47 protein-coding genes and 2 tRNA genes (1 of these 49 only partly in view) are annotated in these 54,688 nt (G+C 59.2%); 24 read left to right on the forward strand and 25 right to left on the reverse strand.

The genetic code is table 11. From position 1 onward, the window contains the following. Nucleotides 1-911, forward strand: the end of a protein-coding gene (locus GH784_RS03585; RefSeq protein WP_065703792.1) for a ligase-associated DNA damage response DEXH box helicase. It extends 1,579 nt beyond the left edge of the window; 911 of the gene's 2,490 nt are visible here — the last part of the coding sequence; its start codon lies beyond the left edge, outside the window; it ends in the stop codon at nucleotides 909-911. A 34-nt stretch (nucleotides 912-945) separates the two neighbouring features. After that, complete coding sequence (gene pdeM / locus GH784_RS03590; RefSeq protein ID WP_025592414.1) at nucleotides 946-1,674, forward strand: ligase-associated DNA damage response endonuclease PdeM; 729 nt, start codon at nucleotides 946-948, stop codon at nucleotides 1,672-1,674. An 18-nt stretch (nucleotides 1,675-1,692) separates the two neighbouring features. Here the strand turns inward: pdeM and GH784_RS03595 are convergent, their stop codons facing one another. The 4 genes from GH784_RS03595 to podJ all read right to left on the reverse strand — a co-directional run bounded on the left by GH784_RS03595 (nucleotide 1,693) and on the right by podJ (nucleotide 8,075). After that, the gene (locus GH784_RS03595; protein ID WP_003514961.1) at nucleotides 1,693-2,130 is read right to left on the reverse strand and encodes a universal stress protein; all 438 of its coding nucleotides are present in this window, start codon (nucleotides 2,128-2,130) and stop codon (nucleotides 1,693-1,695) included. Nucleotides 2,131-2,290: 160 nt separating this feature from the next. Beyond that, nucleotides 2,291-3,115, reverse strand: a complete 825-nt coding sequence (locus GH784_RS03600) for a TIGR02186 family protein (protein ID WP_013635439.1) — start codon at nucleotides 3,113-3,115, stop codon at nucleotides 2,291-2,293. Further along, entirely contained in the window at nucleotides 3,112-4,038 is a 927-nt protein-coding gene (locus tag GH784_RS03605) for a sulfite exporter TauE/SafE family protein (protein WP_003514964.1), read from the reverse strand. Before GH784_RS03605 ends, GH784_RS03600 begins: the two co-directional genes overlap by 4 nt. Nucleotides 4,039-4,301: 263 nt before the next feature. Then, nucleotides 4,302-8,075: a cell division protein PodJ gene (podJ, locus tag GH784_RS03610; RefSeq protein ID WP_153793201.1), complete on the reverse strand. Its 3,774-nt coding sequence runs from the start codon at nucleotides 8,073-8,075 to the stop codon at nucleotides 4,302-4,304. A 376-nt stretch (nucleotides 8,076-8,451) separates the two neighbouring features. On the opposite strand from podJ, the gene GH784_RS03620 reads away from it, so the two are divergent. The 5 genes from GH784_RS03620 to GH784_RS03640 all read left to right on the forward strand — a co-directional run bounded on the left by GH784_RS03620 (nucleotide 8,452) and on the right by GH784_RS03640 (nucleotide 14,845). Next, on the forward strand, nucleotides 8,452-10,248 hold the full coding sequence (locus GH784_RS03620; RefSeq protein ID WP_065658363.1) for an acyl-CoA dehydrogenase C-terminal domain-containing protein: 1,797 nt from the start codon (nucleotides 8,452-8,454) through the stop codon (nucleotides 10,246-10,248). A 32-nt stretch (nucleotides 10,249-10,280) separates the two neighbouring features. Continuing rightward, the gene (locus tag GH784_RS03625; RefSeq protein ID WP_065703794.1) at nucleotides 10,281-11,489 is read left to right on the forward strand and encodes an acetyl-CoA C-acetyltransferase; all 1,209 of its coding nucleotides are present in this window, start codon (nucleotides 10,281-10,283) and stop codon (nucleotides 11,487-11,489) included. Nucleotides 11,490-11,675: 186 nt separating this feature from the next. Continuing rightward, on the forward strand, nucleotides 11,676-13,892 hold the full coding sequence (locus GH784_RS03630) for a 3-hydroxyacyl-CoA dehydrogenase NAD-binding domain-containing protein (RefSeq protein WP_111790155.1): 2,217 nt from the start codon (nucleotides 11,676-11,678) through the stop codon (nucleotides 13,890-13,892). Nucleotides 13,893-14,061: 169 nt separating this feature from the next. Further along, nucleotides 14,062-14,484 (forward strand): hypothetical protein, encoded by a 423-nt coding sequence (locus tag GH784_RS03635; protein ID WP_065703798.1) that lies wholly within the window; start codon nucleotides 14,062-14,064, stop codon nucleotides 14,482-14,484. 285 nt (nucleotides 14,485-14,769) lie between these two features. Continuing rightward, nucleotides 14,770-14,845 (forward strand) — tRNA-Phe (locus GH784_RS03640). 246 nt (nucleotides 14,846-15,091) lie between these two features. Here GH784_RS03640 and mnhG read toward each other — a convergent pair. The 7 genes from mnhG to GH784_RS03675 form a co-directional block, all read right to left on the reverse strand. Beyond that, the gene (gene mnhG / locus GH784_RS03645) at nucleotides 15,092-15,436 is read right to left on the reverse strand and encodes a monovalent cation/H(+) antiporter subunit G (RefSeq protein ID WP_025592428.1); all 345 of its coding nucleotides are present in this window, start codon (nucleotides 15,434-15,436) and stop codon (nucleotides 15,092-15,094) included. After that, nucleotides 15,433-15,714: a K+/H+ antiporter subunit F gene (locus GH784_RS03650; protein ID WP_003514989.1), complete on the reverse strand. Its 282-nt coding sequence runs from the start codon at nucleotides 15,712-15,714 to the stop codon at nucleotides 15,433-15,435. The genes mnhG and GH784_RS03650 overlap by 4 nt, the downstream gene beginning before the upstream one ends. Then, nucleotides 15,711-16,199, reverse strand: a complete 489-nt coding sequence (locus GH784_RS03655) for a Na+/H+ antiporter subunit E (protein ID WP_003514990.1) — start codon at nucleotides 16,197-16,199, stop codon at nucleotides 15,711-15,713. Before GH784_RS03655 ends, GH784_RS03650 begins: the two co-directional genes overlap by 4 nt. After that, on the reverse strand, nucleotides 16,196-17,842 hold the full coding sequence (locus tag GH784_RS03660) for a monovalent cation/H+ antiporter subunit D (RefSeq protein WP_194842943.1): 1,647 nt from the start codon (nucleotides 17,840-17,842) through the stop codon (nucleotides 16,196-16,198). The genes GH784_RS03655 and GH784_RS03660 overlap by 4 nt, the downstream gene beginning before the upstream one ends. Further along, on the reverse strand, nucleotides 17,839-18,174 hold the full coding sequence (locus GH784_RS03665; RefSeq protein WP_003514993.1) for a Na+/H+ antiporter subunit C: 336 nt from the start codon (nucleotides 18,172-18,174) through the stop codon (nucleotides 17,839-17,841). Before GH784_RS03665 ends, GH784_RS03660 begins: the two co-directional genes overlap by 4 nt. Continuing rightward, on the reverse strand, nucleotides 18,174-21,092 hold the full coding sequence (locus GH784_RS03670; RefSeq protein ID WP_065658358.1) for a monovalent cation/H+ antiporter subunit A: 2,919 nt from the start codon (nucleotides 21,090-21,092) through the stop codon (nucleotides 18,174-18,176). Before GH784_RS03670 ends, GH784_RS03665 begins: the two co-directional genes overlap by 1 nt. Before the next feature lie 106 nt (nucleotides 21,093-21,198). Continuing rightward, nucleotides 21,199-21,576 (reverse strand): hypothetical protein, encoded by a 378-nt coding sequence (locus GH784_RS03675; protein WP_065703800.1) that lies wholly within the window; start codon nucleotides 21,574-21,576, stop codon nucleotides 21,199-21,201. A 504-nt stretch (nucleotides 21,577-22,080) separates the two neighbouring features. Between GH784_RS03675 and GH784_RS03680 the strand changes: the two genes are divergently transcribed. The 13 genes from GH784_RS03680 (at nucleotide 22,081) to GH784_RS03740 (ending at nucleotide 35,612) form a co-directional block, all read left to right on the forward strand. After that, nucleotides 22,081-23,688, forward strand: a complete 1,608-nt coding sequence (locus tag GH784_RS03680; RefSeq protein WP_083211597.1) for a globin-coupled sensor protein — start codon at nucleotides 22,081-22,083, stop codon at nucleotides 23,686-23,688. Next, on the forward strand, nucleotides 23,688-23,987 hold the full coding sequence (locus tag GH784_RS03685; protein WP_013635450.1) for an STAS domain-containing protein: 300 nt from the start codon (nucleotides 23,688-23,690) through the stop codon (nucleotides 23,985-23,987). Before GH784_RS03680 ends, GH784_RS03685 begins: the two co-directional genes overlap by 1 nt. Then, the gene (cheY1, locus tag GH784_RS03690) at nucleotides 23,984-24,349 is read left to right on the forward strand and encodes a chemotaxis response regulator CheY1 (protein WP_003493773.1); all 366 of its coding nucleotides are present in this window, start codon (nucleotides 23,984-23,986) and stop codon (nucleotides 24,347-24,349) included. The genes GH784_RS03685 and cheY1 overlap by 4 nt, the downstream gene beginning before the upstream one ends. Nucleotides 24,350-24,365: 16 nt before the next feature. Continuing rightward, a complete protein-coding gene (locus GH784_RS03695) occupies nucleotides 24,366-26,633 on the forward strand; it encodes a chemotaxis protein CheA (RefSeq protein ID WP_065703804.1) in 2,268 nt (755 codons plus the stop codon). A gap of 13 nt (nucleotides 26,634-26,646) precedes the next feature. Continuing rightward, complete coding sequence (cheR, locus tag GH784_RS03700; RefSeq protein ID WP_019564320.1) at nucleotides 26,647-27,555, forward strand: protein-glutamate O-methyltransferase CheR; 909 nt, start codon at nucleotides 26,647-26,649, stop codon at nucleotides 27,553-27,555. Next, on the forward strand, nucleotides 27,552-28,607 hold the full coding sequence (gene cheB, locus GH784_RS03705; RefSeq protein ID WP_013635453.1) for a protein-glutamate O-methylesterase CheB: 1,056 nt from the start codon (nucleotides 27,552-27,554) through the stop codon (nucleotides 28,605-28,607). The genes cheR and cheB overlap by 4 nt, the downstream gene beginning before the upstream one ends. After that, nucleotides 28,607-28,996, forward strand: a complete 390-nt coding sequence (gene cheY2 / locus GH784_RS03710; RefSeq protein ID WP_003515008.1) for a chemotaxis response regulator CheY2 — start codon at nucleotides 28,607-28,609, stop codon at nucleotides 28,994-28,996. Before cheB ends, cheY2 begins: the two co-directional genes overlap by 1 nt. Beyond that, the gene (cheD, locus tag GH784_RS03715) at nucleotides 28,993-29,538 is read left to right on the forward strand and encodes a chemoreceptor glutamine deamidase CheD (protein ID WP_003515010.1); all 546 of its coding nucleotides are present in this window, start codon (nucleotides 28,993-28,995) and stop codon (nucleotides 29,536-29,538) included. Before cheY2 ends, cheD begins: the two co-directional genes overlap by 4 nt. 14 nt (nucleotides 29,539-29,552) lie before the next feature. Continuing rightward, nucleotides 29,553-29,936 (forward strand): chemotaxis protein CheT, encoded by a 384-nt coding sequence (cheT, locus tag GH784_RS03720; protein WP_003515012.1) that lies wholly within the window; start codon nucleotides 29,553-29,555, stop codon nucleotides 29,934-29,936. Between the two features lie 131 nt (nucleotides 29,937-30,067). Next, nucleotides 30,068-31,750, forward strand: coding sequence for a flagellar basal-body MS-ring/collar protein FliF (gene fliF / locus GH784_RS03725; protein WP_003515013.1), 1,683 nt, complete (start codon nucleotides 30,068-30,070; stop codon nucleotides 31,748-31,750). A gap of 372 nt (nucleotides 31,751-32,122) precedes the next feature. Further along, the gene (gene visN, locus GH784_RS03730; RefSeq protein ID WP_003515014.1) at nucleotides 32,123-32,854 is read left to right on the forward strand and encodes a transcriptional regulator VisN; all 732 of its coding nucleotides are present in this window, start codon (nucleotides 32,123-32,125) and stop codon (nucleotides 32,852-32,854) included. A 58-nt stretch (nucleotides 32,855-32,912) separates the two neighbouring features. Then, on the forward strand, nucleotides 32,913-33,614 hold the full coding sequence (gene visR / locus GH784_RS03735) for a transcriptional regulator VisR (RefSeq protein WP_003515015.1): 702 nt from the start codon (nucleotides 32,913-32,915) through the stop codon (nucleotides 33,612-33,614). Between the two features lie 150 nt (nucleotides 33,615-33,764). Further along, nucleotides 33,765-35,612: a methyl-accepting chemotaxis protein gene (locus tag GH784_RS03740; RefSeq protein WP_065703805.1), complete on the forward strand. Its 1,848-nt coding sequence runs from the start codon at nucleotides 33,765-33,767 to the stop codon at nucleotides 35,610-35,612. A gap of 55 nt (nucleotides 35,613-35,667) precedes the next feature. Here the strand turns inward: GH784_RS03740 and GH784_RS03745 are convergent, their stop codons facing one another. Continuing rightward, entirely contained in the window at nucleotides 35,668-39,177 is a 3,510-nt protein-coding gene (locus GH784_RS03745; RefSeq protein WP_003515030.1) for a PAS domain-containing hybrid sensor histidine kinase/response regulator, read from the reverse strand. A gap of 216 nt (nucleotides 39,178-39,393) precedes the next feature. Between GH784_RS03745 and mscL the strand changes: the two genes are divergently transcribed. The 3 genes from mscL (at nucleotide 39,394) to galE (ending at nucleotide 42,499) form a co-directional block, all read left to right on the forward strand. Further along, entirely contained in the window at nucleotides 39,394-39,822 is a 429-nt protein-coding gene (gene mscL / locus GH784_RS03750; protein ID WP_003515034.1) for a large conductance mechanosensitive channel protein MscL, read from the forward strand. A 152-nt stretch (nucleotides 39,823-39,974) separates the two neighbouring features. Beyond that, nucleotides 39,975-41,141, forward strand: coding sequence for a pyridoxal phosphate-dependent aminotransferase (locus GH784_RS03755; protein ID WP_065703807.1), 1,167 nt, complete (start codon nucleotides 39,975-39,977; stop codon nucleotides 41,139-41,141). A gap of 326 nt (nucleotides 41,142-41,467) precedes the next feature. Next, a complete protein-coding gene (gene galE / locus GH784_RS03760) occupies nucleotides 41,468-42,499 on the forward strand; it encodes a UDP-glucose 4-epimerase GalE (protein ID WP_065703809.1) in 1,032 nt (343 codons plus the stop codon). A 27-nt stretch (nucleotides 42,500-42,526) separates the two neighbouring features. On the opposite strand, the gene GH784_RS03765 is transcribed toward galE, so the two are convergent. The 10 genes from GH784_RS03765 to GH784_RS03810 form a co-directional block, all read right to left on the reverse strand. Then, nucleotides 42,527-43,348 carry a DUF6030 family protein gene (locus GH784_RS03765; protein ID WP_025592450.1) on the reverse strand — a complete coding sequence of 274 codons (822 nt, stop codon included), beginning with the start codon at nucleotides 43,346-43,348 and terminating at the stop codon, nucleotides 42,527-42,529. Nucleotides 43,349-43,496: 148 nt separating this feature from the next. After that, nucleotides 43,497-43,724 carry a DNA gyrase inhibitor YacG gene (gene yacG, locus GH784_RS03770; protein WP_003515047.1) on the reverse strand — a complete coding sequence of 76 codons (228 nt, stop codon included), beginning with the start codon at nucleotides 43,722-43,724 and terminating at the stop codon, nucleotides 43,497-43,499. A gap of 3 nt (nucleotides 43,725-43,727) precedes the next feature. After that, entirely contained in the window at nucleotides 43,728-44,351 is a 624-nt protein-coding gene (locus tag GH784_RS03775; protein WP_003515050.1) for a Maf-like protein, read from the reverse strand. Nucleotides 44,352-44,385: 34 nt separating this feature from the next. Then, nucleotides 44,386-44,604, reverse strand: coding sequence for a translation initiation factor IF-1 (gene infA / locus GH784_RS03780; protein WP_003493814.1), 219 nt, complete (start codon nucleotides 44,602-44,604; stop codon nucleotides 44,386-44,388). Between the two features lie 210 nt (nucleotides 44,605-44,814). Beyond that, nucleotides 44,815-45,303, reverse strand: a complete 489-nt coding sequence (locus GH784_RS03785) for an arsenate-mycothiol transferase ArsC (RefSeq protein WP_013635463.1) — start codon at nucleotides 45,301-45,303, stop codon at nucleotides 44,815-44,817. Between the two features lie 2 nt (nucleotides 45,304-45,305). After that, nucleotides 45,306-45,779, reverse strand: coding sequence for a UPF0262 family protein (locus GH784_RS03790; protein WP_003515052.1), 474 nt, complete (start codon nucleotides 45,777-45,779; stop codon nucleotides 45,306-45,308). A gap of 3 nt (nucleotides 45,780-45,782) precedes the next feature. After that, nucleotides 45,783-47,081, reverse strand: a complete 1,299-nt coding sequence (gene hisD, locus GH784_RS03795; protein WP_003515053.1) for a histidinol dehydrogenase — start codon at nucleotides 47,079-47,081, stop codon at nucleotides 45,783-45,785. Nucleotides 47,082-47,212: 131 nt separating this feature from the next. Then, nucleotides 47,213-47,653 (reverse strand): DUF2948 family protein, encoded by a 441-nt coding sequence (locus GH784_RS03800; protein WP_065703811.1) that lies wholly within the window; start codon nucleotides 47,651-47,653, stop codon nucleotides 47,213-47,215. Between the two features lie 115 nt (nucleotides 47,654-47,768). Continuing rightward, nucleotides 47,769-49,061, reverse strand: a complete 1,293-nt coding sequence (gene murA / locus GH784_RS03805; RefSeq protein WP_013635466.1) for a UDP-N-acetylglucosamine 1-carboxyvinyltransferase — start codon at nucleotides 49,059-49,061, stop codon at nucleotides 47,769-47,771. A 102-nt stretch (nucleotides 49,062-49,163) separates the two neighbouring features. Next, nucleotides 49,164-49,430 (reverse strand): hypothetical protein, encoded by a 267-nt coding sequence (locus GH784_RS03810; protein WP_013635467.1) that lies wholly within the window; start codon nucleotides 49,428-49,430, stop codon nucleotides 49,164-49,166. 155 nt (nucleotides 49,431-49,585) lie between these two features. Here GH784_RS03810 and GH784_RS03815 point away from each other — a divergent pair. Further along, a tRNA-Thr gene (locus tag GH784_RS03815) sits at nucleotides 49,586-49,660 on the forward strand. Between the two features lie 196 nt (nucleotides 49,661-49,856). On the opposite strand, the gene GH784_RS03820 is transcribed toward GH784_RS03815, so the two are convergent. From GH784_RS03820 to GH784_RS03830, 3 genes are all read right to left on the reverse strand, one after another. Beyond that, nucleotides 49,857-51,194, reverse strand: a complete 1,338-nt coding sequence (locus GH784_RS03820) for a flagellin N-terminal helical domain-containing protein (protein ID WP_065703813.1) — start codon at nucleotides 51,192-51,194, stop codon at nucleotides 49,857-49,859. Between the two features lie 262 nt (nucleotides 51,195-51,456). Continuing rightward, complete coding sequence (locus GH784_RS03825; protein WP_065703815.1) at nucleotides 51,457-52,800, reverse strand: flagellin N-terminal helical domain-containing protein; 1,344 nt, start codon at nucleotides 52,798-52,800, stop codon at nucleotides 51,457-51,459. A 591-nt stretch (nucleotides 52,801-53,391) separates the two neighbouring features. Next, nucleotides 53,392-54,402, reverse strand: coding sequence for a flagellin N-terminal helical domain-containing protein (locus tag GH784_RS03830; protein ID WP_003515059.1), 1,011 nt, complete (start codon nucleotides 54,400-54,402; stop codon nucleotides 53,392-53,394). Nucleotides 54,403-54,688 lie beyond the last annotated feature (286 nt).

Raw genomic sequence — 54,688 nt, forward strand, 5'->3', positions numbered from 1 at the left:
ATACCTTCCTGTTTGCCGGCAAGGTTCTGCGCTTCGAAGGCATCCGGGAGAATGAATGCCTGGTGTCGCAGACCTTTTCGAAGGACCCGAAGATACCCTCCTATGCCGGCGGCAAGTTTCCGCTTTCCACCTACCTTGCGGACCAGGTGCGCTCCATGCTGTCAGATCCCGCCCGCTGGCAGTCGCTGCCGGATCAGGTGCGCGACTGGCTGGCAATCCAGAAGGAAAAATCGATCATTCCCAAGCGCGACGAGCTGCTGGTCGAGACATTTCCCTTCCGCAAACGCTTCTTCATGGTCATGTATCCTTTTGAAGGCCGTCTGGCCCACCAGACCCTCGGCATGCTTCTGACACGGCGGCTGGAACGGGCGGGCGCAAAGCCCATGGGCTTCGTTGCTACCGATTATTCGCTCGCCATCTGGGCCATGGAGGATATTGGCAGGCGGCTCAAATCCCGCCGCCTGTCGTTGGCGGAACTTCTCGACGAGGACATGCTGGGCGACGACTTGGAGGCGTGGCTGGACGAATCCTTCATGCTGAAGCGCACCTTCCGCAACTGTGCCGTCATTTCCGGCCTCATCGAACGCCGCCATCCCGGAAAGGAAAAGACGGGCCGTCAGGTCACGGTCTCCGCCGATCTTATTTATGACGTTCTTCGCAGCCATGAGCCGGATCATATTCTGCTGGAGGCAACCAGACGTGATGCGGCGGCGGGACTTTTGGACATTGGCCGTCTTGGCGATATGCTGAAGCGAATCAAGGGTCACACCACCCATCGTGCACTGGAGCACGTCTCGCCGCTTGCCGTTCCTGTCATGCTGGAAATAGGCCGCGAGACGGTGGCGGGCGAGGCGATGGATCAGGTGCTGGCAGAGGCCGCAGACGAGCTTATCGCCGAAGCCATGTCCTGAAGCATCAAACTGGAATGAAGGAACGACCACAAAAGTGCTGAGCCGACTGACATTGAGCGACAGGTTTTCCAATGGCTTCGAATGCCTTGGCAGCGAAACTGCCATCAACGGCGTCGCCGCCTGGTGTGACCCGTTGGGTGGGCTTTACCTGCCCGATCTGTCGCTGCTGGTTGTCTCGGACCTGCATCTGGAAAAAGGTGCGGCCTTTGCCCGGCGCGGGCGCATGCTGCCGCCTTACGACACGATCGCTACCCTCAAAATCCTGTCTTCCCTTGTCAGCCGTTACGATCCGAAGATCGTCGTCAGCCTGGGCGACAATTTCCACGATCGGGTCGGGTCCGAGCATCTGCCGCTTATGCTGCGCGAACTGATCCGCGAGATGGCCCGTGGCCGTGACTGGATATGGATCAACGGCAATCACGATCCGGATGGTACGGTCGATCTGCCGGGGTCTTCGGTAGATGAGATGTTTTATGGCAATCTCGTTTTCCGCCACGAGCCTAAGGTAGGAGATGCCGCGGGTGAAATCGCAGGCCATCTGCATCCCTCCGCCACTGTTCGCCGTCGCGAAAAAACGGTGCGGCGCCCCTGTTTCGCCACCGATGGTTCCCGCCTGTTGATGCCGGCCTTCGGGGTGATGAGCGGCGGACTGGATTTGCGGCACAAGGCCATGCGCGGTCTCTTTGACCACGCTGCACTCGTCGCGCATCTGATGGGGCGGGACCGCATCTATTCGGTACGGTTTTCAAATCTGCTCGGCTGAGCGCATCGCTCCGCCCGTCTATTGGCGATATACCAGCACCGGTATCTTCGAGTTTTTCAGCACCTTGGCCGTAACGCTGCCGACAAGCATCTCGACGAAGCTTCTGCGCCGGTGCGAAGCCATGGCGATGAGGTCGCAGCCGGTCCTGTTGGCGATTTCGACAATCGCCTCATCCGGCCGTCCCGCCCGCGCCAGCAGGGCTTCGCAATCCAGCCCCATCGATGCGGCGTGCGCCTGCGTATCTCTCAGAAAATGCTCCGCCTCCTCGCAACGGTGGAATTCCTCTTCGGCAATGGCGGCAATGTCCTCGACATCGCTGGCAATCACGTGAAAGGGTTCGGACACCGTCACGACGGTCACCTTTGCGCCTGCCTCTCTGGCGAGAGCGAACCCTTGGTCGATTGCGATCTGCGCCAGCGGCGAGCCATCGGTGGGAATGAGAATGTGCTTGAACATGACATTTCTCCTTTTCATCCCGGTCACAACCGCACTTGCCGCCATAAGCTGCATACGTGGTTGTAACGTCTTGAATTTTACCGCAAACCATTGAAGGAAGCGAACGCTATCTTTTACGCCGAAGGCGAAAGACGCGCTCTTTTACGGGAATGAAAAACACTCAGTCCTTGCGGAAAATAATACTGGCACTCCAGCCCGTGACGACGGCGAGGAGAACGCACAGCGCGCCATAGGCAAGCGGTGTCTGATGCGCGGCATCGGTGATTGCCTGTTCCATGCCGGTCTTGACGACGCGCAGTTTCAGCTCGCGCTGGGCGATGAAATTGCCGCTCTTGAAGAGATAGGCACGGGCCGTATGCACGCCGTTCGGGACGTTGGCGGGCAGGCGCAGGGTTGCCCAGAACAGGCCGGTGCGTTCAAGCCGCACGCCGGTCGTGTCGTTGCGATAGATGCCGCTTGAAAGCCGCAGGCGCCGATAGGCCTCCTGAAAATCGAAGACATTGTCGGGCACGCCGGAAAACACCGCACTTTTGAGCGACAGATGTTCGACACCCAGCCCCATTGCCCGCAAGGTGCCAGGCGAAGCGACGGCGCTGATATCGCGCGTGCTGGCCATGGAATAGGATTCCGGCAGCGGCGTGAAGGTGATGGCGCTGGTATTGATCCAGATACCGGCCACGCGCTCCTTCTTGCGCACGGTCATGTAGTCGCTGGGGCCTTCGAGGGTAACAACGATATCATATTGGCCGATAGCGAGCAGCAACTGGTCGGTGTTGTTAAGGGCGCCGAAAAGCGTGAAATCCGCCCCGCGAAAATCGGAGGTGATCGGAATCTCCGTCGTCGATGCGCCGATTTCGATATTTTCCTGCAAGGACCGCTGCTGTGTGCCGGGAGGCAGGGCAAGCGGCGGTGTCTGCGCCGAAGCGGTAAAGGCAAGGCAGGAACCGATAAGCAGAAAGGCGCAAAGCAGCAGGCGGTGGGTCAATAACCTAACCCTCCGACGGCGACCGAGAACAGGTCTTCGGGGCGAACAACCAGTGCCACGGCAAGGCGAAGGGCGACTGCAAGCACCAGAAGCGCCAAAAGCGCGCGCAGTTGTTCGCCGCGCAGTTTCTGCCCGACGCGCACGCCATATTGCGCGCCGATGACGCCCGCGACCATCAGGATGAAGGCCAGCACCACATCGACGGAATAGTTCGTCGCGGCCTGAACGATGGTCGTATAGGCGGTAACGAAAATGATCTGGAACAGCGAGGTCCCGACAACGACGTTGGTCGGAATACGCAGAAGATAAATCATGGCCGGCACCATGATGAAGCCGCCGCCGACACCCATGATCGAGGTCAGGATGCCGATACCGAAACCCAGCGTGACGACGGGAATGATGCTGAGATAGATCTTCGACTTCTTGAACCGCATTTTCAGCGGCAGGCGGTGAACCCAGTTGTGATGGCCGGGGCGGCGCAGCGTCACCGTCTCATTACGGGCAGCACGGCGCAGGGCGGAAATGCTCTCCTTCAGCATCAAGGTGCCGACAGTGCCAAGCAGGATGACATAAAGCAGCGAAACGATGAGATCGAGCTGGCCGATGCTGCGCAGGAAGGAGAATATCCACACGCCCACCGTAGCGCCCACAAGACCGCCGACCAGCAGGACGCTCCCAAGCTTCACATCCAGCGTTCCGCGCCGGAAGTGCGTGATCGAGCCGGAGACGGAAGAGGCCACCACCTGGTTTGCGCCCGTCGCCACAGCCACTACGGGCGGAATATTGTAAAAAATCAACAAGGGGGTGATGAGAAAACCGCCCCCCACGCCGAACATGCCGGAAAGAAAACCGACGGCCGCGCCCATGCCGAGAATGATGAAAATGTTCACCGACAGTTCTGCAATCGGCAGATAGACAGTCACGGCTCGGACCTCGGGCAAATGGTTCCGGGCGGCAGGGCTTGTCCGGGTGTGGGGCCGCGCCGCGATTTACATTTTCTGTCTGAAAAGACCGGGCATGCCCAGCCTTCATCCGTCATGCCCGCGAGGGTCCGACGTGTCAACATTCAACGGTAAATACGTTGATAATTTGGAAAGATAGCGATCAGGCGTGGGAGCAGCGCCACATTCCGGCGCCAAACTGTAGGGAAGCGGCCGGGAAGGCCGCCTCATCCGTTGCGAAACGGTTATTTGTTGCGGGCGAGCAGCGCTGTGACCAGCTCGTTGGTGATGCGCCCGTCGGGTGTCTGGCCAACGGATTTCTGGAAATCCTTGATGGCGGTAACCGTGTTCTTGCCAAGCTTGCCGTCGGGCTGGCCGGCATCGAAACCGTTCTTGTTCAGGATTGCCTGAATGTTGCGGATAGCCTTTTCCATGTCCACGGAGGCAGTCTTCACGCCGTCCTTGCCAGCCCATTCCTCGGGCGGGTTGACACTGTTGGCGTCTTCCGAAAGCGGCTTGACCTTCCACGCGTCGGCTTTCGCACGTGCGCTCTGAAGCTGCTGCGGGTTCATCGCTCCCGCAACCTCGTCACGCTTCTGGGCAGCGTCCGTGTCGCCATCCTTGGCTGCAATGGAGAACCACTTGTAGGATTCCTCGATATCCTGCTTCACGCCGCTTCCGCGCGCGTAGAGAATGGCAAGGTTGAACTGGCTGTCGCGGACGCCGAGTTCGGAAGCCTTGATGAACCATTGCGCGGCGGTGGTGAAATCCGGCTGGCCGGCCGCATCGGAGGCGAGCAGGACGGCGAGATTGTGCATGGCGCCTGCATTGCCCTGTTCGGCTGCCAGCGTGTAATAGCGCTTCGCTTCGGAAAGGTTGCGCTCGACGCCATTCGCCTTCTCGTAAAGGTTGGCGAGACGATATTGTGCGGGAGCAAGGCCGCGATCCGCAGCCAGCTTGTACCATTTGGCGGCTTCCGCGCGATCGGCGGCAAGGCCGCGACCTTCGGTGTAGCGTGCTGCGATCTCGTAAAGCGCCTGCGTGTCCCCTTTCGCTGCGGCTTCCGCCAGCGATGCTGGCTCGATACCGGCGGGAACCGCAATCGCGCCCTGGGCGGCAGCAGCCGTGGTAGCGGCCTGCACCGGTGCCTGCGGCTCACTCTGTGCGACAGTGCCTGACGTCGCCGCATCCACAGCGGGCGCATCGGCAACAGGCGGTTCGTTGGCAAGCGGCGCGCCGCCAATGGTACGCGGATCGATGGTGTTTTCCGACGGTGCTGCGTTTTCGATGCTGTCGGCGGATGCCGCCTCCTGCGGATCGATAGCCAGTTCGGACGGAATGGTCACGGCCTTGTCGCCGGTCTCGGGAAGTGCGGAGACCGGGGCATCGCCCATCTTCTCTTCGATGACCGGTGCCGGGGCTTCCGCGCCGCCCATCATCGTCTTGACGAGCGGCATGGCCATCATCGCAAGAAGAATGGCGCCGATGCCGAGCAGCAGCGGGCGACGATAACGTGAAAGCGCCGAAGCGTCGGGCTTGCGATTTTTCTTGCCGGTTTCAAGCTTCTCCGGGGAGGTTTCCATGGCGGCAGCCTGCGCTGCGCGACGGGCGGCGGCGATGAAATCCGTGCGGCCTTCTGCGTCCGCCGCCTTGCCGGCGGAAGCGACCTGGCTGGCGCGCACCCGTTCCAGTATTTTCTTGATATCAGGCGCGCCCGAGCCGGGCTCCAGAAGTTCGTTCTCCTGGCCCGCGGGCAGCACGTCGATTGGATCGAGCGAGGGGGCGGGTTCCACCTGCGTGCGGGTGGTGGTTGCCGATACGGGTTCTTCTGCCGATTTGGCGGTCTTCGCCGTGCCGGTTTTGAAACGCTTGGTCAGGCCGGCAAGCAGGCTCTTTTTCTCTGCTTTTGCGGGTTTTGCAGCGGCGGGCGGCACGATTGCCATCGCATCCGCGCCGTTTTCGCCGGCATCGCGCGTGTCTTCGAGAATAAGCTGTTCTTCGGTGATGTAGCCCTCTTGCGGGAAGATGGCGGCCGGCATGGCCACGTCTTCGCGGGCGGGCGTAATCATATGCTGCGCGACGTTGCGTGGCGCTGCCTCTTCGCGATAGGCGGGAGCGGGAGCGCGATTATCAAGGCTGTCCAGTCGACCGGCAATCTGCACCAGCGTTTCGTGCAGCGCCTCGAAGGTGCGGTGCGTGCGTTCTTCCGTGTTGCGGCTCAGCGCCTCGAGGCTGCGAAGATCGGTGGCAAGATCGGTCAGCATCGTCATATCGGCGAGGTTTGCGCCGGAGGAGACATTGTTGCGCGTAAAGGCGTCCAGAACGGCCTCGGCCGCCTGTCGAGCCGCTTCGATGATATATTCATCGTTGGACGCCATGTAGTCCTCGATCGCCGACATGCGGGCATCGAGTTCCGGCGACATGCCCGCCGGCTGGTGATGACCCGGCTGGCTTATTAACGAGGAGAGATGGGCGATCTGATTTTCGAGGCTGAGCAAAGCGCCGCTGTCGGCGGGTGCGGCATGGGCGGTCTCGTCCAGACGGGCCGCGATATCGCCAAGCCGTTCTTCCAGGCGCGAAAAAGTGCCTTCGTTGAAACCAGCAACGGGCTGCGGCTGGCTGTAGCGATAGTCAAGGTCTTCGATGCGCCGAGAAAGCGTGTCGAGCCGTTCCGCCAGGCCGTCATTGACGGTGCCGTGATCCAGCGCGTCGATCTTGCGGGAAATGTCGCTGAGGAACGATGTCAGTTCCGCCTGCTGTGAGGGGCGCTGCGAACGCTCCAGAAGCAGGGAAAGCTGGTCCAGCCGCTCGTGCAGCTGTGCCGCGTCGCGCGCCGTGCTCAATTCGTCGATCTTGGCGGCCAGCGTTTCAAGACGGGCGGTGAGATCCACAGCAGGATCGGGCTTTGCGGCGGCAATACGATTGATATCACCGAGCTGTTCGGCAAGGCCGTTCAGGCGGGTTTCCAGCCGCTGTGCCAGTGCGTTGTCGGTGGCCTGTGCATTGTTGGAGCGGGCGCCAGTAGCGGCAATGGCGCGGCTGATTTCATCCAGTCGCTGGTCCAGACCGGAAAACTGTTCGGTAAAGGCAGCCTCGTTCGGCTGCATATGCTTGCCGAGCTGCTCCACCGCGCTTGCGATGGTGATCAGCTTTTCCTCAAGCACGCGCACGGCGGGATTGTTGCTCATGCCGCCGAGCTGGGTCTTGATGTCGTCGAGACGATAGGCGAGCGAGACGATTTCATCCTGCAGCGAGGCCGTGTCGAAGCCGCGCAACGTGTCTTCCACGGTGTTCCAGCGGCTTTCGATCCGATGTACGCTGTCTTCACGCGCAAGCTGATCGATGGTGAGGCGCAGGTCATCGAATTCATTGCGCAGCCCGTAGGCATCGGGAGAGGCCAGATTGCCGAGCTGGTCGATGCTGCCGGCAAGCCTTGCAATATCGTCGCGCAGGTCGCCGATGAACTGCTGGTCTTCCGCGATCGCGCGAATGTTTCGGATTTCGGCTCGCAGCCCTTGCGCTTCGCGCGCCACGCCCTCCGAGATATCGTGCTTCAGCTCATGCCGCAGGTTGACGAGCGCTTGCGCGATCTCCTGCAAGGCTGCGTCGTTTCGCTGCTGCTCCTGATAGGGCGGGATGGAGCGCGCGCGCGGTGCGGGGTCGGCCGCCGCGTTCTGCACGTCGTTCGGCCGGTATTCAGGCGCAAGCGGTCTGGTAATGGTTCGTTCCGGGCGCGCAACGGGCTCCTGCGGGCGCTGGAAGCTTGCCTCAAGCAGGCGCTGGCGCTGGCGGATTTCGTTGACCGGGTCGAGTTGCGGCGGGGTGACGGTGGCGCGTGGCTCGCGCGGCGCGGCATGGGCCTCGTTTTTCGGCTCAGCTGTCGTGGCGCGGTGGTCGCGCGGAAATTTCTGGCTCATCAGCCCTTCGATGCGGGCTTCAAGGCCTTCAATGGTGCGATTGAGAGCATCAAGAGACGACCTGTCGCTCGGGCTTTGGTTTTTCGATCGCAATCCGTTCATCTTCTCGCTCGCTTCGCTTCCGTCCGGCGTGCCCGGTGTTTGTTGCAACGGCTACCCGCCTGATAATGCCGTCGCACAACATGCAGCAATTCTAGAGCCGGTATTTGCCCCCATGGAGGAAAATGCTTCGATTGACGAAGCAGTTACCTCGTGTCGGAGAATTCACGAAACGTGGTAAAGAAGTGGTTAACTATGGTTGGAATTTTTTAACTTTTGCGGCGCGTAACGCTTTCGCGTGGGGCTGGCCAAGCATTGCGCGGAAAAAGGGCCATGACATTCGACCGGAATTTATTTGACGTTTACGCGCACGTCAAATATTGTCATCCCATATCGGCCGGATCGGCTCCGGCTTTCACGATGCGGAGGAACATCGGTAATGCCTGTTTACAAGGCCCCAGTTAAAGACACGCTTTTTATTCTGAACGACGTTCTTGGCCTCGAGCGGTATAACAACCTGCCCGGCTTCGAGGATGCAACCCCTGACATGATCGAGGCTATTACCGGCGAGGCGGCGAAACTTGCCGAGGAGCGGCTTTTCCCGCTGAACCTGTCTGGCGATCAACAGGGCTGCAAGCGTGCAGATGATGGTTCGGTTTCCGTTCCTGATGGTTTCAAGGAGGCTTACGACGCCTATTGTGAAGGCGGCTGGATCGGCCTCGCCGTACCGCCGGAATTCGGCGGACAGGGCCTGCCCTATACGCTGCATGCGGCGATTGGCGAGTATATGTCGTCCGCCAACCTGTCGCTGATGATGTATCCCGGCCTGACGCAGGGCGCCATCGCTGCCGTCCTCGTCCATGGCACGCAGGAGCAGAAAGAAACCTATCTGCCGAAGATGGTCGAGGGAACATGGTCCGGCACCATGAACCTGACGGAACCCCATTGCGGCACCGATCTCGGCCTGCTGCGCACAAAAGCAGTTCCGCAGGGCGACGGCAGCTACAAGATTTCCGGCCAGAAGATCTTCATTTCGGCCGGCGAACATTCCATGACTGACAATATCGTCCATCTGGTGATTGCCCGCATCGAGGGCGCGCCGGAAGGCACCAAGGGTATTTCGCTGTTCATCGTGCCGAAATTCCTCGTGAAGGAGGACGGTTCGCTCGGCGAGCGCAACGGCGTCACCTGCGGCGCGATCGAACACAAGATGGGCATCCACGGCAACGCCACCTGCGTCATGAACTATGACGATGCGACGGGGTATCTCTTGGGTGCGGAGAACAAGGGTCTCTCTGCCATGTTCGTGATGATGAACGAAGCCCGCCTCGGCGTCGGCCTTCAGGGCCTGTCCGTGGGTGAGATCGCCTATCAGAATGCGGTCGAATATGCCCGCGAGCGCATTCAGGGCCGTTCACTTTCCGGTGCGAAATTCCCCGATAAAAAGGCCGATCCGATCATCGTGCACCCGGATATCCGCCGTACGCTGATGACTATCAAGGCCTATAACGAGGCTGGTCGCGCCTTCCTTCTGTGGACCGCGCTGCAATCCGATATCGCCCATCGGTCGACCGATGAGAAAGAGCGTCAGACGGCAGATGACCTGCTCGGTCTCGTCACGCCGATCCTGAAAGGCGTGCTGACCGACAAGGGCTTCGACCATGCCGTGATGGCGCAGCAGGTCTTCGGCGGTCACGGCTATATCGAGGAACATGGCATGAGCCAATATGTCCGCGATGCCCGCATCACCATGATCTATGAGGGTGCGAACGGCATTCAGGCGCTCGATCTGGTCGGCCGCAAGCTCGGCATGAATGGCGGCCGTGCCGTCATGGCGCTGTTCAAGGAAATCGGCGATTTCTGCGAGGAAAACCGCGCTGACGAAAAGCTTAGCCTCTACACCAAGGGCCTGAAGAAGGGCTTGAACGACCTGCAGGCCGCAACCATGTGGTTCATGCAGAACGCCATGGCCAAGCCAGACAATGCCGGTGCAGGTTCGACCGATTACATGCACCTCTTCGGTATCGTGGTGCTGGGTTACATGCAGGCCCGCATGGCGAAGGCGGCGAGCGAAGCCCTTGCGGCAGGTAGCACTTCGGACGAGGATTTCCTCAAGACCAAGCTTGTCACGGCGAAGTTTTATATGGAGCGCATCATGCCGGAAACGGCGCTACGCAAGGCTCGCATCGAAACCGGCGCGGACACCATGATGGAACTGGCTGCGGAAGCATTCTGACAGGGCGTGTCACGCGCCGAGGGAGAGAGTTAATGACCGACGTTTACATTTATGACCATGTCCGCACCCCGCGCGGACGCGGCAAGAAGGATGGCAGCCTGCATGAGGTGCCCTCCGTTCGCCTTGCCGCCAAGACGCTGGAAGCCATCCGCGACCGCAACGGGCTCGATACGTCTGCTGTCGATGACATCATCATGGGCTGTGTCGATCCCGTCATGGATGCCGGTGCAGTCATCCCGAAAGCCGCCGCCTTCGAGGCCGGTTATTCCAACAAGGCACCGGGAATGCAGATTTCGCGCTTCTGCGCTTCAGGTCTCGATGCCATCAACTTCGCGGCCGGCAAGGTCAAGGCAGGCTCCGACGATATCGTCATAGCCGGCGGCGTGGAAAGCATGTCGCGCGTCGGCATGGGCATGTCTGGTGGCGCCTGGTACATGGACCCTTCGGTCAACTTCCCCGCCTTCTTCATGCCGCAGGGCGTGTCGGCAGATCTCATCGCCACCAAATACGGTTTTTCCCGTGACGATGTCGACGCCTATGCTGTCGAAAGCCAGAAGCGCGCCGCGCATGCCTGGGAAAAGGGCTATTTCAGCAAGTCCGTTATCCCCGTGAAGGACCGCAACGGCCTGACGATCCTCGACCGCGACGAACATATGCGCCCCGGTACGGACATGCAGGCGCTGGCTTCCCTCAACCCATCCTTCCAGATGCCGGGTGAAATGGGCGGCTTCGAAGCCGTTGGCATCATGGCGCACCCGGAAGTGGAGCGTATCAACTACGTGCACCATGCGGGCAATTCGTCCGGTATCGTCGATGGCGCGGCCGCCGTTCTGGTTGGTTCCAAGGCGGGCGGCGAGGCTATGGGCATGAAACCGCGTGCCCGCATCAGGGCTTTCGCCAATATCGGTTCCGATCCGGCGCTGATGCTGACCGGCCCGGTGGATGTGACCGAGAAGCTTCTGAAAAAGACCGGGATGTCGCTTGCCGATATCGATCTTTTCGAACTCAACGAGGCCTTCGCCGCCGTCGTGCTGCGTTACATGCAGGCTTTCGACATCAGCCACGAAAGGATGAACGTCAATGGCGGCGCAATCGCCATGGGCCATCCGCTGGGTGCGACAGGAGCGATGATCCTCGGCACGGTGCTTGACGAGTTGGAGCGGCGCGATCTGAACACCGCGCTCGTCACGCTCTGCATCGGCGCGGGCATGGGAACAGCGACCGTTATCGAGCGGGTTTGAGTTACGGAGGGCTAACCCCAGGCTCCTCACCCTGTGCTCGTCACAGGGATTCCAGCAGCGCCGCGTCTGCGGCGCGCGAGAGTCTTCCAGCCCAAAGACTTGGGCTGACTGGGTTCCTGTGACAGGCACGGGAATGAGGGATCGGGAAGTTCGGCGAAACGAAATTCAGGGAAGAGGAATCCCAAAATGAGCACTTATACCAATTTCACCATCGAGACGGACGCAGACGGCATTGCCCTTATCACCTGGGACATGCCGGAGAAGTCCATGAATGTCTTCACTTCCGAGGTGATGGACGAACTGAACGCCATCGTTGACGCAACTGTCGCCGACGCTGGCGTCAAGGGTGCTGTCTTCACCTCCGGCAAGAGCACGTTTTCCGGCGGTGCCGATCTTTCGATGATCAAGTCGATGTTCTCCTTCTACAATGACGAGAAGGCGAAGGACCCGGATCAGGCAGCCGCCAAGCTGTTCGAACTGGTCGGCCGCATGACCGGCTTGTTCCGCAAGCTGGAGACCAACGGCAAGCCCTGGGTCTCAGCCATCAACGGCACCTGCATGGGCGGCGCTTTCGAGCTGTCGCTTGCCTGCCACGGTCGCGTCGCGTCGAATGCCAAGAGCCTCAAGATAGCCCTTCCTGAAGTCAAGGTCGGCATCTTCCCTGGTGCCGGCGGCACCCAGCGCGTGCCGCGCCTGACCGATGCGCAATCCGCCTTGCAGATGATGACCACCGGTCAGTCGCTGACCGGTGCGCGCGCCAAGGCCATGGGGCTGGTTCATCAGGTGGTGGATCCGGATCAGCTCATTTCCGCTGCCAAGCAAATGATCAAGGACGGCCTGAAGCCGGTTGCCCCCTGGGATGAAAAAGGCTTCAAGGCCCCCGGCGGCGGCATCTGGACGCCGGCCGCTGCCCAGCTCTGGCCGGCCGCTCCGGCGATCCTGCGCCGTGAAAGCGCCGGCAACTATCCGGCAGCACTTGCTATCCTGAAATGCGTCTATGAGGGTCTGCAATTGCCGTTCGATACGGCGTTGAAGGTGGAGCAGCGTTATTTCACCGAAATCCTTCGCTCGAAGGAAGCCTTCGGCATGATCCGCTCGCTGTTCGTTTCCATGCAGGAACTGGGCAAGGGCGCGCGCCGCCCGGCCGGTCAGCCGAAGACGGAGTTCAGAAAGGTCGGCGTCGTCGGCGCGGGCTTCATGGGCGCCGCCGTTGCTTATGTCACTGCCGCAGCCGGTATCCCCGTCACGCTGGTGGACCGCGATCAGGAAGCCGCCGACAAGGGCAAGGGCCATTGCGAGGAAAGCGTCAAGGCCGCCATTGGCAAGGGCAGGCTGACGCAGGATGAAGGCAAAACCTTGCTCGACCTCGTAACCCCGACAGCGGATTACGCGGCGCTCTCCGACGCCGATCTCGTCATCGAGGCCGTCTTCGAAGACCGCGACGTGAAAAAGGCCGTCATCGAGGCCGTGGAAGCCGTGTTGCCGCAAGGCGCAATTTTCGCCTCCAACACCTCCACCTTGCCGATCACCGGGCTTGCGAAGAACTCCAAGCGCCCGGTGGATTTCATCGGCATCCACTTCTTCTCGCCGGTCGAGAAGATGATGCTGACGGAAGTCATCCTCGGCAAGGAAACGGGCGATAAGGCGCTGGCCGTCGCGCTGGATTATGTGGCCAAGATCAGGAAGACGCCGATTGTCGTCAACGATACGCGCGGCTTCTTCGTCAATCGTTGCGTGCTGCGTTACATGGCGGAAAGCTACGACATGCTGATCGAGGGTGTGCCGCCCGCCATGATCGAGAATGCCGCGAAATTCGCCGGCATGCCGGTCGGCCCGCTGGCGCTGAACGACGAAGTGGCAATCGATCTTTCCTACAAGATCCTGAAAGCAACGGTTGCCGATCTCGGTGAAAAGGCTGTCGATCCGCGCCATATGGAACTGGTGAAGAAGCTGGTGGAAGGCGAGGGCCGTTTTGGCCGCAAGAACGCCAAGGGCTTTTACGACTACCCGCCAAAGCCTGCCAAGAAGTCCCTCTGGCCCGGCCTGAAGGATCTCTATCCTCAGCAGAAGCCGGAGGATGTGGATATGGAAGTGCTGAAACAGCGCTTTCTGGTCACCGTGGCGCTGGAAGCCGCCCGCACCGTGGAAGAAGGCATCGTCACCGACCCGCGTGAGGCCGATGTCGGCTCCATCCTCGGTTTCGGCTTTGCGCCCTACACCGGCGGCGCCCTCTCCTATATCGACGGCATGGGCGTGAAGACCTTCGTGGCGCTGGCCGAGAAGCTGAGCGAGACCTATGGCCCACGCTTCAAGCCGACGCCGCTTCTGAAGGACATGGCGGCCAAGGGCGAGACCTTCTACGGTCGCTTCGATCCCTATGGCAGCACCGCGAAAGCGGCATAAGCCTTCAAGACACACCAATGAACAGGCCCTTCGGGGCCTGTTTTTTTATCGGCCTATCGTGCCGATACCGTCGCTTTATGTGCATCCTTTGCCCGGCTGGGGCGTTGAGAAGGCGTGAACGGGCGATGCGCGCCCGGTGCCGCAATTCAGGACACTTCAGGAGACTGCAATGAAGACATCGCTGCGATCCCATGGTTTCGACAAACCATCGGACCTTGACGACCACTTGGCTGAACTTGATGAAGAAGCTGCGGAGAAAGAGGCAGAGAAGCCCACTGTCCAAGAGGCGCGTGCTTCCGCTACGGTGGACCAGTCGATACGCGCGGAACTGGACGAACTCCGCAAACAGTTGGAAAAGCTGCGCCGCGATGTGAAAAAGCTGGAATCGGCGTCCCATCCAACCCGCCACAAACCCGCAGATCTCAGGCACGAGAAAGACCACGAGAATTCGCGCCTGATGATGGTTGTGCGCTCCGTTGCCGTTACCTCGCTTGCCAGCCGCATCTTCGCGTCCTCACCCGTCATGGCGGCTCTGGTGGCTGTGGTGCCTTTTGCGCTTGGACTTGCCGCACGGCGCAGGGAAGGGGCATAATTGCCCCAAGCCGCCCAACCGCCGCTCGCCCGGATCAGCAGCGCCTGAACCCGCCACCTGACTGATGTCGATCAGGTCTGGCGGATTGCCGATAGCGCGTTTCCAGCCACGATAAGGCCTTCACAGCGCACGTATTCCAGCCATCCACAGGCGCCGTGAAAAAACTGTCAAAAAACTTCGCTAGGGCGCTTGCCATGTCCGAACAAGATGTTATAACCCCGCTCACTTTCGGGGCACCAAACGGCCCCGCCCGCCAAAAGCGGAGGTTCTTCAAGGACCTGAAGTGCCCGGATAGCTCAGTTGGTAGAGCAGCGGATTGAAAATCCGCGTGTCGGTGGTTCAAATCCGCCTCCGGGCACCATTCTTCTTAATTTCATTTTCTCCTGAATTGAATGCGTGTTGCCTCCTCCGCGCTGGCGAGATTAGATTGCTTCCGTTGTCATCAGTTTTTTAGCGCGGACGATGTAACTCGATGCGTTACGTCTGCCTACTTGTCCAACAATCGGAAAGCCGCCCGCAAGTGGATCATCGGATAAGACCCGTCGCAGGAGAGTTTCCTTGACCTTCAGGAAGGTAATTCACGCAAAACTTGTCTGAGTCCGCGGTGCTAAAGATGCTCCCGATTATCCGAGTTCTGCTCCGCCCGGTCCCGATAAAGCGCGGCACGCCCCAGCAGCATCAGCGACACTGGCGTCGTCACCGTCACGAAGATGCCTATGAAGATCTCGTGGAAGGCGAAGCGGTCGCCGGAGACGGAGAAGTAGATGATGGAGGCCATGACGATGCCGCCGGTGCCCCAGCTGGTGCCGAGCGTCGGTGCGTGCAGGCGCTCGTAGAAGCTGTTGAGCTTGGCAAAGCCGATGGTGCCGATCAGCGTCAGCGAGGCGCCCAGAAGGACGAAGAACGCCACCAGAATGGCGGCCCAGAGCGGAAATTCTGCGGCATTGTTCATTCAATCACCTCGCCACGCATCATGAATTTGGAAAGGGCAACGGTGGAGACGAAGCCGAGGATCGCAATGAGCAACGAGGCCTCGAAATAGATGTCGTTGCCGGTGCGCAGGCCGAAGGTCAAGAGAAGCAGCATGGCGTTGACATAGAGCGTGTCGACGCCGAGCACCCGGTCCTGGGCGCGTGGGCCGATGGCGATGCGGTAAACGGAAATCGTCATGGCAATGGCGAGCATCAGCTGCGCGAGCGAAAAGGACCAGAAAAGGATAATCGAACTCATTCGAATATCTCCATCAAAAGTTTTTCATATCGGTTCTTGATGAGGCTTATCCAGGCCGCCTCATCCTCATCGTCGAGAACATGAAGCAGAAGCGTGCCCTGGCTGGAATTATATTCGAGCCAGGCGCTTCCCGGTGTCGAGGTGAGGATTGTCGCCAGAACGGCCAATCCCATCGGATCGCGAATATCGAGCGGCACCGCGAGGAAACCGGATTTGCGATCTCTCTCGCGCTGGAACAGAATGATCTTCACGACGGAAATATTGGACAGGACGATGTCGTAAAGCACGATCGCGATCAGCTTGACGAGCTTGTGCCAGTTGCGGATGCGCGGTTTTGCCGGCCGGAGCGACGCCATAGCCCAGGAGGCGATGAGGGCCACACCGGTGCCTAGCAGCAGATGTCCGGCTGAAAAGCTGTTGATCGTCATCCAGAAGATGATCAGCGACACCGTCAGCAGCGGGTAGGGCAGGACACGGCTTATCATGGCTGCGCCTCCGGATTGGTTCCCGCTCTTGGGGCGGAAATGACGCCCTGAATGTAGCTGGCCGGCAGATCGAGAATACGCGCCGTCTCCTGCATGTAACGCATCACCGGCCCCGCTTGCACGGTCATGGCGAGTGTCAGTCCCAGCAGCAGCATGATGGGCGCTATTTCGATGACGAGAACACGCGGTACTGTGCCTTCGAGGGAGGCCCAGAAGGTGCGGATGCCCGCGCGGGTCATCGAGATCAGCGAGGCGAAACCTGCAAAGACAATCAGGAAGACCAGCCACCAGGAAAGGGTGGAGACGCTGTCATTGGCCCCCAGCCCTGGAGGGTTGAGAATGGCGGTCAGCATGGAGAATTTGGCGATGAAGCCCGAGAGCGGCGGCAGACCGGCGAGGAGAATGCCGCAGGCTGCAAAACACGCCCCGAGCACCGCCATGGTGCCGGGCATGGTTACGCCGACTTCTTCTTCCTCTTCCTCCTCTTCGCCCTCGCCATAGGCTTCCATGGTTACGGCAAGAACGTTCGCGCCGGCATCCTGCCCGCGTTCCACCAGTTCGATCAGCATGAAGAAAGCGCTGATGGTGAGTGTGGAACTGACGAGATAATAGAGCGCGCCGGCTGCAACAGTGGGATTGCCGGTGCCCATGGCGGCGAGAAGCGTTCCCGAGGACACCAGAACCGAAAACCCGGCCAGCCGCCCAAGCGCCTGCGAGGCGAGAACGCCGATGGCGCCGAAGATGATGGTGGCGATGCCGCCGACAAGCAGGGCATCATGGCCAAAACCGGCCGATTCCCCGGCCGTCTGCCCGAAAAGCAGGAAGGACAGGCGGGCAATGACGTAGATGCCGACCTTGCTCATGATAGCAAACAGCCCGCCGACAGGTGCTGAAGCCGAGCCATAGGCGGAAGGCAGCCAGAAATTCAGCGGCCACATGCCAGCCTTGACCAGGAACGCGATGCCGAGAACCGCAGCGCCGGTTTCAAGCAGCATGCGCTGGTCCGGGTTGAGGCCGTCGATGCGGTGGGCAAGGTCACCCATGTTCAGCGTGCCGGTGACGCCGTAGATGAGGCTGACGCCGATCAGGAAGAACAATGCGGCGACGAGGTTGATGGCGATGTAATGCAGCCCGGCCTTGACGCGCTGCTGACCGGAGCCATGCAACAGCAAACCATAGGATGCCGCGAGCATAACCTCGAAGAAAACGAAGAGGTTGAAGAGGTCACCGGTCAGGAAAGCACCGTTGACGCCCATCAGCATCATCTGGAACAGCGAATGGAAATGCGCGCCTGCCTTATGCCATTTCGCCAGCGAATAGATCAGCGAGGGAATGGCAAGCAGTGCCGTCAAAAGCACCATTAGCCCGGAGAGGCGATCGGCAACGAGCACGATGCCGAAGGGCGCCGGCCAGTTGCCGAGCAGATAGACCCCGCTCGAAACCACCGCCGCAATCTCGGTATTGACCGTCGAGTTCACCTCGCGAAACAGCAGGATGGCGACAACAAGCAATATCACGGTCGAGGCAAGGCTGATGGCTGCCTTCGCCACCCGCTGGCGCTCGTCGAAGAACAACAGGAGGGCTGCGGTGATCAGCGGCACCAGAATGGGCGCGATGACGATGTGGAAGGGGAACGACATCATTTCGATTCCCTCCCGTCCACATGGTCGGTGCCGGTAAGCCCACGGGCGGCCAAAAGCACGACGAGGAACAGCGCAGTCGTCGCAAAGCCGATGACGATTGCCGTCAACACCAGCGCCTGCGGCACGGGGTCGGCAAGCGTGGAACTGTCGACGCCGTTCACCAGCACCGGCGGCGCATTGGTCTTGATGCCGCCGACGCCGAAGATGAACAGGTTGACGGCATAGGACAGCAGCGAAAGCCCGACGATGACCTGATAAGTGCGTGGGCGCAGGATCAGCCAGACGCCGGAGCCGGTCATGATGCCGATGCCGATTGAAAGAATGAGTTCCATTACACGTCCTCCGCTTTTGCGGCTTCAGGCGTGCGAACGCGGTAGTTACGCAACGATTGGTGTGCCAGTGCTATAAGAATAAGAACGGTGGAGCCGACGACCAGCGAGAAGACGCCGAGGTCGAACAGCAAGGCGGATGCTGTCGGCATTTTGCCGATATAGGGTATCTCCGTGTACTGGAAATAAGAGGTCAGGAACGGATAGCCGAAGTACCATGACCCCATGCCGGTTGCCGCCGCCATCAGAAGGCCGAAGCCCATCCAGCGCAGCGGCAGGATGCGGATGCGATCCTCCGCCCAGCGCGCGCCGCCGGCGAGATATTGCAGCAGGAACGCGATTGCCATGGTGATGCCGGCCGCAAAGCCGCCGCCGGGCAGATCGTGGCCGCGTATGAACAGGAAGATCGAAAAGGTGACGATAACCGGGAACATCCATTGCATGACGATGGACGGTACATAGAGATAGTCGCGCACCGTATCGCCCTTGCTGCGGTCGGGCCGCTCCGCATCGAAGGCGTTTTGCATCTGCTGCTGTTCCGGCACCCCGATGCTTTCATGCGCAGGGCGGAAACGGCGAAGCAGCGCAAAGACCGTCAGCGCCACGATCGCCAGCACCGCGATTTCGCCGAATGTATCGAAACCGCGGAAATCGACGAGGATGACGTTGACGACATTGGTGCCGCCGCCTTCCGAATAAGCGCGTTCCAGGAAATAGGTCGCGATGGCGTTCGGCACGGGCAGGGTCATGACCGCATAGGCGATGACGGACATGCCAATGCCGCTTGCTGCGGCCAGCAGGAAGTCACGGGCGCGGCGAAGCTGCGCCGGCAATTCATCGCTGCTGTCCACCTTCTCGAAGCGTTTCGGCAGCCATCTGAGACCGAGCAGGATCAGAACGGTGGTCACGATTTCGACCAGCAACTGGGTGATCGCGAGATCGGGTGCAGAAAGCCAGACGAATGTGAGGCAGGTGACAAGGCCGGAGACGCCGAGCATGATGAGTGCGGCGAGACGATGATATTTCGCCTGCCAGGCGGCACCCAGCGCGGCGATCATGCCGATCAGCCACAGAATGGCAAAGATCGGATCGAAGGACGTCACGCGCGGCAGCGACAATGAAAATTCCGAGAGGAAAAGCGGCGAGAAACCGGCAAGAATCGCCACGAGGATCAGAAGCCTCAGCTGCGGCTGCAGGCGCCGGGTGCCGAGCGTGCTTTCCAGCCACCGCGCCCACTTCCAGGACACGGTGACGAGAATGCGCTCGAAGATGCGCTGTCCCCGAAGATGCCGGAAGATCGGCGGGCCGTCGTCGCAGCGGGAGAAATAGCCGCCGAGCAGGGCATAGATGGCAACGCCGCCGCCGAGTGCCGCAATACTCATGATGAGCGGCAGGTTGAAACCGTGCCAGATCGACAGGCTGTAGACGGGCGTTTGCGGACCGAGAACGGAAAGCACAGCCGAATGCAGGAACGGGCCGATCGACAGGCTCGGAACGATGCCGACGATCAGGCAGGCGAAAACCAGGAACTCGATCGGGAAACGCATCCAGCGCGGCGGCTCATGCGGATTGGGGTTCGGCAGGTCAACCGGCTTGGGGCCGAAGAAGACCGTGTGGATGAAGCGTAGCGAGTAGGCGACGGCGAAGGCGCCTGACAACGTCGCGACGTATGGCAAAGCCCGGTCCAGCAGCGAGTCCGCGTGGGTTTCGACGGCCTCGGCAAAGAACATTTCCTTGGAGAGGAAGCCGTTGAACAGGGGTACGCCGGCCATTGCAGCGCTCGCCGCCATGGCGAGCGTCGCGGTTGCCGGCATATAGGTGTAAAGCCCGCTCAGCCGCCGCATGTCGCGCGTGCCGGTTTCATGGTCGATGATGCCGGCCGCCATGAACAGCGATGCCTTGAAGGTGGCGTGGTTGACCATGTGGAAGATCGCCGCAACCGCCGCAAGCGGGCTGCCCAGGCTCAAAAGCGTGGTAATGAGCCCCAGATGGCTGATGGTGGAATAGGCGAGCAAGCCTTTCAGGTCCTGCTGGAACATGGCGAAATAGGCGCCGAGCAGCAGGGTGATGACGCCTGCAGCACCCACCAGCCAGAACCATTCCGGCGTGCCTGCCAGCACCGGCCAGAACCGCGCCAGCAGGAAAACCCCGGCCTTCACCATGGTGGCCGAGTGCAGATAGGCGGAAACGGGCGTGGGCGCCGCCATGGCATTGGGCAGCCAGAAATGAAACGGAAACTGTGCGCTTTTCGTCAGCGCGCCGCCAAGGATGAGAATAAGTGCGGGCAGATAAAGGGAATGGGCGCGGATATCGGCACCGGCCGCGATGATCTTGTCCAGATCGTAGCTTCCCGCCATGTGGCCGAGTATCAGAAGCCCGGCGAGCAGGCTGAAGCCGCCGATGCCGGTCACGGTCAGCGCCATGCGGGCGCCATCGCGCGCGCCGGCATTCTGGTGCCAGTAGCCGATCAGCAGGAACGAGAAGATGCTGGTCATTTCCCAGAAGATCGACAGCAAAATGACGTTGCCGGACAGCACTATGCCGAGCATCGAGCCCATGAAGGCGAGCAGAAAGGCAAAAAACCGTGGAATAGGGTCCTGGGCCGACATGTAATATCGGGCGTAGAGAACCACGAGCAGGCCGATGCCGGTAATGAGGATCGCGAAAATCCAGGCGAAGCCATCCAGCCGCAGGGTAAAATTAAGCCCCAGCTGTGGCAGCCATTCCACATCGTATTTCAGCACGCCACCGCCACTGACATTTGGATAAAGAAGGATGCTGCCGACGAGGCCGAAGAGGGCTACGGCGCTTGCTACGTAGGCCGCGCTTGCGGCCGCGCCTTCGCGCGGCATGAAGGCCGTTATGAGAGCGCCGACGAACGGCAATGCGATAATAAATGGTAGAACGGTTGCAAGTGTCATATGCGGCGGCGGTTTTCTCTCTGGAATTGGAGCCTACGGCGGGTTTCCGACGACTCCGATCCCTCAAGGTTCGCAAGGAACCGAATGATGAGGACCGCCGGAATGACTAAGAGATAATATGCGGAGGTGCTCTTGGAACCACGTTCGCAAAGTCTCGGAAAGTTTGTGGCGCGATGGCAACAGGCGTGACGGCCGGTTTGGCGTCAGCCACGATCCGCAGGATGGTCGAGGGAAAACCGACGGGGCGAAGCCCCGGAGCACCGTTGTGAGCCTTGCAGCCGTGATCGTCGCCGGTGGTGCAGTCCTTATCGCGAAGCGAGGGGGAGTGGCTTAGGTCAGCCGTCTGCAATCGTTCCAGACGGCTGATCTTTGAGATTGCCTTGATGCCGGATGGCGCCTGAAAGCCGATGATGACGAGCAGGCTCGCAACCACAAGACCGATCAACACTTGCGGATGGCGCCTTGAACAGCGGCATTTCTCCATCCGTAACAAGTTGGCGTCTCCTTGATCGTAAAGGTCTCTCTAAAGCATCACCGCTGAGCGAATATCCCGTTGATTTGTTTTAGGGGAAGGCGGACACGCTTGTCCAGCGCACAGGCTGGAAAAACCGCCCGTCGCGTCCGATTCCTTTTCGTTTTTGCCCGTTTGCGGCAAAGTAGGGGCGACAATGGCTAAAAGCTTTTACAAATTTTACCGTTTGACGCCGGTGCTGATGTTTCTTAACTTTCAAGCAAGGAATTAACCATAAAGATTGATGGTATTTCCACGGCGGAATGGGGTTATCTCCCCTTCCAGGCATGACGCCGCACTGCCGTACCGGGCCCGATCCGGTATTTCGTTTCTTGGTTCAAGAAGGTCAGGCAAGCGTCGATGCCGCATCGTCCGCGATGGGTATGTTCGTTCAAAAATCCCCCTTAAGGGTGCTGGCGTTCTGAACCTTGCCATTTGGCCGGGTTTTACCGGCCGTCATATTATTGGGGTCGTCGGTTGGGGCAGGACTTGCCATCAGAACAAGCGCGGAGATCGGCAGGCGCAAGCCTGGCGGGGCGGTTGCGCTTTGCCGGCCTCGACGAGACGCAATCCGATTTCCTGCGCAATTATCGCAGCATGCTGGAGCCTTACGTTAAGGCTGGCCTGCGCGATGTGATGAACCGTTTCCAGTCCATGCCGGACTGTTCGCCGTCTTTCGAAAGCGAAAACCAGCTCGACCGCCTGCACGATTTGCAATCCTCGCACTGGAGCGTGCTGACCGATGCGCGTTTCGATGGGCTTTATGCCGAGCGGGTGAAAGTGCTTTCCGACAATGCCGGTCGCATGGGTCTCGATCCTCGCTGGCAGATCGCCAGCCATGCCGTCGTTCTGGAACATCTTCTGGGCGGTCTGGTGACTGAGCACGCGCCGCGCTCCATCCTGCCCGGCAACCGTAAAAAGAGCCGCGAACTGGCGGAAGCCGTCAAGAACGTCGTCCGTCTGGTGATGGTCGATACCGAGATTGCCGTATCGTTGCGCTTCAATGAATTGCGCCTGCGCCATGGCCGGGAACTGGCAGAACAGCGTGACAATGACCGCTCTGAAGCTGCAAGGTTGCTGGGCGAAGCGTTGACGGCATTTGCCGCAGGCGATTTGCAGGCCCGCATCGGCGGCGACGTGCCCGACGCCTACCGCGACGTTGCTGCCACTTTCAATGCGGCACTCGAGACGATTGGCGCGTCACTGACATCGGCGCAAAACAGCATCGGTGAAGCCGAGGCGCTGAGCGCGCGGTTTGCCGACATTGGCCGTTCCATGGCGGAGCGCTCCCGCCAGCAGGCCGCAGCCCTTGCCGACACCTCCCGTGCGATCCAGACGATGATCGGGGATGTGGCCGAAAACGGCGCCCGCATTTCGGCGGCGGAGACGGCGGTTTCCCATGCCCGTGAGGCGGCGGTCGAAAGCGGCAAGGCAATCGGTGAGGCGATAAACGCCATGTCGGATATCGAGCAATCCGCCGAGCAGATCGGACGGATCATCGGCACGATTGACGAGATCGCTTTCCAGACGAACCTTCTCGCCCTCAACGCCGGCATCGAGGCAGCACGCGCCGGTGACAGCGGACGCGGTTTTGCCGTTGTCGCGCAGGAGGTCCGGGCATTGGCCCAGCGTTCCGCAGACGCTGCAAGAGAGATCAAAAGCCTCGTTGGCTCCACGAAAAAGCAGGTCGAAGGCGGCGTGCACATGGTCAACCGCACGCAGGACGCAATCGGCGGTGTTGTCCGGCAGGTATCCGGCATCAACGACATGATCACCGAGGTCTCCCGGCACGCGGCAGAGCACGCCGGCGAATTGCAATCAGTCGCTGCCGACATCGGTGAACAGCAAAGACAGGCTGACCGGAACCTTGCCGATATGGGCAATGGCTCCTCGGAGGCCGATACGCTTCACACTGTCATTCTGGAACTCGGCCGCACCATTCGCGAATTCCGCATTGCCCGTCAGGGACAGGCGGCAGCTGTCGCCGCTACGGCTCGGCAGGACACATCATTTGTGGCCCGTGCGGATAACCGCACGGATTACGGCCAGGATTACCAACAATTCAGACGCCAAGGAGTCATGTAATGGCAGCCAGAAAAGCAGCTGAGGCGACGCTGAAACTGTCACCGGTGCTGGATCTCAACGAGGCATCGGCGCTGCACGGCAAGCTGATGACGCTGAGAGGAGCACCTTTGTCGGTGGATGCGTCCGAGGTGGAACGTATCGGTGCGCTTTGCGCCCAGGTCCTGATGGCCGGTGCGAAGTCCTGGGAAGAGGACGGCAAGCCGTTCGGTTTTGCCAGAGTGTCCGATGCATTCGACAAGACCATGAAACTGATAGGCGTCGAAATCGATCATTTGCTCCTGAAGGAGATCAAGAAGTGAAGAAAAAAGTTCTTACCGTGGATGATTCCAGAACGATCAGGAACATGCTCCTGGTCACGCTCAACAATGCCGGTTTCGAGACAATTCAGGCCGAAGACGGCATTGAGGGTCTCGAAGTGCTGGAGCAGAGCAACCCCGACGTTATCGTGACCGATATCAACATGCCCCGTCTTGACGGTTTCGGCTTCATCGAGGGTGTGCGTCGCAACGAGAAGTACCGGGCCATACCGATCCTCGTTCTGACGACCGAAAGCGACGCAGAGAAGAAGAACCGCGCCCGTCAGGCCGGTGCGACCGGCTGGATCGTCAAGCCGTTCGATCCTGCGAAGCTCATCGATGCCATTGAACGCGTAACTGCCTGATACGGGACATTTCACGATGGATATGAACGAAATCAAGGAAATCTTTTTCCAGGAATGCGAGGAACAACTCGCGGAACTGGAATCGGGGCTTCTTAAATTGAATGACGGTGACCGTGATCCGGAAACCGTCAACGCCGTTTTCCGTGCCGTTCATTCCATCAAGGGCGGGGCGGGTGCCTTCGGTCTGGATGATCTCGTGGCCTTCGCCCACGTTTTTGAAACGACCCTCGACTGCGTTCGCTCCAACAAGCTGGAACCGACACAGGACGTCCTGAAAGTCATGCTGCGTTCCGCCGACGTGCTGGCGGACCTGACCAATGCGGCAAGAGACGGCGGCAGCGTCGACGAAAGCCGCACCCGTGGCCTCGTCAAGGAACTGGAAGCCCTGGCCAACGGCGAAACCGTCCACGCATCCGCGCCGGTGGCAGCGCCGGTTGTCGCAAAGATGCCGGAACCCGTCGCGCCCAAGCCGACGGACGATAGCGGTTTCGAGCCGATCCCGTTCTCCTTCTCGGACTTTGCCGATGAAACGACGCCGTTGATGGAGATGCCGTCTTTCCAGATAACCTTCAAGCCGCACGCATCGCTTTATTCGAAAGGCAATGAAGCAGCCCTTCTCCTGCGCGATCTCTCGCGCATCGGTGAGATGAGCGTCAATTGCGACCTGTCGGAACTCCCCTCGCTCGACAAGCTCGATCCAGAAGCGTCCTATTTCTCCTGGACGGTTTCGATCTCGACCGACAAGGGTGAAGAGGGTATCCGCAGCGTCTTCGAATTCGCCGAATGGGATTGCGATCTCGAAATCACCCCGATTCTCTCGGAAACCGCTGCGGATGCGGAAGAGCTGCCGATGATCCCGGTTCCGTTCGACCTGTCGGCTCTCGACGGTGATGCGGAAGGGGAAACGGCCGTTGTGACCGCCGGGGCGGAAGAGCCCTACGTTGCCGCAGTCGTCGAGGCTGCCGTCGCAACGACGCAGATCGCCCAGAGCGTCAACGCCGCCATCGAAAAGCGTGAGGCTGCGGCAGCGCCGGCCGCAGCGCAGGCGAATGCCAATGCCGCGGCCAATGCAAGCGCCGGCCAGACCATCCGTGTCGATCTCGACCGTGTTGACCGCCTGATCAACCTCGTCGGCGAGCTTGTCATCAATCAGGCGATGCTGTCGCAGAGCGTCATCGAAAACGATGCGAGTGGCACGTCTGCCGTCAACATGGGTCTCGACGAACTCCAGCAATTGACGCGCGAAATCCAGGACAGCGTCATGGCGATCCGTGCGCAGCCGGTGAAGCCTGTCTTCCAGCGCATGTCGCGTATCGTTCGCGAAGTTGCCGACATGATCGGCAAGCAGATCCGCCTCGTTACCGAAGGCGAGAACACGGAAGTCGACAAGACGGTCATCGACAAGCTGGCCGAACCCCTGACGCACATGATCCGCAATGCGGTGGACCACGGGATCGAAACGCCGGAAAAACGCGAAGCCGCTGGCAAGAACCCGGAAGGCACCATCAAGCTTTCGGCCAAGCACCGGTCGGGCCGCATCCTGATCGAGCTTCAGGACGATGGCGCGGGCATCAACCGCGAGCGTGTTCGCCAGAAGGCGATCGACAATGATCTCATTGCCGCCGATGCGAACCTCACCGATGAGGAGATCGACAATCTGATCTTCGCGCCGGGCTTCTCTACCGCGGACAAGATTTCCGACATTTCCGGCCGTGGCGTCGGCATGGATGTGGTCAAGCGTTCCATTCAGGCGCTTGGCGGCCGTATCAACATCTCCTCGCGCCCCGGTCTTGGCTCGACCTTCACCATGAGCCTGCCGCTGACGCTTGCCGTTCTCGACGGCATGGTGGTAACCGTGGCCGGGCAGACGCTTGTCGTTCCGTTGACGGCGATCGTGGAAACCCTGCAGCCGGAAGCGAAGAACATTCACTCCTTCGGCGCCAACCAGCGGCTGATTTCCATCCGCAACTCTTTCTGCCCGCTGGTCGATGTCGGACGCGTTCTGAACTTCCGTCCGACCCAGGCCGATCCTGTGGAAGGTGTGGCGCTTCTGGTGGAATCGGAAGGCGGCGGCCAGCGCGCCCTGATGGTCGATGCGATCCAGGGACAGCGCCAGGTCGTCATCAAGTCTTTGGAAGCCAACTATACCCATGTTCCAGGCATTGCCGCCGCCACCATTCTGGGTGACGGACGCGTTGCGCTCATTCTGGATGTCGACGCCATCGTCAGCGCTTCGCGCGGGCAGCCACTGAAACAGGAAATGTCACTCGCGGCGACGGGTTGAAGGCGGATATCCAATGGCAGCACTTAATCTCAGCGATCAGCGACAGTCTCCCGATGACGTTCTTGCCAGCGGCGAATATCCGCTGACGAGACGCGATTTGTCGGAGATCGCTGCGATGATCTACGCGGATGCGGGCATCTATCTCAACGACACCAAGGCGTCGCTGGTCTATTCGCGCTTGTCCAAGCATATCCGCAATCTCGGACTGGCCGGGTTTCGGGAATATTGCGCACTGGTGTCATCGCCCGATGGAGCGGCTGCACGCCGCGAAATGCTGTCGCACCTGACGACGAATTTCACGCGCTTCTTCCGCGAGAACCACCATTTCGAACACCTGCGCGACGAGGTCCTGCCGGGCCTCATTGCAAGGGCAAAGACTGGCGGGCGCGTCCGCATCTGGTCGGCCGCCTGCTCAGACGGGCAGGAGCCCTATTCGATTGCGCTCACCGTGCTCGCCATGTTTCCCAATGCGGCGGACTACGATTTCAAGATCCTGGCGACGGACATCGATCCGAAGATCCTGGCGCAGGCCCGTGCCGGTGTTTACGACGACAACGCGCTCGAAACCGTGTCTCCCGCCATGCGCAAGCAATGGTTCACGGAAGTTGATGCTGGCGGTCGCCGCAAGTTCCGCATCGATGACAAGGTCAAGCGCCTCATCACCTTCAATGAACTGAACCTGATGACGCAATGGCCCTTCAAGGGCAATTTCGACGTCATCTTCTGCCGCAACGTCGTCATCTATTTCGACGAGCCGACCCAGATGCGTATCTGGACGCGTTTTGCAGGCCTGCTGCCGGAAGGCGGTCATCTTTACATCGGCCATTCCGAAAGAGTGTCCGGCGACGCCAAGAACCTGTTCGACAATACCGGCATCACCACCTACCGCTACATTGGTCACACGTCCGGGAGGAAGGCATGAGCGCACTCGCACGGGTCCTCGTCGTCGATGATTCCCCCACCATGCGTGGCCTGATTTCCGCCGTCCTCAAGGCCGATCCGGAGGTTGAGGTGGTTGGGCAGGCCGGCAATGCCATGGAAGCGCGCGCCGCCATCAAGCAGCTCAATCCCGATGTCGTGACGCTCGACATCGAGATGCCGGAAATGAACGGCCTCGAGTTTCTCGAAAAGATCATGCGACTGCGGCCGATGCCGGTCATCATGGTCTCGTCCCTGACGCACCGCGGCGCGGATGCCTCGCTCGCCGCGCTTGAAATCGGTGCTTTCGACTGTGTCGGCAAGCCGGCTCCAGGCGATGCGCGCCCCTTCGGCGACTTGGCCGACAAGGTGAAGGCCGCCGCACGGTCGCAACACGCAGCTTACCGCGCGGCGCGCCCGGAACCCGTTGTCGCAGCCCAGCCGACCCCGGTCAGCGATTATCGTGCCGGCCGCAAAGTCGTCGCCATCGGCTCCTCCACCGGCGGTGTCGAGGCACTGATTGCCGTGCTCCAGAAGTTTCCGGCCAATTGTCCGCCGACGGTCATCACCCAGCACATGCCGCCGACTTTCACCAAGAGTTTCGCGGAACGGCTGAACCGCATCTGCGCACCCGTCGTGGAAGAGGCGACGGATGGCGCGCGCCTGCAGACCGGCAAGATCTACCTTGCGCCGGGCGGTGAACGCCATTTGCAGATTTCCAATCGCAACGCGCCGTGCTGCCGGCTTATCGAGCGCGATCCCGTCAACGGCCATCGCCCTTCAGTTGATGTGCTGTTCGATTCGGTCGCCGAGCTTGCCGGACGCAACGCCGTCGGCGTCATTCTCACCGGCATGGGCCGGGATGGCGCGGCCGGGCTGCTGAAAATGCGGCATGCCGGTGCGCGAACCGTCGGCCAGAACGAAAAAACATGTGTCGTCTACGGCATGCCCAGAGTGGCCTTTGAACTTGGCGCCGTTGAACTGCAATTGCCGCTGGCCTCAATCGGCGAAGAAATCCTGAAACTAACCACTGCCCGCAAAGAAGGTGCTGACTAATGTCTCTCGCAGAAAAGATCAAAGTTCTGATCGTCGACGATCAGGTGACCAGCCGGCTGCTGCTCAGCGATGCGCTGACACAGCTCGGCTTCAAGCAGATCACTGCCGCTGGCGACGGCGAGCAGGGATTGAAGATCATGGAGCAGCAGCCCCATCATCTCGTTATCTCCGACTTCAACATGCCCAAGATGGACGGTCTCGGTTTCCTGCACGCCGTGCGGGCCAACCCGACCCTCAAAAAGGCGGCCTTCATCATCCTCACCGCACAGGGCGACCGTGCGCTGGTGCAGAAGGCAGCGCAGCTCGGCGCAAACAACGTGCTGGCCAAGCCCTTCACCATCGACAAGATGCGCGCAGCCATCGAAGCGGTTTTCGGATCGCTGAAATGATTGAAGCTGCGGCCAAGCGCGTACATATCATTCAGGGCGAGTACAAGGTTGTCAGCGATCCCGACGTGGTCATGACGACGATACTCGGTTCGTGCGTGGCCGCCTGTCTGAGAGACCCCGTTGCCGGCATTGGAGGAATGAACCACTTCCTGCTGCCGGGAACGGGCAACGTGACCGGTGGGGATGCGACGCGTTATGGCGTGCATCTTATGGAACTGCTGATCAACGGTCTTCTGAAGAAGGGCGCACGCCGCGACCGGCTGGAGGCGAAGGTTTTCGGCGGCGCAAAAACGATTGCCAGCTTCTCCAATGTCGGTGAGCAGAACGCCATCTTTGCCATGCAGTTTCTGAAGGATGAAGGCATACCGGTCATCAGCTCCTCCACGGGCGGGGATCATGGCCGCAAGATCGAGTTCTGGCCGGTTTCGGGCCGTGCACGACAGCATCCGCTGAGCGGCGCGGAAACCCAGAAGACGGTCGCCATGGAAACGCGTCCGGTGCCGGCACCCAAGCCCGTCGCCAACGACATCGAATTTTTTTAGTCACGGAGTTTCCAATGCAGATTGCAAACAACACCGGCACCACTCCGTTCGAAGAAGCCTTGCCCGACGTTCTGATGCGCGTGGTATCGGAACTGCACGATGTCGCCTATCTGATCGAGCGCATCGAGCCGCAACTGCTGGAAGCGACAAGCGGCGAATTGTCCAGCGATGGCGTCAAGCTCTTGCAGGGCATCGACCTTGCCGTCCAGAAAACCCGCGGCCTTGCCGAGTTCATCGATACCGTCACCGGCTCTATTCCCGGTGATTGGATCGTGGATGTCTCGACCGCGCTCAGCCTCGTCAAGCTGGCCGAAATGCAAAAGGCGCTGGGCGCAGCCATCCGCCACGGCCATTCGCAGCCGCTGGACAAGGTCGCCGGAGACTTCGATCTGTTCTAGACAGCATTTATCTGGCGGTTCCCTTCGTTTCGCGGATTGCGGATAAAGGCAACGCTCGCGCAAGCTTCGCACCCTATTGTCATTACGGGGCCAAAAGGTCTCGGACTCTATGAATGACGGTGCGGAACAGAATGAATCTGTTAAATCAAATCCCTCAGGTCTTGAAGAATTTCGCGGCGCTGGGTCAGACACGGTTGTTGATGCTGGGCGGCGTGGGCATTTTGTCCATGGCCATTATCCTTGCAGCAGCACTTTACGTGAACCGTCCCGCTTACGAGACCCTTTATGTGGGACTTGAAAAAAGCGACCTCAACAAGATCAGCATTGCACTCGCCGAAGCGGGGCTGGACTTTCAGGTTGGAACGGATGGCGCCAGCCTCCAGGTTCCGGTCGGCCTCACCAGCAAGGCAAGGCTGCTTCTGGCCGAGCGCGGCCTGCCTGACAGTGCCAATGCCGGTTATGAGCTTTTCGACAATGTCGGTTCTCTCGGCCTGACTTCCTTCATGCAGGAAGTGACCCGGGTTCGCGCGCTTGAGGGTGAGATCAGCCGCTCCATTCAGCAGATCGACGGAATTGCGGCCGCACGCGTCCATATCGTCATGCCGGATGTCGGTAATTTCCGCCGCGGTGAGCAGAAGCCCACCGCATCGGTCATGATTCGAGCCAATGCCACCGCCGGGCGCAAGGCGTCCGCTTCCATCCGTCATCTCGTCGCCTCGGCCGTTCCCGGCCTTGAAGTCGATGACGTGACGCTGCTCGATTCCACCGGCCAGCTCCTCGCTTCCGGTGACGACGTCACCAACGCCGCCATGAACCGCTCGCTGACGCTGGCGCAGAACGTTCAGCAGGAAATCACCACCAATATCGACAAGGCGCTGGCGCCTTTCCTCGGCATGGATAATTTCCGCTCCAGCGTGACGGCGCAGCTCAATACCGACAGCCGGCAGATTCAGGAAACTGTCTACGATCCGGAATCGCGCGTCGAGCGCTCCGTCCGCACCGTTAAGGAAGACCAGAAGTCCCAGGAAACGCAGCCCGATACGGCCGCGACCGTGGAACAGAACGTACCGCAGGCAGCGCCCCAGGGCGGCGCAGGTGGCCCGCAGTCTTCCGACCAGTCTGCCAAGAAGGAAGAGCAGACCAACTACGAAATCAATTCCAAAACGGTCGCCACCGTCAAGAATGGCTATACCGTCGAGAAGATTTCGGTCGCCGTGGTCGTCAACAAGGGTCGCATCGCCAAGATGGTCGGCGAACCCGTCGACCAGGCCAAGATCGACGCCTATCTTGCCGAAATGCAGAAGATCGTCACCTCGGCTGCGGGGGTTTCCTCCGATCGCGGCGATATCGTCACGCTGACGGCGATGGACTTCCTCGAAACGCAGCTGCTCGACGAAGCCGCAAGCGGGCCGGGCATCATGGAAGTGCTCAGCCGCAATTCGGCAGGCATCATCAACTCGCTCGCCTTCGTCGCTGTTGCTTTCCTCGTGGTCTGGCTCGGTGTACGCCCTCTGGTTCGTACGGTCACCGGCAACGGCGCGGCAGCAGGCCAGATCAGCCAGGAGACCGCAGGCCTCGAACTGCCGGATTTCTCTCCCGGCATGGATGCGGGTGCTGGTGGTCTCATGGAAGGGTTTGGGGCGGATTTCGGCTTCGACAGCACCGACGATCTTCTGGCAGGCGGCGACAGCGAAGGCACCTTCAACCGCCGGGTTCGCGAAGGACCCGAGCGCAGGCTCTCCCGCATGGTGGAAATCAGCGAAGAACGCGCAGCCAAGATACTTCGCAAATGGGCAGTGGAAAAAGCTGCATGATTTTGAAAAAGGCCGGGGTTATCCCGGCCTTTTGCGCATTTCCGGGTTCTTTGGTATCTTGGCGCCGCGCGCCGTCGCATTCCCGCTTTGGGACACTGTTTACAAAAAATTCAGCAACGATACAGTTTGCTGGGAATAGGCTGAGAATGCCGTTTATGGATTGGTCAGCTTTTCAGTATGTTTTTTAGGAATAGACGAACAAGGAAATACGTGGAAAGGCTGGTGTCAGGTAATGGCAAATCCCAGTCCGTTCCATAAAATGAAGTGATTCGGTCTCCGGGGGCTCACCATCCCATTTTGGTAAGCTTCTCGAATGGAATGATTCCATCCCGAGGTATAATCTCCCCATTGGGAGCAAGAGGGCGTAGGCGATTGAAAGTCGATGTTGATATCCGCAGGCTGTCTGCCAAGCCTATGGAGGGCATGGGTAAGCCCTTGCCACGCGACCAGCTTGCCAAGAACGTCGCAGCCTCGGCCGCTGCCGGCAACGTTTCAGGCGCGCTGGATCTGCTCGTAACCTACGCCGGCGCCTCGCATTATCTGCTGGCGCGGGAGGATCTTCTCGAAGAAACCGGACTGAAATTCATCATCACATCCGACTGGCCTTTCGATCTGGTGCGCAGGCTTGGTGCCGAACTCGCCAACAGCCAGAACAGATCGAGCGAAATGGAAAAGTGCCTTTCGCTTCTGCAGCCGCGATTGCTTGTTCTTCCGGACGACGTTTCTGTCCCCTTCGGCATCGACCGGCAATATTCGGCGCTTTCCTTCTGTGTGGGCCGCATCCGTCTTTCGCTTCTGCTGCTGTTTCCAGAACACTCGGTTCCTTCGCCGGACCGTCTGCGCGAAATCGCGCTTCTGACCGGCTATTGCGTCAGCTTCGGCATTGCCAGCGAAGCAAAGGCCGTGCGTGACATCGACCTCACAGAACGTGAGCTTGAGTGCCTGTTCTGGATCGCGGAAGGCAAGACAAGCGACGAAATTGCGATGATACTTGGCATTTCGCGCAATACGATCAATAATTACATTACAAGCGTGATGCGGAAAACCGCGACGAAAACCCGCTCGGAGGCAATCGCCTACGCCGTGCGCAACAACCTCGTATAGATGGTCGGGACCCATGGTACAGACGAAAGATAATGAGGGTACGAGTCAAAGCAGCGGTATGTTTTACCGCAGCCCTGTTGTGACAAGCCGGTCGGATCTGTTTCCGAAGCTGGTCGCCATGCAGAAACTGGTCGGCGCACGTAATTTCGTGGTGACGAAGGCTGCCGCCTCCGGCTTCCCCAACAAGAAGAAGCTGACCTGCGAGCTGGAGAACTGGGGCATGAATGCCGCCGAACAGAGCGCGCAGTTCATCCGCGCGGTCGGCGATATTCTTTTGGATCATATCGAGACATCGCTGCTGCCGGTCATCTGGCGTAACAAGAACGCCGGCGGTTTTGCCGATCTTCCTGACGTGCCGGCTTTGATGCGCCGGATCGAGAACGATACATTGCCCTATGCGGGACTGGCTTTGCCGGTGCGGCTCGGCACGATTGGCAACGGCTACATCGTTTTCTGTGGCAGCAACCTCGTTCTCGACAACGAGGTCGTCATCGAACAGCACATTAAATGCTGCGAGATCATGGTCGATATGCTGGCGCTGGATGAGCGCAAGGTGGCACCGTCTGAAGCGTTGAGCGAAAGGGAAATCGCCTGTCTGCAACTGGCGGGTGATGGCCGTATCAGCGAAGAAATCGCGGTGAAGCTCGGGCTTTCGGTACACACCGTCAACGCCTATCTGGGTTCAGCGACGATCAAGCTCGATTCCGTCAACCGTATCCAGGCGATCGCAAAGGCCATCCGGCTCGGATATATCCATTGATTGGGGAGGGGGCGGGCTTCCCGTCCCTGTAAGCCGGCAGGCGCCGGCGCGGCTTGTGTAATCCACCCTAAAAGCTGCTATCGGTACTTCGCGTTTTTTTAACAGTTGCCAACTAGAACTTTTATAAGTTTGGTTTTGGGGAACTGTTTCATGCACAACCGGCTCTTTAAGTCCGTTGCGGGTAAGGTCGTCGTGCTGACGATCGGCCTGATTGCGCTCAGCGTCGCGGCAGTTGGTTTTTCGACATACATTCGCCTGAAGGACAATATCATCACCACTGCGCTGCGTGACACGCACAGCGCGATGCGCGGCATGGCGATCCTTTACGAGATGAAGGTCGGCGGCGTGGCCCTCGAAATGGTGGATGGAGAGCTCAAGAGTATCGGCCGCGCCAGCATCGGGACACTGCGCGACAATGATCTCGTCGACCGCACGGCTGCCGGTAATGGCGGCATCGCGACGGTTTTTGAAGCCAAGGCCGGCGATTATATTCGCATGACCACCAATCTGAAGAACGAAAAGGGCGAGAGAGCAGCGGGCACGAAGCTCGCCACCGACCATCCCGCTTTCGAAAAGGTTTCCAAGGGTGAGGGTTATTTCGGCGCCGCCACGCTTTTCGGCACCAATTACATGACCGGATACATGCCGGTTCTCAACAAGTCCGGAGCGACCGTCGGTATTCTTTTCGTGGGCGTTCCCATGGCCGTCTACGAAGCCCAGATTTTCGGCCTGCGCGACCTGATGCTGATCTGTGGCGCGCTCGCCATGGTCGGCGTGGGATTGCTCGCCTATTTCGTCATCCGGCGCACCCTGCAGCCTCTAGGCAAGCTTACCGATGCGGTTAAGTCCCTTTCGGACGGCAATCTCGATACGCCGATCCCCTATGCCACCAATACCAATGAATTCGGCAACATCGCCCGCGCTCTCGTGATATTTCGCGAGAATGCGCTTGAGAAACTCGCGATCGAGGGCAAAAGCGCCGAGGAACGGTCCGTGGCGGAATCGGAGCGTCACCGCAACGATGCCGAGAAGCAGGAGCTGGACGGCCAGATCGAATTCGCAGTCAGCGAGATCGCGTCCGGCCTCGGCAGGCTTTCGCGCGGTGATCTGAGCCGCACGATCGAGACACCCTTTAACGGCCGTCTGGATCGTCTGCGCACGGACTTCAACGAATCCCTTCTCAACCTGCGCGATGCGCTGGGGCAAATCCGCGAGCGCACCCTGGTCATCCAGCATAGCGGTTTTGAAATCGAGCAATCGTCGGTCGATCTGTCGAAGCGCACGGAGAATCAGGCGGCCTCGCTGGAAGAGACGGCAGCCGCTGTCGAGGAAATCACCGCAACGGTCAGATCGTCGGCCGAGCGGGCGCGCGAAGCCAACGAGGCCGTCCGCATCACCAAACAGAGCGCCGACAGTTCCGGTTCGGTCGTCAGCAATGCCGTGGACGCCATGGGCCGTATCGAAGACGCCTCGCGCAAGATCGAGCAGATCATCGAGGTCATCGATGACATCGCGTTCCAGACCAACCTTCTCGCCCTCAATGCCGGCATCGAGGCTGCGCGTGCGGGCGAGGCGGGCAAAGGTTTTGCGGTCGTGGCGCAGGAAGTGCGTGAACTTGCACAACGCTCCGCGGACGCGGCCCGTGAAATCAAGCAGCTCATCAACCAGTCAACGCATGAGGTGAGCTCTGGATCGAAGCTGGTGCAGGAAGCGGGCACGGTCCTTTCAGCCATCAGCCATCAGATTGTCGCCGTCAGCCAGCATGTCGAAACCATCGCGACGGCGACGCAGGATCAGTCCTCCGCGCTCCACAATGTCAACGGGTCCGTCAACCAGATGGATCAGATGACCCAGCAGAACGCGGCGCTTGCCCAACAGTCGAGCGCAGCCAGCCGGGTGCTGTCGGGCGAAGTGGAAGCGTTGCTCGATCTGGTTCAGCGTTTTCAGATGGAGCAGGGCTCGGCGACCGGCCAGGATCGACTGAGCCGCGCAGCCTGACAATAGAATTTTTGAAAGTCAAAGAGCTCCCGGATCGCAAGGTCCGGGAGCTTTTTTATTCTGCCGCCGCGCGGGCCGTGCTGGATATCTGGTTGATATAGGCCCGCAGCGCGGCCGGTTTGACCGGCTTATGCTGGACGGAAATCCCATATTTTTCCGCATCGCTGCGCACTTCCGGGCTGCGGTCCGCCGTCACAAGCAGGGCAGGGATCGTTTTGCCGTAGAATGTCCTGATCAGGCGGATGGCGCTGATACCGTCGCCGTCGTCGAGATGATAATCGGCAATGATGACATCCGGTGCCGCTGACATTGTCAGGAACGGTTCTTCGAGTGTGGCCACCGAACCTGCGGGTAAGACCTCACAGCCCCATCCCGTCAGCAATAACGTCATGCCCTCGAGGATTTTCGGCTCGTTATCGATGCAGAGTACCCTGACGCCGGCAAGCCGGTCGCTCGCCACCGGATTGGCGATCCCGCCAGCGGCCTTGGCTGGCGTCAGGCGGTCTGCCTCGCGCGGCAGGTGGATACGGAATGTCGTACCTTTTCCGGGTGTGGAAATCAGCTGTACCGGATGGTGCAGCATGCGCGACAGCCGGTCGACAATGGAAAGGCCAAGTCCGAGGCCGGAGGCCGTTTTTGCACCCTCATCCAGCCGGGCGAATTCCTTGAAAACCGTGCGGAATTTGGATGCGGGAATGCCGATTCCGGAATCCGTCACCTGAATGACGACATCGCCTCCCCGGCGGCGCGCGCCAACGATGACCTTGCCACTCAGCGTGTATTTGATGGCATTGGAGACGAGGTTTTGTATCAGTCGCCGCAACAGGTTGGGGTCGGAGCGGACGGTGAGCGAGGTGGGCATGACCACGAGATCGAGGTTCTTTTCCTGCGCCATCGGCGCGAAATCGGTTTCGATGCGTTTCAGCAGCTCGTTCAGCGGCACCGATGTCATGCGCGCTTTCATCGAACCGGTGTCGAGGCGGGAAATATCGAGCACCGCGCCGAGAATGGTCTCTACCGACTCGAGCGCCGAATCGATGTTCTGGACGAGATCGCTTTCCCCCGAGGCGCCAAGCCGCTCGACCAGCGAGGAGGAATAAAGCCGCGCGGCATTCAGCGGCTGGAGGATATCGTGGCCGGCGGCAGCAAAAAACCGTGTCTTGCCGATGTTCGCCTCGTCGGCGGATGCCCTTGCCTCCGCAAGTTCGCGGTTGACGCGGGTAAGCTCGACGGTTCGTTCCGCCACCCGCTGTTCCAGCGTTTCATTGGCCTGTTTCAGTGCCTGATCGCTCGCCACTCTCTGCGTGATATCGGTGAAGGTGGCGACGATACCCTTGTCCGGCATGGTGTTGGAGCGCACTTCAATGATGCGCTCGCCGCCGCCAAGCACCAGCGAGAAAGGCAGGTCCATGGTCAGGAAACTGGTGATCAGCTGTTCCGTGTCGCCCGGCGGCATGTCGCCGCGCTCCTGCAGCATGGAAACGATGTCCGTCAGCGGCAACCCCACCTGCCCGAATTGCTCAGGTAGATCGAGAAGGGTGCGGAAGCGCCGGTTCCAGATCGTCAGCTGCTGCGAGCTGTCGAAAACGGCGATGCCCTGGTCCATCTGCGCCAGCGCCGTTTGCAGCATGTCCTGATTATATTGCAGCGCCTCGCTTGCCTGATCCAGCAGCCAGGCCGTGTCGGCGCTGGTGTCCTCCGCCTTCTGGAGAATGATCGAAAGCACGAGGCGGGCTGAGGAGGAGCCGATGGCGCTGCCCAGCAATTGTTCGGAGAAATGGATCAGCGCCATGTCGGCGGGCTGGTCGTCATTGAGCTTCCTGCCCGCCGTCTTTTCATAGGTCGCCAATGAGCGCAGCATGCGCTCTTCACCGAGATAACGGGCAATCGCGCTTTTGAGATCGCCGACGCTGACGCGGGTTTTCCAGCCGCGCGTGGCGAATTGTGATTTCGAATGGCGCTTCACGAAGATGCCGGACTGGATGCGCTCCACGGGTCGTGGGTTGCGTGAAAGCGAGCCAAGCACGAAAGCCATGCTGTTGACGAGCAGGCTGAGGATGACCGCGTTCACAAAAGGGTCGGCCTCGGGACCGTTGAAGACCGTACTGCCGGAAAACAGGAAGCCGAGAACGGTGGCCGCGACCTCTGAGTTATCAGGCCCGCCGAAGCTTGGCAGAAACAGCAGGTAGGCCCAGACGAAAAAGCCTGAACTCAAACCGGCAATCGCACCGCGCGCATTGGCGCGCCGCCAGAACAACCCGCCGAAAAGGGCAGGTGCCATCTGGGCGATGGCGGCAAATGCCAGGAGGCCGATGGAGGCAAGCCCGGTGGCGCTATCGGCCGCACGGTAATAGCCGTAGCCCAGAAGCATCACCGCAAAGATCGCTGTTCTGCGGATGTTGAGAAGCGTTTTGGCGAAGTTGTCCCGGTGCGGCGAACGGTTCAACAGCTTCTGCCGCAAAAAGATCGGCATGACGATGTCGTTGGAAATCATGATCGACAGCGCGACCGAGGCAACGATCACCATGGCGGTCGCCGCTGAAAATCCGCCGATGAAGGTAATCAGCGAAACGACCGGCATTTGATGCGCAAGCGGCAATTGCAGGACGTAAAGATCGGCGTTGCCATTGGCGCCGAGCGTCAAAATTCCGGCAAGCGCTATCGGCAGCACGAAGATGTTGATCGCAATCAGATAAAGCGGCAGCAGGAACCCCGCCATGCGCAGCTCTTCCGGCGTGCGATTTTCAACCACGGTGACATGGAACTGGCGCGGCAACAGGATGATCGCGAAACCGGAAAGCAGGGTCATCACGATCCAGCGGCTGATGGGCGTGTGATAGGATATGGCCCGCATGGCCCGTTCATTGCCCGACGCAAGTTCCCACAAATGCGAGGGGCCGTCGAAGAGGACGAACAGAACGTAAAAGCCGACGGTGCACATGGCGACGAGCTTGACGAGCGATTCCATTGAAATCGCCAGAATAAGCCCGTCCTGGTGTTCGGTGGCGTCGGTATGCCGGGTGCCGAACATGACGGCGAAGCCCGCCATGACGATGGTGACGAGCAGCGGCAGATCGAGGAAATAGAGGTTGCCGCTGCCAATGCCGTAATCGCCGGGATCGACCATCGTCGCCACCGAACTGGAGACGGCCTTCAATTGCAGCGCGATATAGGGAATGGCGCCGACAAGCGCGATGATGGCGACAATCATCGCCACGGTGGAGTTCTTGCCGTAGCGGGCAGCAATGAAATCGGCAACCGACGTCAGCTTTTCGGTTTTGGCAAGCTCCACGATGCGGCGAATGATCGGCATGCCGATGGTGAAGGCAAGGATCGGCCCGGTATAGATGCCAAGGAATTCCAGCCCCTTGTCCGCCGCAAGCCCGACGCCGCCGAAATAGGTCCAGGAGGTGCAATAGATCGCCAGACTAAGCGCATAGACGAACGGCCGCCCCTTTTTGGGAGCGTTTCTTTTCCGGCTGTTCCTGTCCCCATAACTTGCAACCGCAAACAGCAGCAGGACATAAGCGAAGGCCGAACCGAATATGATCCACCCAGGAAGCACGCATCCTCCCCATGCAACAATCCCTGAAAACGAGCATAGGCGAATTCCGGGCCGTTGAGAATGAGCGCGGTCTGATCATAAAGTTCAAGACTACCGTGCAAAAAGCCTAATAAATGCAATCTTGACGAATTCCAAATGGGACAGGGAATCTATATGGTTGAACCCGTAGGGACAGTCACATAGCTTCAGCTCGCGAAGCAGGAGAGGGACCATCTGATGCTTAACGAATTTAAAACCTTCATTGCCCGTGGCAATGTCATGGATCTGGCCGTGGGTGTTATTATCGGGGCGGCGTTCAGCAAGATCGTCGATTCCGTCGTCAACGACCTTATCATGCCGATCGTCGGTGCGATTTTCGGCGGGTTCGATTTTTCGAACTACTTCCTGCCACTCAGTTCCAGCGTCACCGCCAGCTCGCTTGCCGCCGCGCGCGATCAGGGCGCTGTCTTCGCTTATGGTAACTTTCTCACGGTCCTCATCAACTTCCTCATTCTCGCCTGGATCATTTTCCTGATGGTAAAAGGGGTCAACAAGCTTCGCGCTTCTGTCGACCGGAAAAAGATCGAGGAAAAGTCGGAACCGGCTCCGCCGCCGGAAGACGTCAAGCTTCTCACCGAAATCCGCGATCTGCTGAAGACGCGTTGAAGCTTAGATTGTCCCGGCGCGATATTGCTGACCATGGGTCAGCTCCCTCTCGCCGGGCATCCATCCATAAAGAAAATCCATGACTGTTGCACGGAATATCATGCATATCGCCCGTTCGATGCGATAAGAAGACACCAAACGGAGTGTCTTTAATGTCCATTTTGAACAGTCTGAGTGCGCGCTCTCTGGCGGCTCCCGAGAGCGGCATTGTCGAGGTCGTGAATTATGCCCGGGGACGGGACAATCTTCTGCCGCTTTGGGTCGGCGAAGGCGATCTGCCAAGCCCGGATTTCATCAACAGGGCGGCCATCGACGGGCTCAACAATGGCGAGACCTTCTATACCTGGCAACGCGGCATTCCCGAATTGCGCCAGGCGCTCAGCAGCTACTACGAGCGTCACTTTTCAGCCTCTCTATCCGCAGATCATTTTTACGTAACAGGTTCCGGCATGCAGGCGATTGCGCTTGCGGTGCAGGCGCTGACCTCGCCGGGCGACGAGATGATCTATCTCACGCCCACCTGGCCCAATATTGTTGCCGCCATCGGCGTGGCGGGCGCAAAGGCGGTCGCAGCCGGCATCGATTTCCACGATGGTCGCTGGGATCTCGATATCGGCAAGCTGGAAAGTGCGATCACCGGTAAGACGAAGGCGCTCTTTATCAACACGCCGTCCAACCCGACCGGCTGGACCGCAACGCGAGACAATCTTCGCGATGTTCTGGCACTCGCCCGCAAACATGACCTCTGGATCGTGGCGGATGAGATTTACGCACTTTATCACTATACTGGCACCCGTGCGCCGTCGTTCCTCGACGTGATGGAACCGGATGACAAAATCGTCTTCGCCAATTCTTTTTCGAAGAACTGGTCCATGACGGGCTGGCGTGTTGGCTGGCTTGTGGCGCCGCCGGTCATCGGCCAAGTGATCGAGAACCTTATTCAATATTCCACCTCCGGCGTGGCGCAGTTCATGCAGCGCGGCGCAGTCGCGGCTCTCGACCATGGCGACGGTTTCGTCCGCGAGAACTACGAACGCGCTCTGACATCCCGCGACATTCTCTGCGATGCGCTGATCGCGACGAACCGCGTGGAAACATTGAAGCCGGATGGCGCTCTTTATGCCTTCCTCAAGGTGGACGGCGTGACCGACAGCCGCGCCACGGCTCTGGATATCGTTGACAAGACCGGCGTCGGCCTCGCGCCGGGCACCGCCTTCGGCCAAGGCGGAGAGCTGTTTCTCCGCGCCTGCTTCCTGCGCAACCCAAAGCAGATCGAAGACGCAGCCGATCGGCTTGCGTCCTATATTCTCGGCAGATAACCGCAATCCTGCGATAGCCCGCCCTGCCGCGCCGAATTTGGCCGCGGCAGGCAGATTTTCTACCAAAAGAATCATGGCGAGCCGCTAAAACTACAACCTCACGGCGTACCAATCGACGTGCGGGCTTTTCTGTGCTATGCGCCTTGTGTTCCATTTATGAGAACATTTTCATCTAATAAATAAAACACACTTCATTGCGCTAACCAATCGTAAGCCACCTTTTCATAGGGGCGAGGGATAGGTGGGGTATTTGCTGTGCAAGTAATCAATGATGAAGAATTATTGGCTTTGATGGACGCAACAAAAGCAAACAGGGAAGTAATGTCATGGCTGTTCTGGTCACCGGTGGGGCCGGTTATATAGGAAGCCACATGGTGTGGGCTTTGCTCGACGCCGGTGAAGACGTCGTTGTTGTCGACCGTCTTTCGACGGGATCACGTTGGGCGGTCGCGCCAGCGGCGCGTTTCTATCTCGGCGACGTCGCCGATCGCGACTTGCTCGACCAGATTTTCGAACACAACCAGATCGAGACCATTTTCCACTTCGCTGGCTCCGTCAGCGTCCCTGAATCGATCAGCCAGCCGCTGGAATATTACGAAAACAATACCGGCACGACCCGCGCCCTTGTTGCGGCGGCAGTCGGTCATGGTATCCGCAATTTCATCTTCTCTTCAACTGCCGCGGTCTATGGGAACCAACCCTTTGATGGCCCGGTACCGGAAACGGCAGTTCTCAGCCCGGAAAATCCCTACGGCCTGTCGAAACTCGCCTCAGAAATCATGTTGCGCGATGTCGTGCAGGCACATGATTTCAACTATGTGGCGCTGCGTTATTTCAATGTTGCCGGCGCCGACCCGAAGGGCCGTGCCGGGCCGTCCCCCACGGGTGTGGCGAACCTCATCAAGGTAGCGTGCGAAGCGGCAACCGGCCGGCGCGACAAGGTGGAGGTTTACGGAACCGATTATCCGACCGCTGACGGCACCGGCGTTCGCGACTATATCCATGTCAGCGATCTGATCGACGCGCATATGCTCGCCATGGCGCATCTGCGTGCTGGTGGCGGCACACGAACGCTCAATTGCGGTTATGGCGTCGGCTATTCGGTACTGGACGTGCTGCACGCCGTGCAGCGGGAATCTGGAAACGATTTCCCGGTTATCCATTGTCCCCGCCGCGCCGGCGACATTGCCGCGATGGTTGCGGATTCGAGCCGCATCCAGTCGGAACTCGGATGGTCGCCGCGTTTCAATGATCTCACAACTATCGTTCGCACGGCCCTTCAGTGGGAGGCTAAACGTCAAGCCCAGCGAAGCGACAGGATTCTGCCTGGGCGGCATAAACTGGCAGCGATAGGCTGAGCGGCCGTTGGTTTTCGGGATGCGGTTCTACCTGACGGAAAAATAGAGGACCGGTCGATCCGAAAGAGTGGCAGCGGGAAGCCATTTCTCGCTGTCGAAATAGCTGCGCGTGAGCTTCAGTCCCGGCAATTGTTCCGTTGCCAGCAAAATCAGGTTAAGCCGATGTGGCGCAGACGGCTCCGGCTTTAGGGAGACCGAAATACCGAAATGCTCTGCCTGATAGGGTTGCAGCCTGCGTGCCGGCTCAAGCATGCTGGCAAGGTCGGCCCAGCGCGTCTGCTCGATGATCATCGCCAACGCGTCCTCAAGCTTCGTCAGAATAACGGCACCATCAGGTGTCTGCGGCGCAACCACTTTCATCCTGATAGAGCGAACCTCGTCGGACGCCTCGCCTCTGATGTCGAGAAAAAGCGATGCCCGTTCCGACGCGTTCGCTGTGTCCCCGACCACAAGATCGGCCATGCATTCGAAATTGCGGATCTTCACCGGGCTTGCGTGCCAGCCTTGCGGGTTGGAAAAGCCCGCCGCGGTAAAGCGGTCGCAGAGGTCCTTGCCGGACAGAACGAAGTCACGGGCAAAGGATGCCCTGTCGCCGCCTTGCTCGAATTTCAGTAGATGCGGCGGTAGATTGAGCTTTTGGGCGGTAACCTTTTGCCGCTTGACGGGCTTCATCCGCGCTGGCTGCTCGGCGGAGCGTGTGGCAGGCGCAAGGTTGAGATAGCTCAGCAGGCTTTTGAGATGTTTCTTGTCATTGGCAAGCAGCACCGTTGCCAATATGGCAAGACAAACTGCCAGCACCGCAAACAGCAGCGCGCCAGGCCTTACTCTTTTTTGCAGGCTTGCGTCCATCGGGGAACCCTAATGGCTGCCGGGGGAGGGGCGTCAACCGGTTTTTGATATGGCTTTCGGGCTGTCGGTAACCCGGTGAATGTACTGCGAGCTGAAGGTCATTAAAAATATTCTGTATTCCACCGCCGGATTTTCCGGCGGCGCAACGTTATTCGGAGGAATTTTTGAACGAGTCCTGCTCGTCCGCGCTGCTTTCGTCGTCGGCGACAGGAATGGCGTAGGAACCGTTCAGCCAGCGGGCGAGATCGAGCGAGCGGCAGCGATCCGAACAGAACGGATAGTCTTCCCGTGTCGAGGGCCGCCCGCACTCCGGACATGGCTTCGTTTTCCGAAGCGGCGTGACATTTCCCGAACCTTCAGGAGATGATTTTGTCATGGTCTATCCTTCGAGCCAGCCCGACGTCACCTCGAATCCTTCACCGGAAAGAAGCGACATGGTCTCATACAGCGGCAGGCCGACGACATTGGTGTAGGAGCCGGTCAGTTTCTGCACGAATGAGCCGGCAATGCCCTGGATACCATAGGCCCCGGCTTTGCCGCGCCATTGCCCGGAGGCGATATAGGCGTCGATCTCGCGCGTGGTAAGGCGTTTGAAACGCACCTTGGTTTCCACAACCTTCTGACGGATCTTGCCGCCGGGCGTCACAAGGCAGATGCCGGTATAAACCCAATGGCTGCGCCCCGAGAGAAGATGCAGCGCTGCGGAAGCCTCCTCGGTATATTCCGCCTTGCCGACAATGCGGCGACCCACGGCCACCACGGTGTCGGAGCCGAGAACATAGGCGTCTTTCCACGTCTGCTCGCTCTTCAGCGCCGCATGCGCAGCCTCGGCCTTCTGTAGCGACAGGCGACGGCACAGCGTGCGCGGATGCTCAAGCTTTACGGGCGTTTCGTCGATATCCATCGGCATCAGACGTGCCGGCTCGATGCCGATCTGATGCAACAGTTCCAGACGCCGCGGCGAACCGGATGCCAGAACGAGCTTTTGTTTTGAGTTGGTCATTGCGCTGCCCGGGCTTCCGAATGCCGAAAACGGATTACTTGAAGCGATAGGTGATGCGGCCCTTGCTCAGGTCGTAAGGCGTCATTTCGACCAGCACCTTGTCGCCCGCCAGAACACGGATACGGTTCTTGCGCATGCGGCCGGCAGTGTGGGCGATGATTTCGTGTTCGTTCTCAAGCTTCACGCGGAATGTTGCGTTCGGCAGCAATTCGGTTACGATGCCCGGGAATTCGAGGACTTCTTCTTTTGTCATGTAAGGGTTTTCTTCCTGTTGATAGTGCCGGACCTGTCGTGTCCGGGAAAATTGCGCGGAAACTACACAATCCCGGCACATTTGTGAACCTCTAAAGCATCACGGCGAAAATCGGAACCGATTTTCGCCAGGTGAGAGGTGCGGATCGAATAAATGCCTGTCCTGTGCGGCGTTTGAAGTATCTGGTCCGATCGAAACGGACACTCAACCTCAGTCTTTTGAAAGCGTATCCGCCGCCGGCTGCGGCCTACCTGGCAGGCGTTCGGCAATCAGCCTGGCAAGATGGTCCCGCACCTCGCGATAGGCATCGAGAATCTGGTCCCGCGTGCCGGTGATGACGGTTGGGTCCATGGTTGGCCAATAGACAACGTCGAGTGAGTTCGAGCGTGTCAGTTCAAGTGCTGCGTGATGAGCTTCGGGTGTCAATGTAATGATCAGATCGAAAAAATCATCCTCGATCTCGTCCAATGTGCGCGGTTTGTGTTTGCCGAGCGAAAATCCCTGTTCTTCCAGCACCGCATCCACAAAGGGGTCACGCTCGCCCGCCCGCACGCCGGCCGACTGGATGTAGATGCCGGGTGCCACCAGTCGTTTGGCGATGACCTCGGCCATGGGAGAACGGATGGAGTTCATACCGCACATGAAGAGGACCGATTTGGGAGCCTGTCCCCCATTTGGAGCCGTGGCGGGATCTCTCATCTCTAACCCCGCCAATAAAGCACACAGACAAGGGTGAAGAGACGGCGCGCAGTATCGAAATCGATTTTGATCTTGCCGGAAAGCCGGTCCATCAAAGTCTGCGAGCCGTCATTGTGAATGCCCCGCCTGCCCATGTCGATCGCCTCGATCTGGCTTGGAGTGGAGGAGCGTATCGCCTCGTAATAGCTTTCGCAGATCAGGAAATAATCCTTGATGATGCGGCGAAACGGCGTCAGCGACAGGATATGGGTCGAGACGTCCTTCTCGTCTTCGGTCTTGATCGAGAAAACCAGCTTGGCATCGACCAGCGATATGTGCAGCCGGTATGGGCCGCCCTCATGGCCGAATGGTTCGAACGTGTTTTCCTCTATCAGATCGAAAATGGCGACGGCGCGTTCATGCTCCACGTCCGGCGTGGACCGGCCGATGCTATCGTCCAGAACCACATCGCAGAGCCGGAAATCGCCTGAAGCCATCTCTTAACTTTCCGGGTTGAGGCGAATGGAGACGGAGCGCGCATGCGCGTCCAGCCCCTCCGAACGGGCAAGGGTGATCGCCGCCGGCGCAAGCTGCCGCAGCTGCTCAGGCCCGAGACGCAGGATCGAGGTACGTTTGACGAAATCCAGCACTGAAAGGCCGGAAGAGAAGCGCGCTGAGCGCGCCGTCGGCAGAACGTGGTTGGAGCCGCCGACATAATCGCCGATCACCTCAGGCGTATGGCGCCCGACGAAGATCGCGCCGGCATTGCGGATATGCGCCATCAGCGCGTCCGGATCGTCAACGGCAAGCTCCAGATGCTCGGCCGCAATGCGGTTGGCCAAGGGAATGGCATCGGTGAGCTTTTCGACGAGAATGATCGCACCGAAATCCGCCCAGCTCGCCGCTGCCGTCTCGGCGCGCGACAGCCGTTTCAGCTGCCGTTCCACCGCCGCCTCCACCGCCTTGCCGAGTTCTGCATTGTCGGTGATGAGGATGGACTGCGCGCCACGGTCATGCTCCGCCTGCGCCAGAAGATCGGCGGCCAGCCAGTCCGGATCGTTGTCCTTGTCGGCAATGACAAGCACTTCGGAAGGCCCGGCGATCATGTCGATGCCGACAGTTCCGAAGACATGCCGTTTCGCGGCCGCCACATAGGCATTGCCGGGGCCGACAATCTTGGCGACAGGCGTGATTGTTTCCGTGCCGTAGGCGAGTGCAGCCACGGCCTGTGCGCCGCCAATGCGGTAGATTTCCTCAACACCTGCGATGCGCGCGGCGGCAAGAACGGCGGGGTTTATCACGCCGCCATTCGCCGGCACGACCATGACGATACGCTCTACACCGGCAACCTTGGCCGGGACGGCATTCATAAGGACGGAACTTGGATAGCTCGCGGTGCCGCCGGGCACATAAAGGCCGACAGCTTCGATCGCCGTCCAGCGTGAACCGAGGCCCACACCGATCTCGTCTTCGTAGATATCGTCCTTCGGCATCTGCCGCGCATGGTGTTTTTCAATGCGCCGGGCTGCGAGTTCGAGAGCTTCGATGACACTTCTGTCAACGGCTGCGACGGCCGCATCGATCTCTTCCGCTGTCACCCGCATCGAGACCTTCGAGAAATCGATCCCGTCGAATTTAATGGAGTAGTGGGCCAGGGCCGCATCGCCGCGATTGCGGACGTCATCGATGATGTCGCGAACGGTCGCGTTGACGTCTTCCGAAACTTCCCTCTTGGTTGTCAGGAAGGCAGCGAATTTCTGTTCGAAATCAGCCGATGCCCGCTCCAGCCAGATTGCCACGCCATTACCCTCTCATTTTCCTCGCGGCGATCCCGCGAGGTGCACGAACTCACCGCAGAAAAATGCGGCTCTGGTATGTGGCATAAATCGAAACAGTGACGAAAGGCAACCGTTGCAATGGCGTGGAGAGCTTATTCGCTATCGGGATGATGCGGTTTGGCGGCAGTTTCCCAGGCGCCGCTCACATCCGTCAGCTGCGCCTCGATGCATTCGACATCGAGTGCGATAGCCCCGCCGCCCGAAAGCGTCAGTTCGACGGCGCCATCAGGACCTTCGCCGTTCTGCACGAAGCGGATTGCAAGGAGCGAAAGCACCTGTTCCTTATCATTGCGATTGATGCCGTGCGAGCGGACGGCGGAGACCCGCTTCAGGAAAACCACGCTGCGGCATCGCTCCGGCGGCAGGTTCTTCTTATTCGCGCTTTCCCAGACGAAACGATTGGCGGAAAGTGTAAATTGGCCCTGCTTTGCCTCGAATGCAACGTCCTTCAGTTTGAAGACGCTGTCCTGCATGTGCGTCGAAATGACGGAGAGATCTTCAGTATCCAGCGCGAGCAATTTCAGGCCGCTCATCGTTTTCTTCCTTTTCCGCGGGGCCGCGCCCGCAATGTCTATTCCTTGTACAGGAAATAGGCAGTCGCGGCCCGCTCTGCAACGGGGAGAAAACGAATGAGCGGCGATGAAAGGATCAATCGCTGACGCGTTCGACCAGCGCACCGCAGCGGGTGAGCTTTTCTTCAAGCCGTTCGAAACCACGATCGAGGTGGTAGACGCGCGAAACCATGGTCTCGCCTTCCGCCACCAGGCCCGCAATGACCAACGACACCGAGGCGCGCAGATCGGTTGCCATGACAGGCGCACCCTTCAGGCGGGTAACGCCTTCGATACGGGCCATCTGCCCGGAGAGCGAAATCTTCGCGCCGAGACGGGCCAGTTCCTGCACATGCATGAAGCGGTTTTCGAAGATGGTTTCGGTAATGTGGGATACACCCTGCGACCGGGTCATCAGCGCCATGAACTGCGCCTGAAGGTCGGTAGGGAAGCCGGGGAAGGGTTCGGTGACGATATCGACCGGCTGAATGCCGTTGCCGTTGCGCACGACGCGCAGACCGGTCTCCGTGTCGCTGATCGACACTCCGGCAAGCCGCAGCGTGTCCAGCGCATTGTCGAGCAGCGATGCACGCGTGCCTTCCAGCACCACATCACCGCCAGCCATGGCAACGGCCATGGCATAGGTGCCTGTCTCGATACGGTCAGGCAGCACCCGGTGGCGTGCGCCGGAAAGCGATGTGACGCCCTCGATGGTGATGGTGGAGGTGCCAGCGCCTTCGATCTTCGCGCCCATCGCAATCAGGCAGTGCGCTAGATCGACGACTTCCGGTTCGCGGGCGGCGTTGTGAATGACGGTGGTGCCTCTTGCAAGGCTCGCGGCCATCAGCATCACATGCGTCGCGCCGACGGAGACTTTCGGGAAGGTATAAACAGCGCCGATAAGGCCGCCCTTCGGAGCGCTGGCGTTGATATAGCCGCCATCGATCTCCATCGTTGCGCCAAGCGCCTGCAGGCCCTCGATGAACAGGTCCACCGGACGTGTGCCGATGGCACAGCCGCCGGGCAGTGAAACGCGCGCACGGCCTTCACGGGCCAGAAGCGGGCCGATGACCCAGAAGCTGGCGCGCATCTTGGAAACCAGCTCGTAAGGTGCGGTGGTGTCGACAATGGTGCGGCAGGTGAAGTGGACCGTGCGGGAATAGGCTTCGCCCTGGCTTTCGCGACGACCATTGACCGAAATATCGACGCCATGATTGCCGAGAATACGGATGAGCTGCTCGACGTCCGCCAGATGCGGCACGTTTTCGAGCGTTAGCGTGTCGCTGGTCAGAAGCGAAGCGATCATCAACGGCAAGGCGGCGTTTTTCGCGCCGGAGATGGGAATGATGCCGTTGAGCTTGTTACCACCCGTAATTCTGATGCGATCCATGCGTCCCTACGGGCCTGTGCCCGCCTTTCTTAATCATGCCTTGCGGAAATGCGCGTCCTTAGACGAGTTTCCGCGGCGTTTCAAATGATGCTGGTGAATTCTCTATGAGGATGATTCGTCCGTTTTTGCGGCAGGCAGGCCAATCGTCTCATCCGCATCGCCGGCCCGGCGCGCGCGAACCTGCTGTTTGCGCTTCTGCAGGTTTTCACGCAGCTTCTTCGCTGCCCGCGCCTTGCGCTCCGCCTCGCGTTGCCGCGCCTTCTCGCCGGGACCTGCCTGCGCGTTGCCGCTTGCCGCAAGGGCAACGGGGTCTTCTGAAGCGTTCACGGAAACCGCCGCCTTTGCCTGTTTGTCATGATGTTCGTTCATAAATTCAGCAATATCCGAAAAATACGTTTTTCAACAGGGGGAACGCTTTTTTGCCCCGCTTGTTGAAGAATATCGTTTTGCGACTTGCGCTCGTCAAAAACCTATGGCAATAGGCCGCCACGCTTGATGCTGAAGCAAACGCTTCGGCACCGGATGCTGCTATAGCTCAGGGGTAGAGCACTCCCTTGGTAAGGGAGAGGCCGAGAGTTCAAATCTCTCTAGCAGCACCATTTTCCCCAATAAAATCAGAAATTTACGCAACGTGCCGGTGGGTCTTGTCCACGATGTCGGCTTGCTTTTTCGCAGCATTCTGCACTGGTCTCGGTAAATGTGAAAACCGCGCCTCTTGCGAAGCGCGGTTTCCATTTCCGAATATTCTGTTGCTGCCAGAGCGGGACGAAACCGCCCGTAGCCAACGGGCGCCGCTTACTGGCGGAATAGCGACAGGATATTCTCGGAGCTGGTATTGGCGATGGAGAGCGACTGGATTGCCAGCTGCTGCTGTGTCTGCAGAGCCTTCAGCTTGGTGGACTCTTCGTTCATGTCTGCGTCGACGAGGCGGCCGACGCCCTTGTCGATGGAGTCTGTGAGCTTGTTGACGAAATCTTCCTGAAGATCGAGGCGCATCTTGATGGAGCCGAGATCGGCGCTCGCGCTGATCAGCGATTCCAGCTTGGTGTTGACGAACTGGATCATGTTGTCGAGGCCGTCATTGTCCGTCAACGGCTGGCCCTTGGCGTCCAGCAAACCGCTGAGATCCTTGGTGATGTCGAGATCGATCAGCGAGTAGCCGAGCTTCTGTGCCATCTGGGAATCTGCGGCGGCGGTTTCGAGGTAAATATTGTTATTGGACGAACCGCCGGTTCCGATTGCCGTTACAGTGGTGCCTGCAGGCATCGGCGCGGTATTGTTGGCTTTTACGTAGAGGGCTTCACCCGCTGCGTTTTCGCCGATCTTGAAGTAGGTGCCGTTGTTTCGTGCGGTTGTCGCCGCAGCAACGGTTACGAGGCCGGTTACTGCGTCTGGAGCAGAAACTGTGGTCGTCGTCCCCGAGGGGAAACCCAGAAGCTGGGATTGCGTGAACACCTTTGCGGTAGAGGGCGTGTTTGTGGCAACACCTGCGGGTGTGGTCGTGGTAATCTCGAAATTGCGCAGGGAGCCTGTATCGGAATAATAGGCGGCGCTATCGAGGATACCGTTTTTCGCCGCACCGGTCGAGGTATCGAAAAGGGCAGTCTTGTTGTCGACCTGAACGTTGATCGTCTTGACTGCAACATTGCCCGCGCCGTCACGGATGAAGGAGCCGACGATCTGCTTCGTTATGGGGGTGAGGTTGCCGGATGCGTCGCTGATCTTGCCCTTAAGCCAGTTTTCGCCGGAGAAGGAGGCGGATTCGCCGATGCTTTTCAGCTGGTCCTGGAGCTGACGGATTTCTTCCTGAATCTTTGCCTTGTCGACGCCGGCCTCGCGGGCGGCAACCAGCTTCTTGCTGATTTCCTTGACGACATCGACAGTGGTTTCCATGGCGGAATAGGCTGTATCGACCTTTGCGGCGCCGAGGCCGAGGGCGTCCTGAACAGCGGAAAGAGCACCGTTATCCGAACGCATGGTGGTCGCGATAGACCAGTAGGCGGCGTTGTCGGACGCGGTTTTGACGCGCAGGCCGGAGGAGACGCGCGACTGCGTTTCTTCCATGTCGCTGCCGATTGCGCGGAGGGTCTGAAGGGCGGCCATTGCCGCGACGTTCGTCAAAATGCTGGTCATAATTATTTGCCCCTTGATTGGCTTAAATGAAAAGGGACATTCCGGATTGCCGCCGGTAACGATCGCGCGGCTTGATGCCTGTTAACCTCTTTTTCGTCTTGGTTAACCAATCGTTTCGATGGCTAGGTTTTAGGGCCCGAATGGTTAACAAAGCCTAAACTGTTGTTAATAAAAATTAGGAAATAATAATTTCTCTTAACCATGACGGAAAAAGCCGCACCCTTTCGGATGCGGCTCGATTTTTTGGCGATGTCTTTTCCGATTAACGGAAGAGCGACAGGATGCTCTGCGAGTCGTTGTTGGCGATCGACAGGGCCTGAACAGCCAGCTGCTGCTGGGTCTGAAGAGCCTTCAGCTTCGTGGATTCTTCGTTCATTTCAGCGTCGACGAGACGGCCGATGCCCTTGTCGAGCGAGTCGGTCAGCTTGTTGACGAAGTTTTCCTGCAGTTCGATGCGCATCTTGACCGAGCCGAGGTCGGCAGCGGCGGACGTCATGCTCTGGAGCTGCTTGTCAACGAAGGAAACCATGGCGTCGAGGTACTGGTTTTCCGAGACTGCCGAGCCGTCGCTGTTCTTGAACGTGCCGGTCAGGTCCTTGGTGATGTCCAGAGACGTCAGGGAGTAGGTGAGCTGCGTTGCGAGCTGGGCGGTTGCGCCTTCTTCCAGGTAGATCTTGGTGGTGCCGTCGAGGCCAACGGCAATGTTGGTCTTGGTTGCCGGCAAAGTCGGCGCAGTCGTGTTGATTTTCACATACTGGTCGTTGCCAAGATTGAAGTAGGTGCCGTTGACGTCGGGGACTGTCGCATCGGCGTTAGCGATCGTGACGATACCCGTTGCAGCAGCGGTGGTGAAGGTGACGGGGGTGCCGGCAGTTGCTTCCTTCAGACCCTTCAGTTGGGCTTCAGTGTAAACCTTGGCTGCTGCAACCTTGGTCACCGGCTGGGCGGCGCCTACGCCGTCCGAGTCATTGGTGATTTCGAACAGCTTGTAGCTGCCCGTGGAAGAAAAATAGGCGTAGGAGTCGAGGACGCCCTGCTTGTCCTTTGCAGCGCCCGAAGACGTGTCGAAAAGCACCGTGTTGCGGCTCAGGTCAACGTTGACGGTCTTTACGGACACGTTGCCGGCAGCGTCGCGGATGAAGGAGCCAACGATCTGCTTGGTGACGTTTTTCAGTTCGCCAGCACCGTTGCTGACGGTTGCCTGCAGCCAGTTTTCACCGGAGAAAGACGAGGAGCTGGAGATCGACTTCAGCTGATCCTGCAGCTGGGTGATTTCTTCCTGGATCTTGGACTTGTCGACACCGGGTTCGCGGGCGGCAACCAGCTTGTTCTTGATTTCCTTGACGACGTCGATGGACGATTCCATACCCGAATAGGCGGTATCAACCTTGGCGGCACCGAGGCCGAGGGCGTCCTGTACAGCGGAAAGAGCGCCGTTGTCGGAACGCATGGTGGTCGCGATCGACCAGTAAGCGGCGTTATCGGAAGCTTCGCCGACGCGCTGGCCGGAAGACACGCGGTCCTGCGTCGTTTCCATGTTCTGGCCGATGGAGCGCAGGGTCTGGAGTGCAGACATAGCTGCTACGTTAGTGAGAATGCTCGTCATAGTAAATTTGCCCCTTGAATGGCTGATTAAAGAAGGGACATTCCGGTCTCACCGGGAACAGCGCACAGCATCATGCCTGCTAACCTGCTGATTTTTAATGGTTAGCTCGCCGTTTCGATGGCTCTAGCTAACCTCCATATGGTTAATGAAGAGCTAAGGGTCGCAAAAAAATGCACACGCTGAGATTTTATTATGCAATCTTCGCGCGCATGCGCGCGTAGCCTGAAATGTTTAAAAAATAATAAAGCCGCACCCGTTTCCGGATGCGGCTTTGGTAAAAGGGCAATACGCTTGGGTCAGCCTCCGTCACGTTTGCCTGTATCACGCAATTGCAAGACGGTCAGCCTCCGCTTGCGATCCTGCGTGTAGTGTCATTCAGGCCAGCGGCTATCCGCTTGTCCATGCCCAAAATCTGACAGCCGGTGCTTTCCAATTCCCTAATTTCAGGGCGCTCCCGGCGCTTCGCTCAAATCGTGGTAAATGCTTTCAAAGCAAGGATGGTAAACGAAATCTTCCCGTTTGCGGAGCACTCCACAAATGGAAAACCGCGCCCTTTCGGGCGCGGCTCGACTTTTGTAATTTTCGGTCCGATTAACGGAAGAGCGACAGGATGTTCTGCGAGTCGCTGTTGGCGATCGACAGAGCCTGGATTGCCAGCTGCTGCTGCGTCTGCAGAGCCTTGAGGCGGGTCGACTCTTCGTTCATGTCGGCGTCAACCAGACGGCCGATACCCTTTTCCATCGTTGCCGTCAGCTTGGAAACGAAGTCACCCTGCATCGAGATGCGGTTGGAGACCGCGCCCAGATCGGCAGCAGCGCTGTTGAGGGTTTCAAGCTGCTTGTCAACGTGGGTGATGAGCTTGTCGAGGATGTCGTTGTCCGTTGCAGCGGCAGTGCCGAGCATGGTGGCACCAGCGCCCTTGTAGATGCTCAGGTCGGAAATATCGAGGTTCGAAACCGACTGCTTAACGCCGTCTGCGACAGCTGCCTTGTCGAGGATGCCCGTACCCTTGCCGTCTGTTACAGCGCCGGTATCGAACAGAACGTTCGAGCCGCTGAGCTGCAGATCGACGCGCTGAACCTTAACGGCGCCAGCGGAGTCACGGGTGAAGGAAGCAACAACCTGCTTCTTCAGGTTGGCAATAGCCGCATCGTCAGTACCGGCAGCGAATGCTGCGCCGTCGTTGGATGCTTTCGTCTTCAGCCAGTTTTCACCGTTGAAGGTCGCGGAGTCGGCGATCGACGTCAGCTGCTTCTGGAGCTGGCCGATTTCCTTCTGGATCTTCTTCTTGTCGGCAGTCGGGTCCTGGGCAAGGATCAGCTTGTCCTTGATTTCCTGAACGACCTTGATCGTCGCTTCCATGCCGGAGTACGCGGTGTCGACCTTGGCTGCGCCGATGCCGAGTGCGTCAGAAACGGTGGAGAGCGCCGAAGCGTCCGAACGCATCGTGGTCGCGATGGACCAGTAAGCGGCGTTGTCGGAGGCGGAGCCTACCTTCAGGCCGGTCGAGATACGACCCTGCGTGGTCTCCATGTTGTTGCCGATCGAACGCAGCGTCTGGAGAGCAGCCATAGAGGAGGCGTTGGTGAGAATGCTTGCCATAATATTTTGTCCCTTGTTTTTACGAGATACTGGAGTTGGGGACATTCCGGACTTTGTATTACCGGTCACAACGTTTCGGCTTCATGCCACTCGGTTCCGAATTACTTGCCTTTGGAAACCAAACCCGCTGTGTGTAGGGAGAATTTGGCAGCAAAGAATTGCCCAATTGTTAATTTGAGCACTAAGAAATACTAGAAAATACTTATGGTTACTGCGACGTATATTTAATTGGTAAGTTTTTAATTTAAAATTATAGTTATCTGACCCCTAGCAAAAACGGTAACCA

Source organism: Agrobacterium tumefaciens, assembly GCF_009649785.1.
Classification (GTDB): Bacteria; Pseudomonadota; Alphaproteobacteria; order Rhizobiales; family Rhizobiaceae; genus Agrobacterium; species Agrobacterium tumefaciens.

What these genes read in the sequence shown, in the direction of transcription:
- GH784_RS03595 (WP_003514961.1), bottom strand. Translation starts at nt 2,130, where the DNA reads ATGTTCAAGCACATTCTCATTCCCACCGATGGCTCGCCGCTGGCGCAG.
- podJ (WP_153793201.1), bottom strand. Translation starts at nt 8,075, where the DNA reads ATGAACGGATTGCGATCGAAAAACCAAAGCCCGAGCGACAGGTCGTCT.
- GH784_RS03620 (WP_065658363.1), top strand. Translation starts at nt 8,452, where the DNA reads ATGCCTGTTTACAAGGCCCCAGTTAAAGACACGCTTTTTATTCTGAAC.
- GH784_RS03625 (WP_065703794.1), top strand. Translation starts at nt 10,281, where the DNA reads ATGACCGACGTTTACATTTATGACCATGTCCGCACCCCGCGCGGACGC.
- GH784_RS03630 (WP_111790155.1), top strand. Translation starts at nt 11,676, where the DNA reads ATGAGCACTTATACCAATTTCACCATCGAGACGGACGCAGACGGCATT.
- GH784_RS03635 (WP_065703798.1), top strand. Translation starts at nt 14,062, where the DNA reads ATGAAGACATCGCTGCGATCCCATGGTTTCGACAAACCATCGGACCTT.
- mnhG (WP_025592428.1), bottom strand. Translation starts at nt 15,436, where the DNA reads ATGAACAATGCCGCAGAATTTCCGCTCTGGGCCGCCATTCTGGTGGCG.
- GH784_RS03650 (WP_003514989.1), bottom strand. Translation starts at nt 15,714, where the DNA reads ATGAGTTCGATTATCCTTTTCTGGTCCTTTTCGCTCGCGCAGCTGATG.
- GH784_RS03655 (WP_003514990.1), bottom strand. Translation starts at nt 16,199, where the DNA reads ATGATAAGCCGTGTCCTGCCCTACCCGCTGCTGACGGTGTCGCTGATC.
- GH784_RS03660 (WP_194842943.1), bottom strand. Translation starts at nt 17,842, where the DNA reads ATGATGTCGTTCCCCTTCCACATCGTCATCGCGCCCATTCTGGTGCCG.
- GH784_RS03665 (WP_003514993.1), bottom strand. Translation starts at nt 18,174, where the DNA reads ATGGAACTCATTCTTTCAATCGGCATCGGCATCATGACCGGCTCCGGC.
- GH784_RS03670 (WP_065658358.1), bottom strand. Translation starts at nt 21,092, where the DNA reads ATGACACTTGCAACCGTTCTACCATTTATTATCGCATTGCCGTTCGTC.
- GH784_RS03675 (WP_065703800.1), bottom strand. Translation starts at nt 21,576, where the DNA reads ATGGAGAAATGCCGCTGTTCAAGGCGCCATCCGCAAGTGTTGATCGGT.
- GH784_RS03685 (WP_013635450.1), top strand. Translation starts at nt 23,688, where the DNA reads ATGGCAGCCAGAAAAGCAGCTGAGGCGACGCTGAAACTGTCACCGGTG.
- GH784_RS03695 (WP_065703804.1), top strand. Translation starts at nt 24,366, where the DNA reads ATGGATATGAACGAAATCAAGGAAATCTTTTTCCAGGAATGCGAGGAA.
- cheR (WP_019564320.1), top strand. Translation starts at nt 26,647, where the DNA reads ATGGCAGCACTTAATCTCAGCGATCAGCGACAGTCTCCCGATGACGTT.
- cheB (WP_013635453.1), top strand. Translation starts at nt 27,552, where the DNA reads ATGAGCGCACTCGCACGGGTCCTCGTCGTCGATGATTCCCCCACCATG.
- cheY2 (WP_003515008.1), top strand. Translation starts at nt 28,607, where the DNA reads ATGTCTCTCGCAGAAAAGATCAAAGTTCTGATCGTCGACGATCAGGTG.
- cheD (WP_003515010.1), top strand. Translation starts at nt 28,993, where the DNA reads ATGATTGAAGCTGCGGCCAAGCGCGTACATATCATTCAGGGCGAGTAC.
- cheT (WP_003515012.1), top strand. Translation starts at nt 29,553, where the DNA reads ATGCAGATTGCAAACAACACCGGCACCACTCCGTTCGAAGAAGCCTTG.
- fliF (WP_003515013.1), top strand. Translation starts at nt 30,068, where the DNA reads ATGAATCTGTTAAATCAAATCCCTCAGGTCTTGAAGAATTTCGCGGCG.
- visR (WP_003515015.1), top strand. Translation starts at nt 32,913, where the DNA reads ATGTTTTACCGCAGCCCTGTTGTGACAAGCCGGTCGGATCTGTTTCCG.
- GH784_RS03740 (WP_065703805.1), top strand. Translation starts at nt 33,765, where the DNA reads ATGCACAACCGGCTCTTTAAGTCCGTTGCGGGTAAGGTCGTCGTGCTG.
- mscL (WP_003515034.1), top strand. Translation starts at nt 39,394, where the DNA reads ATGCTTAACGAATTTAAAACCTTCATTGCCCGTGGCAATGTCATGGAT.
- GH784_RS03755 (WP_065703807.1), top strand. Translation starts at nt 39,975, where the DNA reads ATGTCCATTTTGAACAGTCTGAGTGCGCGCTCTCTGGCGGCTCCCGAG.
- galE (WP_065703809.1), top strand. Translation starts at nt 41,468, where the DNA reads ATGGCTGTTCTGGTCACCGGTGGGGCCGGTTATATAGGAAGCCACATG.
- GH784_RS03765 (WP_025592450.1), bottom strand. Translation starts at nt 43,348, where the DNA reads ATGGACGCAAGCCTGCAAAAAAGAGTAAGGCCTGGCGCGCTGCTGTTT.
- yacG (WP_003515047.1), bottom strand. Translation starts at nt 43,724, where the DNA reads ATGACAAAATCATCTCCTGAAGGTTCGGGAAATGTCACGCCGCTTCGG.
- GH784_RS03775 (WP_003515050.1), bottom strand. Translation starts at nt 44,351, where the DNA reads ATGACCAACTCAAAACAAAAGCTCGTTCTGGCATCCGGTTCGCCGCGG.
- infA (WP_003493814.1), bottom strand. Translation starts at nt 44,604, where the DNA reads ATGACAAAAGAAGAAGTCCTCGAATTCCCGGGCATCGTAACCGAATTG.
- GH784_RS03785 (WP_013635463.1), bottom strand. Translation starts at nt 45,303, where the DNA reads ATGAGAGATCCCGCCACGGCTCCAAATGGGGGACAGGCTCCCAAATCG.
- GH784_RS03790 (WP_003515052.1), bottom strand. Translation starts at nt 45,779, where the DNA reads ATGGCTTCAGGCGATTTCCGGCTCTGCGATGTGGTTCTGGACGATAGC.
- GH784_RS03800 (WP_065703811.1), bottom strand. Translation starts at nt 47,653, where the DNA reads ATGAGCGGCCTGAAATTGCTCGCGCTGGATACTGAAGATCTCTCCGTC.
- murA (WP_013635466.1), bottom strand. Translation starts at nt 49,061, where the DNA reads ATGGATCGCATCAGAATTACGGGTGGTAACAAGCTCAACGGCATCATT.
- GH784_RS03810 (WP_013635467.1), bottom strand. Translation starts at nt 49,430, where the DNA reads ATGAACGAACATCATGACAAACAGGCAAAGGCGGCGGTTTCCGTGAAC.
- GH784_RS03820 (WP_065703813.1), bottom strand. Translation starts at nt 51,194, where the DNA reads ATGACCAGCATTTTGACGAACGTCGCGGCAATGGCCGCCCTTCAGACC.
- GH784_RS03825 (WP_065703815.1), bottom strand. Translation starts at nt 52,800, where the DNA reads ATGACGAGCATTCTCACTAACGTAGCAGCTATGTCTGCACTCCAGACC.
- GH784_RS03830 (WP_003515059.1), bottom strand. Translation starts at nt 54,402, where the DNA reads ATGGCAAGCATTCTCACCAACGCCTCCTCTATGGCTGCTCTCCAGACG.